The sequence below is a fragment of the Micromonospora sp. NPDC006431 genome, from assembly GCF_042870725.1.
Taxonomy (GTDB): Bacteria; Actinomycetota; Actinomycetes; order Mycobacteriales; family Micromonosporaceae; genus Micromonospora.
Genome location: NZ_JBIAHQ010000026.1, coordinates 1 through 56,033, shown reverse-complemented (window position 1 = coordinate 56,033; position 56,033 = coordinate 1). Strand labels below are relative to the sequence as shown.

Annotated in this window: 54 protein-coding genes (1 of these 54 running past the window's edge); 35 read left to right on the top strand and 19 right to left on the bottom strand. The window is 71.5% G+C overall.

Going from position 1 to position 56,033, the window contains the following annotated elements; translation table 11 throughout:
• A protein-coding gene (locus ACFYM6_RS30830; RefSeq protein ID WP_387280984.1) for a winged helix-turn-helix domain-containing protein crosses the window boundary here: on the top strand, window positions 1-350 show its 3' portion. 166 nt of this gene lie to the left of the window's left edge; only the last 350 of its 516 coding nucleotides appear in the window; its start codon lies beyond the left edge, outside the window; the stop codon is at window positions 348-350.
• Between the two features lie 102 nt (window positions 351-452).
• Here the strand turns inward: ACFYM6_RS30830 and ACFYM6_RS30825 are convergent, their stop codons facing one another.
• Window positions 453-4,811, bottom strand: a complete 4,359-nt coding sequence (locus ACFYM6_RS30825; protein WP_387280983.1) for a S8 family serine peptidase — start codon at window positions 4,809-4,811, stop codon at window positions 453-455.
• 339 nt (window positions 4,812-5,150) lie between these two features.
• On the opposite strand from ACFYM6_RS30825, the gene ACFYM6_RS30820 reads away from it, so the two are divergent.
• Entirely contained in the window at window positions 5,151-5,705 is a 555-nt protein-coding gene (locus ACFYM6_RS30820; protein WP_387280982.1) for a winged helix-turn-helix domain-containing protein, read from the top strand.
• Window positions 5,706-5,722: 17 nt separating this feature from the next.
• Here ACFYM6_RS30820 and ACFYM6_RS30815 read toward each other — a convergent pair whose 3' ends face one another.
• Window positions 5,723-6,469 (bottom strand): hypothetical protein, encoded by a 747-nt coding sequence (locus ACFYM6_RS30815; RefSeq protein ID WP_387280981.1) that lies wholly within the window; start codon window positions 6,467-6,469, stop codon window positions 5,723-5,725.
• 130 nt (window positions 6,470-6,599) lie between these two features.
• Between ACFYM6_RS30815 and ACFYM6_RS30810 the strand changes: the two genes are divergently transcribed.
• From ACFYM6_RS30810 to ACFYM6_RS30800, 3 genes are all read left to right on the top strand, one after another.
• Window positions 6,600-6,860, top strand: a complete 261-nt coding sequence (locus ACFYM6_RS30810; RefSeq protein ID WP_073835825.1) for a hypothetical protein — start codon at window positions 6,600-6,602, stop codon at window positions 6,858-6,860.
• Window positions 6,861-6,987: 127 nt separating this feature from the next.
• Window positions 6,988-7,239 (top strand): hypothetical protein, encoded by a 252-nt coding sequence (locus ACFYM6_RS30805; RefSeq protein WP_387280980.1) that lies wholly within the window; start codon window positions 6,988-6,990, stop codon window positions 7,237-7,239.
• Window positions 7,205-8,617, top strand: coding sequence for an acyl-CoA synthetase (locus ACFYM6_RS30800; protein WP_387280979.1), 1,413 nt, complete (start codon window positions 7,205-7,207; stop codon window positions 8,615-8,617). Before ACFYM6_RS30805 ends, ACFYM6_RS30800 begins: the two co-directional genes overlap by 35 nt.
• Before the next feature lie 8 nt (window positions 8,618-8,625).
• Here the strand turns inward: ACFYM6_RS30800 and fmdA are convergent, their stop codons facing one another.
• From fmdA to ACFYM6_RS30775, 5 genes are all read right to left on the bottom strand, one after another.
• On the bottom strand, window positions 8,626-9,879 hold the full coding sequence (gene fmdA, locus ACFYM6_RS30795) for a formamidase (RefSeq protein WP_387280978.1): 1,254 nt from the start codon (window positions 9,877-9,879) through the stop codon (window positions 8,626-8,628).
• Window positions 9,880-9,949: 70 nt separating this feature from the next.
• Entirely contained in the window at window positions 9,950-10,231 is a 282-nt protein-coding gene (locus tag ACFYM6_RS30790) for a zinc ribbon domain-containing protein (protein WP_387280977.1), read from the bottom strand.
• Between the two features lie 247 nt (window positions 10,232-10,478).
• Entirely contained in the window at window positions 10,479-10,991 is a 513-nt protein-coding gene (locus ACFYM6_RS30785) for a hypothetical protein (protein WP_387280976.1), read from the bottom strand.
• Window positions 10,981-12,789, bottom strand: coding sequence for a RyR domain-containing protein (locus tag ACFYM6_RS30780; protein ID WP_387280975.1), 1,809 nt, complete (start codon window positions 12,787-12,789; stop codon window positions 10,981-10,983). The genes ACFYM6_RS30785 and ACFYM6_RS30780 overlap by 11 nt, the downstream gene beginning before the upstream one ends.
• 167 nt (window positions 12,790-12,956) lie before the next feature.
• Entirely contained in the window at window positions 12,957-14,105 is a 1,149-nt protein-coding gene (locus tag ACFYM6_RS30775; protein ID WP_387280974.1) for an RNA-guided endonuclease InsQ/TnpB family protein, read from the bottom strand.
• Between the two features lie 23 nt (window positions 14,106-14,128).
• On the opposite strand from ACFYM6_RS30775, the gene tnpA reads away from it, so the two are divergent.
• From tnpA to ACFYM6_RS30755, 4 genes are all read left to right on the top strand, one after another.
• Window positions 14,129-14,560, top strand: a complete 432-nt coding sequence (gene tnpA, locus ACFYM6_RS30770) for an IS200/IS605 family transposase (protein WP_387280972.1) — start codon at window positions 14,129-14,131, stop codon at window positions 14,558-14,560.
• A 162-nt stretch (window positions 14,561-14,722) separates the two neighbouring features.
• A complete protein-coding gene (locus tag ACFYM6_RS30765; RefSeq protein ID WP_387280971.1) occupies window positions 14,723-17,881 on the top strand; it encodes a BTAD domain-containing putative transcriptional regulator in 3,159 nt (1,052 codons plus the stop codon).
• Between the two features lie 66 nt (window positions 17,882-17,947).
• Window positions 17,948-18,922: an ATP-binding cassette domain-containing protein gene (locus tag ACFYM6_RS30760; protein ID WP_387280970.1), complete on the top strand. Its 975-nt coding sequence runs from the start codon at window positions 17,948-17,950 to the stop codon at window positions 18,920-18,922.
• Window positions 18,923-19,026: 104 nt separating this feature from the next.
• Window positions 19,027-19,782 carry an ABC transporter permease gene (locus ACFYM6_RS30755; protein ID WP_387281015.1) on the top strand — a complete coding sequence of 252 codons (756 nt, stop codon included), beginning with the start codon at window positions 19,027-19,029 and terminating at the stop codon, window positions 19,780-19,782.
• A 116-nt stretch (window positions 19,783-19,898) separates the two neighbouring features.
• On the opposite strand, the gene ACFYM6_RS30750 is transcribed toward ACFYM6_RS30755, so the two are convergent.
• The gene (locus tag ACFYM6_RS30750) at window positions 19,899-20,861 is read right to left on the bottom strand and encodes a helix-turn-helix transcriptional regulator (RefSeq protein ID WP_387280969.1); all 963 of its coding nucleotides are present in this window, start codon (window positions 20,859-20,861) and stop codon (window positions 19,899-19,901) included.
• Between the two features lie 61 nt (window positions 20,862-20,922).
• Between ACFYM6_RS30750 and ACFYM6_RS30745 the strand changes: the two genes are divergently transcribed.
• From ACFYM6_RS30745 to ACFYM6_RS30735, 3 genes are all read left to right on the top strand, one after another.
• Window positions 20,923-21,507 carry a DinB family protein gene (locus ACFYM6_RS30745; RefSeq protein WP_387280968.1) on the top strand — a complete coding sequence of 195 codons (585 nt, stop codon included), beginning with the start codon at window positions 20,923-20,925 and terminating at the stop codon, window positions 21,505-21,507.
• Between the two features lies 1 nt (window position 21,508).
• Window positions 21,509-21,946 (top strand): VOC family protein, encoded by a 438-nt coding sequence (locus ACFYM6_RS30740; protein ID WP_387280967.1) that lies wholly within the window; start codon window positions 21,509-21,511, stop codon window positions 21,944-21,946.
• Window positions 21,947-22,105: 159 nt separating this feature from the next.
• Window positions 22,106-23,119 carry a LysR family transcriptional regulator gene (locus ACFYM6_RS30735; RefSeq protein ID WP_387280966.1) on the top strand — a complete coding sequence of 338 codons (1,014 nt, stop codon included), beginning with the start codon at window positions 22,106-22,108 and terminating at the stop codon, window positions 23,117-23,119.
• Here the strand turns inward: ACFYM6_RS30735 and ACFYM6_RS30730 are convergent.
• Genes ACFYM6_RS30730 through ACFYM6_RS30710 form a run of 5 tightly spaced genes read right to left on the bottom strand, consistent with a single transcriptional unit; the run spans window position 23,002 to window position 28,016 of the window.
• On the bottom strand, window positions 23,002-23,799 hold the full coding sequence (locus ACFYM6_RS30730; protein WP_387280964.1) for a serine hydrolase: 798 nt from the start codon (window positions 23,797-23,799) through the stop codon (window positions 23,002-23,004). The genes ACFYM6_RS30735 and ACFYM6_RS30730 overlap by 118 nt on opposite strands.
• Window positions 23,796-25,412 carry an amidohydrolase family protein gene (locus tag ACFYM6_RS30725; RefSeq protein ID WP_387280963.1) on the bottom strand — a complete coding sequence of 539 codons (1,617 nt, stop codon included), beginning with the start codon at window positions 25,410-25,412 and terminating at the stop codon, window positions 23,796-23,798. The genes ACFYM6_RS30730 and ACFYM6_RS30725 overlap by 4 nt, the downstream gene beginning before the upstream one ends.
• Window positions 25,412-26,176 carry an amino acid ABC transporter ATP-binding protein gene (locus ACFYM6_RS30720; protein ID WP_387280962.1) on the bottom strand — a complete coding sequence of 255 codons (765 nt, stop codon included), beginning with the start codon at window positions 26,174-26,176 and terminating at the stop codon, window positions 25,412-25,414. The genes ACFYM6_RS30725 and ACFYM6_RS30720 overlap by 1 nt, the downstream gene beginning before the upstream one ends.
• Window positions 26,173-27,132: an amino acid ABC transporter permease gene (locus tag ACFYM6_RS30715; RefSeq protein WP_387280961.1), complete on the bottom strand. Its 960-nt coding sequence runs from the start codon at window positions 27,130-27,132 to the stop codon at window positions 26,173-26,175. Before ACFYM6_RS30715 ends, ACFYM6_RS30720 begins: the two co-directional genes overlap by 4 nt.
• Window positions 27,129-28,016 (bottom strand): ABC transporter substrate-binding protein, encoded by an 888-nt coding sequence (locus ACFYM6_RS30710; RefSeq protein ID WP_387280960.1) that lies wholly within the window; start codon window positions 28,014-28,016, stop codon window positions 27,129-27,131. Before ACFYM6_RS30710 ends, ACFYM6_RS30715 begins: the two co-directional genes overlap by 4 nt.
• Before the next feature lie 268 nt (window positions 28,017-28,284).
• Between ACFYM6_RS30710 and ACFYM6_RS30705 the strand changes: the two genes are divergently transcribed.
• Window positions 28,285-29,916, top strand: a complete 1,632-nt coding sequence (locus ACFYM6_RS30705) for an amidohydrolase (RefSeq protein ID WP_387280958.1) — start codon at window positions 28,285-28,287, stop codon at window positions 29,914-29,916.
• Here the strand turns inward: ACFYM6_RS30705 and ACFYM6_RS30700 are convergent.
• Complete coding sequence (locus ACFYM6_RS30700; RefSeq protein ID WP_387280957.1) at window positions 29,870-30,145, bottom strand: hypothetical protein; 276 nt, start codon at window positions 30,143-30,145, stop codon at window positions 29,870-29,872. The genes ACFYM6_RS30705 and ACFYM6_RS30700 overlap by 47 nt on opposite strands.
• A 528-nt stretch (window positions 30,146-30,673) precedes the next feature.
• Between ACFYM6_RS30700 and ACFYM6_RS30695 the strand changes: the two genes are divergently transcribed.
• Entirely contained in the window at window positions 30,674-31,921 is a 1,248-nt protein-coding gene (locus ACFYM6_RS30695) for a M14 family zinc carboxypeptidase (RefSeq protein WP_387280956.1), read from the top strand.
• A 91-nt stretch (window positions 31,922-32,012) separates the two neighbouring features.
• Here ACFYM6_RS30695 and ACFYM6_RS30690 read toward each other — a convergent pair whose 3' ends face one another.
• The gene (locus tag ACFYM6_RS30690; protein WP_387280955.1) at window positions 32,013-33,374 is read right to left on the bottom strand and encodes a hypothetical protein; all 1,362 of its coding nucleotides are present in this window, start codon (window positions 33,372-33,374) and stop codon (window positions 32,013-32,015) included.
• A gap of 476 nt (window positions 33,375-33,850) precedes the next feature.
• On the opposite strand from ACFYM6_RS30690, the gene ACFYM6_RS30685 reads away from it, so the two are divergent.
• From ACFYM6_RS30685 to ACFYM6_RS30615, 15 genes are all read left to right on the top strand, one after another.
• Complete coding sequence (locus ACFYM6_RS30685) at window positions 33,851-34,897, top strand: LacI family DNA-binding transcriptional regulator (RefSeq protein ID WP_387280954.1); 1,047 nt, start codon at window positions 33,851-33,853, stop codon at window positions 34,895-34,897.
• 39 nt (window positions 34,898-34,936) lie between these two features.
• Complete coding sequence (locus ACFYM6_RS30680) at window positions 34,937-36,532, top strand: FAD-dependent oxidoreductase (RefSeq protein WP_387280953.1); 1,596 nt, start codon at window positions 34,937-34,939, stop codon at window positions 36,530-36,532.
• 22 nt (window positions 36,533-36,554) lie between these two features.
• Window positions 36,555-37,835, top strand: a complete 1,281-nt coding sequence (locus ACFYM6_RS30675) for a sugar ABC transporter substrate-binding protein (protein ID WP_357440622.1) — start codon at window positions 36,555-36,557, stop codon at window positions 37,833-37,835.
• Between the two features lie 11 nt (window positions 37,836-37,846).
• Entirely contained in the window at window positions 37,847-38,794 is a 948-nt protein-coding gene (locus tag ACFYM6_RS30670) for a carbohydrate ABC transporter permease (RefSeq protein ID WP_387280952.1), read from the top strand.
• A complete protein-coding gene (locus ACFYM6_RS30665; RefSeq protein WP_387280951.1) occupies window positions 38,784-39,626 on the top strand; it encodes a carbohydrate ABC transporter permease in 843 nt (280 codons plus the stop codon). The genes ACFYM6_RS30670 and ACFYM6_RS30665 overlap by 11 nt, the downstream gene beginning before the upstream one ends.
• Window positions 39,623-40,516, top strand: coding sequence for an ROK family protein (locus ACFYM6_RS30660; protein WP_387280950.1), 894 nt, complete (start codon window positions 39,623-39,625; stop codon window positions 40,514-40,516). The genes ACFYM6_RS30665 and ACFYM6_RS30660 overlap by 4 nt, the downstream gene beginning before the upstream one ends.
• Window positions 40,517-40,569: 53 nt before the next feature.
• Window positions 40,570-41,271: an N-acetylmannosamine-6-phosphate 2-epimerase gene (locus tag ACFYM6_RS30655; RefSeq protein WP_387280949.1), complete on the top strand. Its 702-nt coding sequence runs from the start codon at window positions 40,570-40,572 to the stop codon at window positions 41,269-41,271.
• Between the two features lie 9 nt (window positions 41,272-41,280).
• Window positions 41,281-42,921: a DUF4127 family protein gene (locus tag ACFYM6_RS30650; protein ID WP_387280948.1), complete on the top strand. Its 1,641-nt coding sequence runs from the start codon at window positions 41,281-41,283 to the stop codon at window positions 42,919-42,921.
• A 213-nt stretch (window positions 42,922-43,134) separates the two neighbouring features.
• Window positions 43,135-44,061, top strand: coding sequence for a hypothetical protein (locus tag ACFYM6_RS30645; RefSeq protein ID WP_387280947.1), 927 nt, complete (start codon window positions 43,135-43,137; stop codon window positions 44,059-44,061).
• Window positions 44,058-44,513, top strand: a complete 456-nt coding sequence (locus ACFYM6_RS30640) for an ABA4-like family protein (protein ID WP_387280946.1) — start codon at window positions 44,058-44,060, stop codon at window positions 44,511-44,513. The genes ACFYM6_RS30645 and ACFYM6_RS30640 overlap by 4 nt, the downstream gene beginning before the upstream one ends.
• 5 nt (window positions 44,514-44,518) lie before the next feature.
• Entirely contained in the window at window positions 44,519-45,790 is a 1,272-nt protein-coding gene (locus tag ACFYM6_RS30635) for a sensor histidine kinase (RefSeq protein ID WP_387280945.1), read from the top strand.
• Window positions 45,787-46,413, top strand: coding sequence for a response regulator (locus ACFYM6_RS30630; protein WP_387280944.1), 627 nt, complete (start codon window positions 45,787-45,789; stop codon window positions 46,411-46,413). The genes ACFYM6_RS30635 and ACFYM6_RS30630 overlap by 4 nt, the downstream gene beginning before the upstream one ends.
• Window positions 46,414-46,552: 139 nt before the next feature.
• Entirely contained in the window at window positions 46,553-47,749 is a 1,197-nt protein-coding gene (locus ACFYM6_RS30625) for an NAD(P)/FAD-dependent oxidoreductase (protein WP_387280943.1), read from the top strand.
• Window positions 47,746-48,666, top strand: coding sequence for an RNA polymerase sigma-70 factor (locus ACFYM6_RS30620; RefSeq protein ID WP_387280942.1), 921 nt, complete (start codon window positions 47,746-47,748; stop codon window positions 48,664-48,666). The genes ACFYM6_RS30625 and ACFYM6_RS30620 overlap by 4 nt, the downstream gene beginning before the upstream one ends.
• A 78-nt stretch (window positions 48,667-48,744) precedes the next feature.
• Complete coding sequence (locus ACFYM6_RS30615; RefSeq protein WP_387280940.1) at window positions 48,745-49,176, top strand: ankyrin repeat domain-containing protein; 432 nt, start codon at window positions 48,745-48,747, stop codon at window positions 49,174-49,176.
• 46 nt (window positions 49,177-49,222) lie between these two features.
• Here the strand turns inward: ACFYM6_RS30615 and ACFYM6_RS30610 are convergent, their stop codons facing one another.
• A complete protein-coding gene (locus ACFYM6_RS30610; RefSeq protein ID WP_387280939.1) occupies window positions 49,223-50,026 on the bottom strand; it encodes a DUF998 domain-containing protein in 804 nt (267 codons plus the stop codon).
• A gap of 498 nt (window positions 50,027-50,524) precedes the next feature.
• Window positions 50,525-51,256, bottom strand: a complete 732-nt coding sequence (locus ACFYM6_RS30605) for a hypothetical protein (protein ID WP_387280938.1) — start codon at window positions 51,254-51,256, stop codon at window positions 50,525-50,527.
• A gap of 294 nt (window positions 51,257-51,550) precedes the next feature.
• Here ACFYM6_RS30605 and ACFYM6_RS30600 point away from each other — a divergent pair, with 294 nt between their 5' ends.
• The 5 genes from ACFYM6_RS30600 (at window position 51,551) to ACFYM6_RS30580 (ending at window position 53,469) form a co-directional block, all read left to right on the top strand.
• Window positions 51,551-51,688 carry a hypothetical protein gene (locus ACFYM6_RS30600; RefSeq protein WP_387280937.1) on the top strand — a complete coding sequence of 46 codons (138 nt, stop codon included), beginning with the start codon at window positions 51,551-51,553 and terminating at the stop codon, window positions 51,686-51,688.
• A gap of 88 nt (window positions 51,689-51,776) precedes the next feature.
• Complete coding sequence (locus ACFYM6_RS30595) at window positions 51,777-52,193, top strand: ASCH domain-containing protein (RefSeq protein WP_387280936.1); 417 nt, start codon at window positions 51,777-51,779, stop codon at window positions 52,191-52,193.
• Window positions 52,194-52,307: 114 nt separating this feature from the next.
• Window positions 52,308-52,655: a metalloregulator ArsR/SmtB family transcription factor gene (locus ACFYM6_RS30590; RefSeq protein WP_357440678.1), complete on the top strand. Its 348-nt coding sequence runs from the start codon at window positions 52,308-52,310 to the stop codon at window positions 52,653-52,655.
• Window positions 52,652-53,116: an SRPBCC domain-containing protein gene (locus ACFYM6_RS30585; RefSeq protein ID WP_387280935.1), complete on the top strand. Its 465-nt coding sequence runs from the start codon at window positions 52,652-52,654 to the stop codon at window positions 53,114-53,116. Before ACFYM6_RS30590 ends, ACFYM6_RS30585 begins: the two co-directional genes overlap by 4 nt.
• A complete protein-coding gene (locus tag ACFYM6_RS30580) occupies window positions 53,113-53,469 on the top strand; it encodes a nuclear transport factor 2 family protein (RefSeq protein ID WP_387280934.1) in 357 nt (118 codons plus the stop codon). Before ACFYM6_RS30585 ends, ACFYM6_RS30580 begins: the two co-directional genes overlap by 4 nt.
• Before the next feature lie 70 nt (window positions 53,470-53,539).
• Here the strand turns inward: ACFYM6_RS30580 and ACFYM6_RS30575 are convergent, their stop codons facing one another.
• A complete protein-coding gene (locus tag ACFYM6_RS30575; RefSeq protein WP_387280933.1) occupies window positions 53,540-53,986 on the bottom strand; it encodes a hypothetical protein in 447 nt (148 codons plus the stop codon).
• On the bottom strand, window positions 53,986-54,387 hold the full coding sequence (locus ACFYM6_RS30570; protein WP_387280932.1) for a hypothetical protein: 402 nt from the start codon (window positions 54,385-54,387) through the stop codon (window positions 53,986-53,988). Before ACFYM6_RS30570 ends, ACFYM6_RS30575 begins: the two co-directional genes overlap by 1 nt.
• Before the next feature lie 243 nt (window positions 54,388-54,630).
• Between ACFYM6_RS30570 and ACFYM6_RS30565 the strand changes: the two genes are divergently transcribed.
• Window positions 54,631-55,920 carry an IS701 family transposase gene (locus ACFYM6_RS30565; RefSeq protein WP_387281014.1) on the top strand — a complete coding sequence of 430 codons (1,290 nt, stop codon included), beginning with the start codon at window positions 54,631-54,633 and terminating at the stop codon, window positions 55,918-55,920.
• Window positions 55,921-56,033: the final 113 nt, after the last annotated feature.

The window sequence follows — 56,033 nt, the reverse complement described above, 5'->3', positions numbered from 1 at the left end:
GGACCGCACCGGCTGGCCAGATCGAGATCGCCGACGCCGTGGCGGACGCCGGTCCGCCGCCACCGCCCGAGCTGATCGTCGACTCCGACCGACGGGTGCTGCGCTGGCTGGACCGCGAGATCGATCTCACGCCGTTGGAGCACGATTTCCTGGTGTGCCTGGTCGGTACGCCCGGACAGGTGTGGACCTACGAGCAGCTGCACCTGAAGGTCTGGGGCAACGAGCACCTCGGCCGCGGCTCCGACATGCACTCGGTGGTGCGCCGCGTACGGCGCAAGCTCGCCTGGCTGGACGCCCGGGCGGCGATCCACGCGGTCCGTGGGGTCGGCTTCCGCCTCGCCCTGGCCTGACCGCGACGCTCCACCGGCGCCGAAGCTGGCCGACAACCTGCACACACTGATCCGGCCCGCCTGGTCGCAACCAGGCGGGCCGGGTCAGTCACTGTTCAGTTGTCAGCACCTGGTCGGGGACAATGCGAAGTCCTCCACCCTTGGGGTGCTGCTGATCGTCGTCTGACGGTTCTGGGGCTTCCAGCCGTCCTTGGCGACGATCATCTTCAACGGGTTGTGCTTGCGGTCCAGCCAGTAGGCGTACTTGCCCTGGGCGTCGGTGCTGAAGGTCCAGGAGGTCGACTTCGAGTCGACCTGGACGGTCGCACCCTGGAGCGGTGCGCTGACGCCCTGACAGTTCGTCCCGGTGACCGTACCGAGCAGCTTGCCCCAGGTGCCCGGAGGCTGCGCGTTCATCGTCACCGGCACGGGCTGCACCGTGTACGGCGTGTTCTCCTTGATCGCGATCGAACCGGAGTAGGTGCCCGGCTGGTCGACGTTTGCCGTCATCCCGACGGTGACCGTGATCTTCTCGCCCGGCGCCAGCGTGGCCGACGTCTTGTCGATCGTCATCCAGCTGACATCGGCCGGGCGCTCGGCACACTCCTCGAAGCCAGGCAGGGCCTCGCTGTCCGGTGTGGCGTTGAAGCTGCCCGAGGAGCCGCCGATCTTGTAGAAGCCGCACGCCGCGCCACCGCGGTAACGGGCCGTGTTGGCGTTCGGCAGGTTGGACCAGGAGTTGGCACCCGGGTCGTAGGCGAAGCCGGCGTTGCTGACGGCTCCGCCCTGCACGCCACCGACGACCATGAGCTTGCCGCTGGCGACGGCGAAGGAGCTGGCCCAGGTGTCGGTCGGCGCGTCGGCGATGGCGGTCCAGGCGTTGGCGCCCGGGTCGAAGGCATAGCCGGCCTTCTGCGCGGCGGACCCGTCGTTACCACCGGTGCAGTAGACGACGCCGTCGATCCCGCCGCAGGAGGCGAAGGCCACCGACTTCGGGTAGTTGGCCAGCGTCTCCCAGGTGTCGCTGCCCGGGTCGTACCGGACGACCGTGTTGGACATCGGGGTGCAGGAGGCGGTGGTGCAACCGCCGATGGCGTACAGCTTGCCGTCGACGACCGCCTGCCCGGCCGCGGCGCGCGGCGCGGGGTTGCTGGCCTTGCTCGTCCAGGTGTTCGCCGCCGGGTCGTACGACCAGGTGGCGCCGTCGGGCCCGGAAGCCCCCCAGCCGCCGGTCGCGATGATCTTCCCGTCCACGACGCCCACGGTCAGGGCGTTGCGGGCACCGGGAAGATCGGCGATCGCCGCCCAGGTCTGCGCGATCGGGTCGTAGACGTAGTTCTTCGCCGACGAAGCCGATCCGTTGCCGCCGGCGATCGAGTACACCTTGCCATCGAGGTTGACCACCCGGTTGTCCATGACGTTAGCCGGGTAGCCCGCGATGTCCGTCCACGGCGCGGCCTGCGGGCCGTCCGCGGTGGTCACCTTGGCGTCCTTGCTGGACGCCTGCGCGGCGAACGACGTCGGCACCTCGAGCCGCTGCTCCGGCGCGCCGCTGGAGGCGAGGAGCTGCTGCTTGCTCATCGTGGATCCGTCGGCCCGAAGCAGCGAGAAGCCACCGTCCCGCTCACTGAACTGGACGTCGACCGGCGCGGCACCGGTGTTGGTCACGGTGAAGGACTTGTTGACCTTACCGGCGGGCATCTGGACCGTCCCGCTCACGTCGGACGGCTGGATGGACAGCCGGCCGGCGCCGAGTTGGAAGGTCGCAGCCGTCGCCCCGTTCTTCCGGACGTCGACGTCCTTGCTCTGGCTGACGTAGCTGCCGGCCTTCGCGGTGAACTTGTGCGACCCGGTCAACGACGAGAACATCCAGAAGAAGCCGTCCGGCAGGTCGGTGTCGTCCGGAGTCGCGGCGGTGGTGGCCTTCTCGGCCGTCCGGTCGTCGCTGGTGACGGTGGCGCCGTTGAGGTAGCTGTCGTCGTTCTTGTCCTGCACGTGGCCGAGCACCAGGCCACCGTCGATCGGCTGGCAGCTGACCTGGCTGCCGATCAGCACGTTGTCGACCTGCCACCACCAGGCCCACGAGGCGTCGTAGTAGCGGAATCGGACCCTGGCCTGCGCGTTGCCGGCCGCCTGCGGGATCTTGACCTCGGTGACCAGCGGTCCCCGGGCGCTGGCCGACTGCCGGAGCACGTTGGCCCAGGTGGTGCCGCCGTCGAGGCTGAGGTCGACATCCGCCTTGTTGGTGCCCAGCTGCCGGAAGTCCTGGTTGAACCGGATCACCGGCGCCGTGACGTTGGTCAGGTCGACGACCGGGCTGACGAGCGAGCTGTCCTGCCGGTTGCCGCTGCCGTACTTGTCGCTGTCGAGCACCGCCGAGTTGCCGGCGCCGCCGGTCAGGTTGCCGCGGTTGCCGGGGTCGTTGAACTGCCAGACCTGGCCGTTACCGAGACCGTCCACCACGGACCAGCCGGCCGGCGCGGTGGTGCCGTCGAAGGTCTCGTAGACACCGTCGGAGCCGTTGCGGTAGCCGGGCGCCGTGGTGCACGAGTTGGCGTTCACCGGCACGGCAACGTTGTGGGTGACGTTGCTCGAGCCGACGACGACATCCTTGGTCACCGTCTGGTAGCCCGGGTACTGCGGCTCGACCTTGATGCTGTACGTCGCCCCGCTCGGGAGCTTGAAACTGTAGTGACCGTCGGCGGGGGTGGTGTAGTCGGACACGCCCGACGGGCCCTCGACGCTGACCTTGGCGTAGAGCGGCCAGCCCTGCCCGGAACCGTCGGCGACCGTTCCGCTGACGGTGACACTCGGCACCGCCGCCAGCGCGACGCTGGTCGTCGTGGTGGTGTCCTTGGTGACCGTCGCCGGCACCGTCTTGCTCTCGTAGCCGAACGCCGACACGGCGACCTGGTAGTCGCCGGCCGGCAGCAGCGACGAGTACTTGCCGTCGCTCCCGGTGGTCAGCTGGCGGCTGGCCGCGCCGGTCAGGGCCACGGCGGCACCCGCGATCGGGGCACCGCTGCCCGCGTCCGTGATCGTGCCGGCCAGGGTGCCGGTGTCGCCGATCGGGGCGGCGTTGAGCAGCGCGAAGGCGTCCAGCCGGCCCTCGCCGTACACGTTGTTGTTCGCCGCGGTGCCGCCGCACTGGGCGTCGGCCTTGTCGACCGCCGTGGTGTTCAGCAGCGCGCGGGTGGCGTTGATGTCACCGACCAACGCCGGTGCCGCCGACCACAGCAGCGCGACCGCGCCCGCGAGGTGCGGGGAGGCCATGGAGGTGCCGTTGAAGCTGGCGTAGCTGCTGCCCGGAACGCTCGACCGGACGTTCACGCCGGGGGCCGAGATGTTCGGCTTGATCGCGCCGTCCTGCCCGGCGCCGCGGGAGGAGAAGCTGGCGATGTTGTTGTTGATGTCGTAGGCGCCGGCGGAGTAGTTGTTGATCCGGCTGCCCGGCGAGCCGCTGGTCTGGCAGGACGGACCGTTGTTGCCGTTGGACCAGGCGCCGAAGATGCCCGACGCGGCCCAGGCGTTGGTCACGTCCTCCATGAACGGTTCGTTGGAGGGCGCCGTGGTACCCCACGAGTTGTTGATGATGTTCGGCCGCTTGCTGGCGTCCGGGTTCTGACCGTTGAGGTCCCGGGGCTGGAGCATCCACTGGCCGGAGGAGATCAGCGCGGCGTCGCTGGGGCAGCAGCCGTTCGCGGCGATCCACTTGACCTCAGGGGCGACGCCGATCTGGTTCGCGCCGTCGGTGCCGGCCATGGTGCCCATGGTGTGCGTGCCGTGGCCGTTGCTGTCGCAGGGCGCGGCGGCGCAGGTCCCGGCGGCGTTGAACCAGTTGTAGTTGTGGTCGAACGTGCCGTCGCCGTTGTTGCCGCGGTAGGAGTTCACCAGGGCGGGGTGGTCGAACTGGACGCCGGTGTCGATGTTCGCCACCGTGATGCCCGCGCCCTTGACGCCGTACTGGGACCAGACGTCGTCGGCGTTGATGTTGGCGATGCCCCACTCGAGGGCGTTGACGGTCTTCTCGTTGGTGCCCTTGGTGACCTCGGGAACCTTGTACTCCATCGGGGCGTACAGGCCGTCGACCTCGGCGTGGGCGGCGAAGTTCTGGGCCATCGTGGACGACCCGCCGGTGACCTTGATGGCGTTGGTCGCCCAGAAGGTCTGGTACTTCACACCCGAGCTCTCGAGCTCAGCCTTGATCTTGGCCTGGCTCTCGGCGGCGGTCTTCTGCAACGCCTCCGCGACCGCGGTGCCCCGCTTGGCCCAGTCCGTGATTCCGGTGGCCTTGCTCAGGTCTGCCTTGGCCTTGAAGTGGATCCAGAAGTCGCCCTCGGTCTTGCCCTGCAGCTGCTTGGCCAGGTCCGGGCGGATCTTGTCAGAGGCGGAGGCTGCTCCCGTCCCGGTCTGTGCCGCCTGTGCACCTGAACCGGTGGCCAATCCTGTTGCGACGAGGGCGATCGCAGCGCCGGCGCTCACCAGACATCTGGCGATGCGCTTCCTGTGTGGACGTCTTAGCATTGGTGCTGCCTCCTCCAGAGACGACCCGCAGTTGATCGAGTCATGGCGAAGGGTGTGGGAGACCCTCCCGTTTGGATCACGCCCGGAATGGACGAACTCCCCATGCCCCCTCAGGGCGCCGCGCGGGTCACGTCGGCTGCCCAGGGTGGACACTATGATCTAGAGGAAAGCGCGATCAAGAACGCTACGTAAGCAACTTCTCACTAACCGTTGCCTGGTTGTCGGCAAGATTGACAATTACTGTCAGGGCCATAGCGAAGTTGGGCAGATTTTGCCCACCGTTCGGGGTGGGGTGCAGTGGCCGAGGACGAGGAAAGCAGGGTACCGGACCGGTCCGAGCCGACCGAGGAACTGTTCCCGCTGTTGATCGCGGTGACGCCGTCGCCGGCCGAGCGACTCCGGCTCGCCGAACGCCTCGACGGCGTCGCACCGCTGCTGCTGGTCGCCGACCTCGACGAGCTGCGCAGGCTGATCGCGACGCCACAGCGGCTCGCCCGGGCAGCGGCGTCGCCACCACCCGCCGCCCCGTCCACCGGAGCCGGCGACATCCTGCAGATCGACTCGGCCCGGTCCACCGCCCGCTGGCGGGACCGCGAGATCAGCCTCACCCGCCTCGAGCACGACCTGCTGGCCTGCCTGACCACCGAGCCGATCCGGGCCTGGAGCTACCCCGAGCTGCACCGATCGGTCTGGCGTGACGAAGGGCGGGAACGCAAGGCCGACGTGCAGTCGCTGGTGAAGCGGCTACGGCGCAAGCTCACCGAACTCGGCACCGGCGTCACCATCGTCGCGGTACGCGGGGTCGGGTTCCGGCTGGCCGGCCACCAGCAACCGGGGACTCCCGACGTGTGACGCCCGTTCTGGCGCGGTCAGGCCCACCTGCCCTCGAAGAGCGGGGTCACCGGGCGGTCCCGGCGGCTGATCCGCAGGTCTCCGAAGACCGTGCTCCGCTCCGCCCGGTCGACCTCCGCGTCCAGGTCGACCCGCAACTCCTGCGAGGCGTCGTGGGCGGCGCCGATGAGCACGAGCTCGGTCCCGGGGTGGTCGAGGAAGCCGGGCGGGTCGAGCGGGGCGAAGCGGCGACCGTGGAACTTCTGCTGCAGCGCGGCGGGCAGCTTGACCTTGCGCGACCGGCCGAGGCCGACCCCGGGCGGGGACGGCGCCTGCGGGTTCTTGACCGTGACGATGTAGCTCGCCTCCGGCTCGATGCTCAGCTCGTGCTGCGCCTCGCCGGGCCGAACCGGCAGTTCCAGCTCGTACGCCAGGTGCGTGTGGTCGTCGTGCCGGGCGATCACGTACGCGCCCTCCGCCACGGGCCGCGCCGGCGGCTGCCGGCGCCGGTCGCGGGTCCTCGTCCGGTACGCCCGCGCCTGCACCGCCTCGTGCAGCTGCTCGGGCCGATCCACGACCTCGTCGACGAACGCCCAGAAGCGGTCGTGCTCGTCGATGTCGGGCAGGCGTTTGCGGCCGACGATCAGCAGCCGCAGGTGCCTCCCGTGCCACGGGTGCAGCACCACCAGCAGCCGCTGCACCTCTTCCAGGGAGTCGACGTGCTCCTCCTCCACGCGGGGGCGGTAGAGGAAGTAGATGTCGCCGTCCTCCAGCAGCTCCGCCATCCGCCCCGCGTACCCGCAACGGCCGGTCCCGAACGCCGCCCGCGGCCCGGAGTGCTCCCCGGCCCGCCCGTTTGCTCGCCTGCACCACGGGCAATCGGGCGAGGAACGCCGTCACGGGGAGGAGCAGTCGATGAAGATCCACGATCCGTCCAGCCAGGCGATGCAGAAGGACTACGACGTCACCGACATCGAGCGCCTGATGGGCAAGAAGGACTGGAAGAACTACGACGACGTGATCAACTGGCTGAAGAAGGAAGGTGACGAGGACCGACGGTTCACCCCGGGCGAGGTGCAGCACATGATCGACGACTTCGCCCGGGCGCGGGACAAGAAGATGGACTTCGTCCGCGATCCCGAGCAGCTCTACCAGAACCTCAAGAGCAGCCGGTAGCGACACCGGTCGGGCCTCGGCCCACGTCGACGGCACCCGGGCCGCTGGGGAGCAGCCCGGGTACGTCGCGCATGCGTGCCCGGGTACGGGACACACGGGGAGGGCGGCTGGGCGGTACCGTCAGGCGATGACGGACGTGGCGAGTGGTGCCCGGCAGTCGATCCACGCGGAACGGCCCGCCGGCACGCGTGCCATCCTGGCGCTCCACGGTCTACTCGCGGCCGACTACCTGCTCGGCGCCGGCGTCACCGCGCTCGTCGCGGCTGTCCGAAGCGGGCACTACGAGGGGCTGCTCAATGCAGACCTGGCTGCTGGACTGAGAGCACGCGAGAGGAAGCCACGAGGTGCTGCTGCCGGCCTTGTCCGGGGCGTTCGGTGACGACGCCGACGCGATCCGGGTCGGGGACCGGCGGGCGTCGCGGGAGGAGTTGCTGTCCGCCGCTACCGCCCTCGCCGACCGCATCGCCGGCAGCGACGCGGTGGCGATCTGGGCGACGGCCAGCATGGAGACCGTGGTGGCCGTGGTCGCCGGCCTGCTCGCCGGCGTCCCCGTCGTACCGGTGCCGCCGGATTCCGGCCCGGCCGAGCGGGACCACGTGCTGCGCGACTCCGCCGCCTCGCTGCTGCTCGTCCCCCCGGCCGTCGAGGGCGGCGCGGCGCTGGCGGACGTTCGGGTTCCCGTCGTCGCCGTCGACCTGGGCGCCCGCTCAAGCAGCGGCTATCCCGAGCCGGCGCCGGAGAGCCACGCGCTGATCCTCTACACCTCCGGCACCACGGGAGCGCCGAAGGGAGCGGTGATCCCCCGGCAGGCGATCGCCGCCGACCTGGACGCCCTGGCCGACGCCTGGTCGTGGACACCCGAGGATCTGCTGGTGCACGGTCTGCCCCTGTTCCACGTACACGGCCTCGTGCTCGGGGTGCTGGGTGCGCTGCGGGTCGGTTCCCGGCTGGCCCACACCGGCCGTCCCACGCCGGACGCGTACGCCGCCGCCGGCGGCACCCTGTACTTCGGCGTGCCGACCGTGTGGTCGCGGGTCTGCGGCGATCCGTCCTCCGCCCGGGCTCTGTCGTCGGCTCGGCTGCTGGTCTCCGGCAGCGCACCGCTGCCGCTGCCCGTCTTCGCGCGGCTCGCCGAGCTCACCGGTCAACCACCGGTCGAGCGGTATGGGATGACCGAGACGCTGATCACGGTCAGCGGACGCGCGGACGGTGCGCGCCGGCCCGGCTTCGTCGGCACGCCTCTGGCCGGAGTCGAGACCCGGTTGGTCGGCGAGGACGGCGGCCCGGTGGCGCCCGACGGGGAGTCCCCCGGCGAGCTCCAGGTGCGTGGGCCGATGATGTTCCGCGGGTACCTCAACCGGCCGGAGGCCGACCGGGAGTCGTTCACCTCGGACGGCTGGTTCCGCACCGGCGACATCGCCACCGTCGACGCCGACGGGTGGCACCGGATCATGGGCCGGGCGTCCATCGACATGATCAAGAGTGGTGGGTACCGGATCGGCGCGGGCGAGGTGGAGGACGCGCTGCTCGCCCACCCCGCGGTCCGGGAGGCGGCCGTGGTCGGCGCGCCCCATCCCGACCTCGGGCAGCAGGTGGTCGCCTACGTGGTCGCCGACGCGGCGAGCGAGGCGCAGCTCATCGAGTTCGTGGCCGGCCGGATCGCCGCGCACAAACGCCCGCGGCAGATCCATCTGGTGGAGCAGCTGCCGCGCAACGCGATGGGCAAGGTGCAGAAGAAGCTGCTCGCCGCAGGATGACACGTCCCTCAGAAGCTCGCCTTCGGCGCACCCTGGCCTGGATCGATCCTGGTCGGTCCGCCGGCCGACGGCCGCACGTCGAAGTCGAAGATCTCGGTCGGGATGTAGACGGTGGCACAGGAGTTCGGGATGTCCACCACCCCGGAGAACCGTCCCTCGATCGGCGCGGCGCCCAGGAGGAGGTAGGCCTGTTCCGGGGTGTAGCCGAATTTGGTCAGGTAGTCGATGGCATGCAGGCAGGCTCGCTGGAACGCCAGCTGGGAGTCCAGGTAGCGCTGTTCGCCGTCCAGCGTCACGGAGATGCCGGAGAAGGCCAGCCACTGGCAGTACTGCGGGTTCGTGTTTCCCGGCAGGAAGATGACGTTCTCGGAGACGCCGTAGGTGCTCATGCCGCCTTTGATGAGGTCGACGTGCAGGTCGATGAAGCCGCCCATTTCGATGGCGCCGCAGAACGTGATCTCCCCGTCACCCTGGGAGAAATGGAGGTCGCCGACGGACAGGTTCGCGCCCGGGACGTAGACCGGATAGAAGACCCGTGATCCCTTGGTGAGGTTCTTGATGTCCTGGTTCCCACCGTTTTCCCGGGGAGGCGCCGTGCGTGCCGCTTCCGCCGCCACCCGGTCGAAGTCGGCGCCGCTCAGCGTCCCGAGGATCGCGTCACGCGGCTCGGGTGGCAGTGACAGTGGCGGCACCCGGTCGGGATCCGTGGCCCGCAGCGCCGTTTCCCGTTGGTTCCAGGTCGCCAGCAGCTGGGCCGACGGGGCGGTCCCCATCAGCCCGGGATGGATCATCCCGGTGAACGTGACCCCCGGGATGTGCCGAGACGTGGCCTTCTGCCCGGCGAAGTCCCAGACCGCCTTGTAGGCGTCCGGGAAGTAGTCGGTGAGGAAACCCCCGCCGTTGCGTTTGGGAAAGATCCCGGTGTATCCCCAGCCCTGGCCGGCGAGGGGGCCCGAGTCCTCCTGTGGAATGGGGCCGACGTCGAGGATGTCGACCACGAGCAGGTCGCCGGGCTCGGCACCCTGCACCGCGAACGGTCCGCTGAGGGCGTGGACCTTCGACAGGGGCGCGTCCCGCACGTCCACCGCCGAGTCGTCGTTGTGGATGGCGCCGTCGAACCACTCCCGGCAGTGCACGCGGAACGACTGGCCGGGCCGGACGGTGACCGCGGGCGGGATGTCCGGGTGCCATCTGTTGTGACCGACCTTCTCCTGGTCGGTGAAACTCCTGGCCGAGTCCAGTGGGAACAACACTTCGGGCATGAGCCGCTTCCCTTCGCCGAGTGCCGTGCCGGGCCCTCTGGGACATCCGACGCCGGGTCCTACCCCACGTTCATGGCCGTGGCAGGCGAGCCTGGAGGGGGTTCGCCGGGCGGCGTCCCGCCTGCTGCCTGCCGGGAATCGACGACACCACGTCGGGCCTTTCCGCGCTCTGCGCCGCGCGGTCGATCGCCGCGGCCAACGGACGTGGCGTGCGGATGAGCAGCGGCGCGGAGATCACCCTGGCCCCGTCGCTGCCGCACAGCGAACACGGGACACGTGCGGTCGCCTCGCCGATCGGAAATGACACGGCGAAATCGCCGTGCTGGGAACATCGGTACGTATAGGTCGCCACCCCAGCCTCCCTCGCCGAGGCACGTTCCCGGCCCGTGCGCGTGCGTGACGGAACGGTCCAGGAGTCGCGTGCCCGTGGTGCCAGCATCGGATGCGGACGGCCTGCCTCGCAGGCCAATGCCGCAAATCGTTAATGCTGGTGCAACAATCCTCCTCCGTGGCCGGGCGCCGGCCCTTGAGCGGCGTCCCGGCCCGGTCCAGCAGCCCGCCAACGGTTTCGAGGGGAGCCGTCCGCGGTTGCCGACCCATCAACCCTCAGGGAGCACTCGACGGGCGCCGTCGGGCCAGAGGATCGTGGTGGGGATGTCGTGCTCCCGCGCCCACTCGATCGTCCGGTCCGTCGACGCCGCGTGGCAGCCGGGTTCGCCGTCCCACACCGCCACGAGTCGCTGCACCCGTCGCACCAGTTCCCGGTTGGCCGCCACGTAGGCGGCGGTGCCCGAGCGGTCGTACCCGGTGTCGATGACCTCGACCGCCCGGGCCAGCAGCTCGTCGAAGGCGGCCAGGTTCCCGGGGTCGATCACGGCGGTCCGGTAGTCCCGAGCCGGCAGAATCACCTCGTACGTGCCGCCGGTGGCCAGAATCGTGCGCGCGAAGACCTGATCGGCGCCGGCCGCCAGGCAGGTGACGCCGTGCACCGGCCGGTCACTGATCCGGCGCAGCTCGACGCGGAGCGCGTCGGCGACGAGCCCCTCGGTGGCGCGGGTCAGGTTGATGTGCCCGGTGATGCCGACGCGCACCGGTACGGAATCAGCGGACATTCCCCGGTCCCCTCCGCTGCGCGGGCACCGCGGGCGCCAGCCGGATCAGCTCGAACCCGTTGTCGGACAGCACGTCGGGCAGCGCCCGGATCTCCTCGCGGTTCTGCTCCTGGACCTCGGGAGTCAGCTCGTCCCACGGCCGCAGCGCCGGGTGCCGCCGCCGGGCGTCGTCGCGGGGTTCGCCGTACGTCCAGCCTTCTCCTCGTCGTTCCCGGCACCACCGTTCGTGCTCGAGGCGGGCGAGTTCCTCGATCCGGTCGTCGATGGCCAGCCCGGCGGCGGAGGCGTCGCCGGTGCTGCCGTGCCGGGGTGCCACGACGCAGCCGAGGTTCAACAGCTTGGCGGCGATGTCCTGGACGTGGGCCCGGTTGGCTCGCCGCAGTGACTCGGACAGTCGTGACCAGTCCACCATCGCCGGCGCGTCGCCGGGGCGTACTCCGGCGCGCTGCTGGGCTTGCAGGTAGCGGTCGTGGATCAGCCGGGCCAGCCGTTCGGTGAGGTCCTCGGCGATCAGCCGGGCGTCGCAGGCGCGGGTCAGCACCGGGTAGAGGCGGAGCTTGCCGTGCACCTCGTCGAGGAGGTCGTGGCGGGAGTCGCCGTGGAAGGCGGCGGCGAGCGCGGCCTGCCGATAGACCGGTACGAACACGGAACTCTCCGCGCCCTGCCAGAGGGCGGGCGTGTCCAGCACGAACTGCAGGCCGCTGGTCTCCTCCGGGGCGCAGATGTAGATGCGGTCGTAGTGGTCGCGTTCGAGCGGGGCGAGCTCGACGAGGCGGTCGAGGTCCAGGTTGTACGCGGCGAGCTCGCAGACGGTGGTCAGGAACGGGTAGCGGGACGCCGCGAGGGCCAGTTCGGTGCTGGCGTCCGGGGCGACGAGGTCCACCCGCAGGGGTGTGACGAGGTGACCGGGAGGGGTGTCGGCGCGGCGGGCTCGCCAGTGCCGGGCGGTTTCCACCAGGAGGGCTCGGCGGAAGGCGCCGGTGCCGGCGATGAGAACCCTGGCCGGTCGGCCGGTCGCGGGTGGCAGTGGGTGGTGGCGGTGCAGCGCGCGGGCGGCGACGTCGTCGACGTGGAAGTAGTCCAGCCGTAGTCGGCTGGATCCGGCGGCGCCGAGTCGTCGGGCCTGCAGGGACAGGCACATCTCGGGGTCGTGGACCTGCACGTAGACCCGAGGTGGTTGCCGCCGGTCCTGGACGAGTCGGCTGGCGGTGTTGGCGATCGCGTGGTTGCGGTCGGCGTCGTCGGTGCAGGCGTAGATGGTGTGGGCCAGGGGCAGCCCCGCGCCGCGCAGCACTTCCGGGCTGGTCGGGTCGCCGACGACGCCCAGATAGCGGCGCCGGCGGTATTCCAGCGGTCCGAACGGTTCGGAGCGCACCACGACCACGCGTTCGCCGTCGGCGAAGAGCCGGTCGGCGAGCATGTGGGCGAACTGGGAGTCGCCGCAGACCAGGACGTGATCGCGGGCTCGTCGGGCGCGCAGGCGGCGGATCTCGGCGGCCAGCAGCAGCCGGCCCGTCTCGGCCACGGCGAGGAGGGTGAACAGCGGGGCGGTGAACCGGGCGACCTGCAGCTGCCACGGGTAGGGGCCGGCGTTCTGGAAGGGCTCGGCGCTGAGGACGAAGAGTTGCAGGTCGTAGTAGAGCACGTCGTACGGGTCGTGGGCGGTCTCGGGCCGTACCGCGAGCAGGCGCTCGAAGCCGATGTAGCCGAGGACGAGGGAGGCCAGCCCGATGACTCCGAACACGATGCGCAGCCACCATCCGGCTGGGCGGGAAAAGCCGGCGACGGGGTCCGTCATCGAGCGGCGCTCGGGTCGGTGGGACGGTGGTGGCAGGGGCTGGCGAGGCGGGGACGCCGGTAGGGGCGGCGCGGCCACCAGGTTGCGACCATGAGCGCCATGCTATGTCAGCTTCTCGGCCCTGAAGGGCTGAGGTTGCAGATCGTGTTCGATGCTGGCTGCATCGGTCACGCCGCGTTTGGCAGGCTGACGGCTGCCCAGTCCGTAGCACCGCGTGTGGCGATGTTGCGGGCTGCGTTCACGTCGGCGTGCTCAGCGAAGCCGCACGACGTGCATCGGAAGGTGGTCTGGTTGGGGCGGTTGGCTTTGGCGATGTGCCCGCAGGCGGAGCAGCCCTGCGAGGTGTACGCCGGATCGACGTAGACGGTCGCCACTCCGGCTCGTGTCGCTTTGTAGGCGATGTACTGGCCGAGTTGGTGGAATGCCCACGTGTGCAGGGTGACCCGCTGGGGCCGTCGGAGCCGTACCCGGTCGCGGATGCCCGTGAGGTTCTCCAGGGCGATGCCGCGGCCGGTGCGTTCGGCCTCGGTCACGATCTGCTTGGCGATGCGATGGTTGGTGTCGGCCGCGAACCGGGCTTCCTTACGTCGGCGGGCCTTCAACAGCCGCTTGGCCGATTTGGTGCCGATACGCTGGAGCTTGGCCCGCAGCCGCTGGTGGCGATGCCTGACCCGGTTCAAACCCTTGCCGCTGTGTCGGATGCCGTCGTTGGTGGTGGCGATGTTCGCGATGCCCAGGTCAACGCCGAGGAACCCGTCAGGCTCTTTCACCTCCATATCGGGAATGTCGCAGGTGGCGTACAGGAACCACTTTCCGTCACGGCACACCAGGTCAGATTCACCCCGCCGGTGCGCCACCAGGGTGGCGTACTGCTGCTCAGAGCAGGCGAAGCGGATGCCGGCCTGCCGCCCCGCGGTGGTCCAGATGGAAACCGTGCCCGAGCGCATCTGCCAGGACAGGCAGCGGTCGTCGAACGGCTGCGCGGCGTCCCGACGGAATCCGACCGGCTTCGCCTCAGCCTTGCGGCGACGCTTCGACCCGGGCTCGCCGAGGTTGCCGGCGCGGATGTTGGCGTTCAGGGTGGCGTACGCGCCGGCGACCTTGCGGGCGACGTGGATCGCAGGCTGAGCCGACAACCCCATCGCCTTCAACCGGCCGTAGGTGAGCCGCTGCAACGCCTGCTTGCCGAACACCCGAGACCGATACGCCTCACCGGAAACCAGGTTCGCGGCCTCGTTGCACAGGCTCAGCGTGTCCCGCAATGCCGCCTCCTGGCCGGCGTCGGGGAACAGCCGCACCCGCACGACCAGTTTCACGTCCACAGTATACCGTCTGGCCTATGTCACCCCGATGGACCCCAGACCCGAATGTTCGCCGTGGCCGCAGCGTTGTCTACAACCTGCACGTACATCTTGTCTTCGTCACCAAGTCCCGGCGGGACGTGCTCAACGACGCCATGCTCACCCGGTGCGGGCAGATCATGGCTGACATGTGCGCCAAGCTCGGTGCGCAACTGCGGGAGTTCAACGGCGAAGACGACCACGTCCACCTCCTCGTCCACTATCCACCGAAACTACCGATCTCAACCCTGGTCAACCGACTCAAAGGCGTCTCCACGCACTACCTGCGGCAGGAATTCACCGACCAGATCAACCGGCACATCATGCACGGCCACCTGTGGTCACCGTCGTACTTCGCCGGATCCTGCGGTGGAGCACCCCTCGCCGTCATCCGTGAGTACATCGAAAACCAGAAACGTCCAGGCTCGTGACGCGATTCCTCCCGGCCCTGAAGGGACCGGGATTCCTCGCTAGGCCAGGTTGACGGAGTCGATCGGGGCCGCGCTCGACGCACCTGCGCATTTCGCAGGTGAACCCGAACCGGTGGGCGGTGGCCGTCGTCGACCAGGAACGCCTGAGCGACAATCGACGCCGTGCGGTTCGGCATCCTGGGCGCGACCGAGGTGTATACCGCCGACGGTCGCCGGCTGACCGTCGGCGGGCCGCGGCTGCGCGCGCTGCTGGTGCTGTTGCTGCTCGACGGCGGGCGGGTGGTGCCGCGGGATCGGCTGATCGACGGCCTCTACGGCGCCGACCCGCCGGCCGGCGTGGCGAACGCGCTGCAGTCGCAGGTGTCCCGGCTGCGCCAGGTGCTGTCGACCGGGCCGGTCGATCCGGTCGAGTTCCACCCGGCGGGCTACCGGCTGGCGGTCGACCCGGAGGACGTCGACGTGCACCGGTTCGTCCGCCTGGCCGACGCGGGGCGGGCCGCGCTCGACGGCGGCGATCCGCGCCGAGCCGCCGACCTGCTGCGCGAGGCGCTCGCGCTGTGGCGCGGGGAACCGCTGGCGGATGTGCCGGAGGCGCCGTTCGCCGCGGCGCAGGCGGCGCGGCTGTGGGATCGCCGGCTTGCCGCGACGGAGGAGCGGATCGAGGCGGAGCTGCGGCTGGCGGCGCCCGGATCGTCTGCCGTCGGGACACTGGTGGCCGAGCTGCGGGAGCTGGTGGCCGCGCACCCGTTGCGGGAGCGGCTGCACGGCCAGCTGATGCGCGTGCTGCGCGCCGACGGTCGCCGGGCCGAGGCGCTCACCGCCTTCGCGGACCTTCGTCGGGTGCTCGCCGACGAACTGGGCACCGACCCGTCCGCCGAGTTGGTCGCGTTGCACGCGGCCCTGCTGCGCGACGAGGTCGAACCCCGCGCCGAGGTGGCCCCGCCCCGGCTGCCCGCGCTGCCCGGTCAGTTGAGCAGCTTCGTGGGCCGGGAGGCGGAACTGCGCCGGCTCGGCAAGCTGCTCGGCGAGGCTCGGCTGGTCACGCTGCACGGCCCGGGCGGCGTGGGGAAGACCCGGTTGGGTCTTGAGGCCGCCGCACGGCACGGCGGCGAGGTGTGCCTGGTCGAGCTTGCCGCGGTGCCGGCCGGTGCGGAGGTCGCCCCGGCGGTGCTGGCCGCGCTCGATCTGCGCGACGCCACGCTGCGCGTGCCGGGCGGGCCCCGTGACGTCACCGACCGGCTGGTCGCGGCGCTCGCCGACCGCCGGCTGCTGCTCCTGCTCGACAACTGCGAGCATGTGGTGGCCGACGCGGCCCGGCTCACCGCCCGGCTGCTGCGGGCCGCCCCGATGGTCCGCGTCCTGGCCACCAGCCGGGAACCGCTCGGTGTGACCGGTGAGGCGCTCTGCCCGGTGGTCGGGCTGCCGGTGCCGTCCGGCAGCGTCCCGGCCGAGTTGGCCCGGGAGTACGCCGCGGTGCGGCTGTTCGCGGACCGCGCCGCCGATGTGGCGCCGGGGTTCGCGGTGGACGCGAGCACGGTGGCCGCGGTGTTGCGGATCTGCCGTACCCTCGACGGTTTGCCGCTGGCGATCGAGCTGGCCGCGGCGCGGTTGCGGGCGCTGCCGGCGGCGGAGGTGGCGGCCCGGCTGGACGACCGGTTCCGGCTGCTGAACCGGGGCTGCCGGGTGGCCGAGCCGCGGCACCAGACGTTGCGGGCGGTGGTGCGGTGGAGCTGGGATCTGCTGGACGAGCCGGAGCGGCGGCTGGCGCGCCGGCTGAGCGTGTTCGCCGGCAGCGCCGACCTGGCGGCCATCGAGCGGGTCTGCGCGCCGGTGGGCGCGGACGTGCTCGACGTGCTGACGAGCCTGGTGGAGAAGTCGCTGGTGGACGCGACCGACGGGCGTTTCCGCATGTTGGAGACGGTGCGCGCGTTCGCGGCCGAGCGGCTCGCCGAGGCGGGCGAGGTCGACCGGCTGCGCCACGCGCACGCGGCGTACTTTCTCGACCTCGCTCGGGCGGGCGACGTCGGGTTGCGGGGTGCGGCGCAGCTGGAGTGGCTGCGGCGGCTGGACGCCGACCGCGATGACCTGCTCGCCGCGCTGCGCCGGGCGGTGGCGGGCGATGACACCGGCGTCGCGTTGCGGCTGGTCGCCGCCCTGTCTTTCTACTGGTGGCTGCGGGGCCTGCGGGCCGAGGGCGCCGCGCTGGCCGGCCGGCTCGTCGACCGGCTCGGCGCTCCGCCGCCGGGGCTCGCCGAGGAGTACGCGCTCTGCCTGCTGGTCGCCGCGGTGAGCGGCTGCGGCAGCGCGAACCCGTTGGCGGCCAGCGACATCCTCTGGGGTCTGGGCCGGCCGCCCGCGTACCCGTTCCTGCTCTACCTGTCCGGGATGACCGCCGGTCCCCCGTCACAGGAGCGGATATCGCTGCTCACGCAGCGGCGGGACGCGTTGCTCGGTGGTGACCCGTGGAGCCAGGCCCTGGGGTCGCTCGGGCTGGCCATGTTGTGGCTGCTCAACGGCCGGTACGACGAGGCCCGCGCGGAGCTGGCGGTCGCCCTCGACGGTTTCCGCGCGATCGGCGAACGGTGGGGCATGATCCTGGTCCTGAGCACGCTCGCCGAGGGTGCCTACCGGGTCGGGGATTCCGCGGCGGCCGCCGAACCGATGGCGGAGGCGCTGCGGTTGGCGCGCGAGCTCGGCTCGGCGCTCGACATGGCCGAGTTGCTGCGTACCCGGGCGGACGGGCGGCTCGGGGTCGGTGACCTGGACGGGGCGGGCACCGACTACCACCGGGTGGTGGAGGTCGCGCAACCGGCCGGGGCGCCGGAGCTGGTCGCCGCGGCCCACTACGGGCTCGGCGAGATCGCCCGGCGGAGCGGTGACCTGGACCGGGCCCGGCAGCTGTGCGAGCAGGCGGTGGCGGAGTGCCCGGCCGGCTGGTTCGGCGCCGAGGTGGTGCGGCTGGCGGCGTTGGTCGCGCTCGGACAGATTGCCGACGCGATCGGGGACGCGCCGACGGCCCGCGCCCGCTACCGGGAGGTGCTGGGCGCGACCCTCGGGGTGTGGGACGTGCCGACCGTCGGCGCCGCGGTGGCGGGCCTGGTCGGGCCGGTGCTGCGGCGCGGTGAGGCCGAGCGGGCGGCGCTGTTGCTCGGGTCGGTGTCGGCGCTGCTGCGCGGTACCGGCGCTGGCGAGGCGGCGCAGGCCGCGCCGGTGGCGGCGGAAGCCCGGGCGCAGCTCGGGGACGGGGCGTTCGAGCGGGCCTTCGCCCGGGGCGCCGGGCTGGGCCGGGAGCGGGCGCTCGCGCTGCTGGACGGGCGCTGACGGCGGGCACAGCCGCCGTCAGCGGACGGTGCGCGGCCGGTCAGCGCGGCCGGCCAGGCTGCTGGCATGACCTACGAAACATCAGCCGTCGTCGCCGAGGGGCTGCGCAAGTCGTACGGCGGCACGCCGGCCCTCGACGGGTTCGACCTGGCTGTGCCGACCGGCACGGTCTGCGGACTGCTCGGCCCGAACGGCGCGGGCAAGACCACTGCGGTGCGGATCCTGGCCACCCTGCTGCGCTTCGACGCCGGGCACGCGCGGGTGGCCGGGTACGACGTGGCCCGGCACCCCGATCGGGTCCGCGCGCTGATCGGGTTGACCGGGCAGTACGCCGCGGTCGACGAGATCCTCAGCGGGCGGCAGAACCTGATCCTGTTCGGCCGGCTGCGGCACCTGCCGGCGCGGGTGGCCCGGCGTCGGGCCGACGAGCTGCTCGACCAGTTCGGGCTCGCCGACGCGGCGGACCGCTCGGCCGGGGCGTATTCCGGTGGGATGCGCCGGCGCCTCGATCTCGCCGCCAGCCTGATCACTACGCCGCGGGTGCTGTTCCTGGACGAGCCCACCACCGGGCTGGACCCGCGCAGCCGAAACGGCCTGTGGGAGGCGGTCCGGTCGCTCGTCGCGGACGGCACCACGGTGCTGCTCACCACGCAGTACCTGGAGGAGGCGGACCAGCTGGCCGACCGGATCTCGGTGGTGGACGCCGGCCGGGTGGTGGCCGAGGGCACCTCGGCCGAGCTGAAGGCCCGGATCGGCGAGGACCGGATCGAGCTGGTGGTCCGGCACGCCGCGCAGTTGCCGGCCGCCGCCGGCGTCGTCGAACGGATCACCGGCGGGCCGGTGTCCGTGGACGTGGAGATCCGGCAGCTCAGCGCGCCCGTCGTGGACCGGATCGGCGCGCTCGCCGAGGTCATGCGGGCGCTGCAGGAGCACGGTGTGGCGGTCGAGGACGTCGTCCTGCGCCGGCCCACCCTGGACGAGGCGTTCCTACGGCTCACCGGGCACCGGTCGGCCGGTACCCGCGAGGAGGTGGCGGCGTGAGCACGGCAGTCGACTCCCGGCGCGGCGCAGCCGCAACCACGGCAGAGGTCCGGACCGCCGGTGCGCTGGTCCGGCTCGGCTGGGCGGTGGCCGACGGTTGGGTGATGGCCGGACGGAACATGCGGCACGTGGTCCGGTCGCCCGAGGAGATCATCCTCTACTTCAGCCTGCCGATCATGTTCGTGCTCGTCTTCGGTTACGTGTTCGGCAGCGGCATGGCGGTGCCCGGCAACGGCAACTACCGGGAGTTCCTGCTGCCCGGCGTGTTCGTGATGACGATGCTCTACGGCCTCGGCGCCACCGCGTCGGCGGTCGCCTTCGACGCCAGCCGTGGCGTGGTCGACCGGTTCCGGTCCATGCCGATGGCCCGGTCCGCGCTGCTCACCGGGCGGGCCTGCGCCGATCTCGCCCGGGCCGTGCTGGAACTGGCCACGCTGGTGGTCTGCGGCCTGCTCGTAGGTTGGCGGTGGCGCAACGGGGTGGGCGACGCGCTGGCGGCGGCGGGCCTGATCCTGCTGCTGCGGCTCGCGCTCACCTGGGTGGGCATCCTGTTCGGCCTGCTCGTGCCGAACCCGGACACGGTCGCGGTGATCGTGTTCCCGCTGGCCTTCCCGCTCACTGCCCTGTCCAACGTCTTCGTCGCCCCGGACCTGCTGCCGCAGTGGCTGGGTGCGGTGGCCGCGTGGAATCCGCTGTCCGCCACCGTGGCGGCCGCGCGGGAGTTGTTCGGCAACCCGGGCATCGGCGGCGAGTCGTGGGCGGCGCAGCATCCGCTGCCGTTGGCGCTCGGCTGGCCGCTGCTGCTCATCGTGCTGGTCGCGCCGCTGGCGGTCCGCCGCTATCAGCGGCTCAGCCGCTGACCCACCGGCCGGGCGCGTCGCTCGTACGCCGGAGGAGGTGGGTGCGCAGCCATCCGCCTCCTCCGCTGCCGGCTTGGGCTACCGGTACCGTCTGCGATCCGGCAGCGGACAGCAGCTCATCCACTGATCCCGGCCATCGCCGCGAGGCGCCGGGCGAGCCGGGCGGTCGCTTCCCGCAGCTCCGGAGGCTCCAGCATCTCCGCCTCGAAGCCCAGCCCGGCCACCCGCGCGGCGAGCCAGTCCAGGTTGTCGCCGCCGACGACGAGCACGCACCACCCGTCGCGGTCGTCCTCGACGCGCCCCACCTGGGGTGGCACCAGCTCCCGCACCTGGTCGGGCCGGGCGTGCAGCCGCACCCGGGCGAGATACCGGTACGGCGCCTCGGTCACGGACCGCTGCACGTGGGCGACCGGGTCGGGGTGCTCCCTCGCCCGGAAGCGCCAGGTCGTCGCCACCACCTCGCGCATCCGGTCCAGCCGGAAGGTGCGCCAGTCCTCTCGGTCGACGTCCCAGGCCATCAGGTACCAGCGGCGGCCGGTGGTGACCATCCGCACCGGTTCGGCCGTGCGCTCGCGGTCCCCGCCGTCGCGGCCGGCATATCGGAACCGCACCCGCACGGCGTCGCGACAGGCCCGGGCGAGCGTCACCAGCAGCTCCCCGTCGATCTCGACCCCGGGGTCGACCAGGGTCTCGGTGGCGCCGTGCACCGCCCGCACCTCGGCGCGCAGCCGGGGCGGCATCACCTGGTCGAGCTTCGCGAGCGCCCGCAGCGCCGCCTCGCCCGCGCCGGCGACCGTGCCCCCGGCCGCCAGCCGCAGGGACACCGCCGTCGCGGTCGCCTCCTCGTCGTCGAGGAGCAGCGGCGGCAGCCGGGTGCCCGCGCCGAGCTGGTAGCCGCCGCCGACGCCCGCCGTCGCGTGCACGGGGTAGCCGAGCGCGCGCAGCCGCTCCACGTCGCGGCGCACCGAGCGGTCGGTGACCCCCAGCTCGGCGGCGAGCTCGGCGGCGGTCCAGGACGGCCGCCGCTGCAGCAGCGCCAGCAGCCGCAGCACCCGCTGGGTCGTCGCTTCTACGGTCACCCGCTCATCGTCCCACGGATCACGGAACGATCCTGTCCGCTATCTGCGTGAGGCTGGCACCATGACAAACCAGACCTGGAACGCCCTGCTCCGGGACCAGCTCGCCTGGCACTGGACCAACCAACTGCGTGAGCGCCTCGACGGACTCACCGACGACGAGTACTTCTGGGAGCCGGCGCCCGGCTGTTGGAGCGTGCGCCCGCACGGCAGCGGCGCCGCACCGGTGCAGGCCGGGTCCGGCGCGATGACCATCGACTTCGCGATGCCGCAGCCCGACCCGCCACCGTTCACGACGATCGCCTGGCGGCTCGGGCATGTGATCGTCGGCGTGCTCGCGGTACGCAACGCCGCGCACTTCGGTCGCGCGCCCACCGACTACCAGTCGTTCGAGTACGCCACGACCGCGGCCGCGGCGCTGGCCCAGCTCGACGCGGAGTACGCCACGTGGCTGGCCGGGGTCGAGTCCCTCGGCGAAGCCGGCCTCGCTCGCCCGTGCGGGGAGGCGGAGGGCCCGTACGCCGAGCGCCCCCTGGCAGCGCTGGTGCTGCACATCAACCGCGAGCTGATCCACCATCTGGCCGAGGTGTGTCTGCTTCGCGACCTCTACCAGCACACTCACGAAGAGACCCGACGAAAGGCGAACTGAGATGGCCCGCGACGTACAGATCACTTTTGACTGCGCCGACCCGGCCGGGTTGGCGGCGTTCTGGGCCGACGCCCTCGGCTACCGGGTGCAGGACCCGCCCAAGGGCTTCGAGTCGTGGGAGCAGGCCCTGGAGGCGATGGGCGTGCCGCCCGAGCGCCGCAACGACGCCTCGGCGGTGGTCGACCCCGAGGGCGCCGGACCGCGGCTGTTCTTCCAGCGGGTGCCGGAGCGCAAGCAGGTCAAGAACCGGGTGCACCTCGATGTGCGAGCCGCGCCCGGGCTCGAAGGCGAGGCGCGGATGGCGGCCCTGGAGGCGGAGGCCGAGCGGCTGGTCTCGCACGGCGCCACCCGGCTCGGGCGCCACGAGCCCGCTCCCCCACTCGGCGCCGGTCACATCGTGATGGCCGACCCGGAGGGCAACGAGTTCTGCCTCGACTGATCGGCCGCGCGACGGGGCCGGCGACATCAGCGCGATCCGGCCCGGGATGCCCAGGCCAGGGCAGGCAGCGCGGAGCCGACGCGGGCGGGCGTGCGAGAGTGTGGGCCGGGCGGAGGTCCAGCCGATCCCACCGCCTTTGACCAGGGAAGGCAGCCGCCGATGTTCAACACCGCACGCCTGCAGGTCGTCCTCGAGATCGCGCGGCACGGCACGATCGTCGCCGCGGCCGAGCAGCTGGGGCTGAGCCCGTCCGCGGTCTCCCACCAGCTCGCCACCCTGGAGCAGGAGGCCGGGGTGGCGCTGGTGGACCGGGGGCCGCGGAGCCTGCGGCTCACCGTCGCGGGCCAGCGCCTGGCGGACTACGCGCAGCAGATCGCCGATCTGATGTCGGCGGCCCGCGACGAGTTGTCCGCGCACGGGGAGGGCCGCCGGGGCCTGCTGCGGATCGGGTTCTTCGCCACCGCCGGCACGGAGCTGCTGCCGCGCGCGCTGTCGAGTTACACCCGGGACCATCCGCAGGTGGAGCTGGCGCTGATCCTGGGTCAGCCGCACGAGCTGCTGCCCCGCCTGCAGCAGGGTGAGCTGGACCTGGTGGTGGTCTTCGACCATCCGCTGAGTCCGGCGCAGGAGTTGCCGTACGCGAGGGTCGAGCCGCTGATGGTGGACCCGCAGCTGGTGGTGCTCCCGGCCGAGCATCCGCTCGCTGGCCGGCGGCGGCTGCAGCTGGGCGACCTTGCGGCCGAGCCGTGGATCACCACACTGGGCGTGCAGGGTGAGGTGTCGGTGCTGGAGCTGGCGGCGCGGGCCGAGGGGTTCGCGCCGCGGATCCGGTGCCGCAGCGATCACTACGAGGTGGTGCTGGGCCTGGTGCGGGCCGGGGTCGGGGTGGCGCTGGTGCCGTCGCTGGGTCTGCGTAACCCGGGTGGGGTGGCGGTGCGGCAGCTCGCCCACGCCAGCCTGCATCGGGAGATCGGGGTGGCGTTGCGCCCCGGCAATCCCAATCCGGTGGTCGGCAGGTTCGTCGAGCGGTTGACCGACGCGGCGGTGGAGCTGAGTCAGGAGCTGTCGGGGCGGTGGGGTCCGGCGAGCCGGTCGACGGCCGTGCCCCAGCGCCGTAGTTCGGCCAGGGCGGCCCGTTCGGCCCCGGGCTCGAACGCGGCGATCACGGCGTAGACGACGATGTGCCGGCCGGTCACGATGCCGGTGTCGGCGCGTACGCCGGTGTCGGTGCCGGTCTTGTTCTCCACCCGGACCCGGTCGCTCGACCACGGGTCGTGGCCGATCGAGTCGGCGACCATCGTGCGGTCGGTGTTCCCGGCGAGCCAGCCGCGCAGCAGCCGGCACGCCTGCGGGCCCTGCCAGGTCCCCGTCGCCACGTCGGTGAGGAAGGCGCAGAGCTCGCGGGCGGTGCCGCTGGCGAAGGTCTCCGGTACGCCCGGGCCGCGCTCGGCGCGGATCCGGTCGTGCACGGTGGTGTGCCGTAGCCCGGCGCGGTGGGCCAGCTGCCGCACGGCGTCCAGCGTCACCAGCCGCAGCAGGGCGTTGGTGGCGGCGTTGTCGCTGACGGCGGCGACTGCCGTGGCCAGGTCGGTGACCGTCCAGTGTTGGGGTGACAGCTGGCCGATCAGGCCGGTGCCGCCGACTTCCCGGTCGTCGTCGCGCAGCTCGACGGGCTGGGTCGGGCTGAGCGTGCCGGCGGCGAGCCGCCGGGCCACCTCGCCGAGGAGCAGCACCTTGCCGACGCTGGCCAGCGGCAGGACCAGGTCGGGGTCGGCCGAGAGGGGGTGGCCGTCGTCCAGCCGCCGCACCATCGCCCCGACCCGCACCGCCGGGCCGCCGCCGGCCGCGCTCACGGCTGCCCCTGCACAGCTCGATCCGGTACGGCCAGCACCCGGCCCGGTCGGGCGTCGGTGACCGTATCGCCGTCCACGACGACCTGGCCGCCGACCACCACGCACCGCACCCCGTGCGGCGGCGCCAGCGGGTCGTCGTAGGTGGCGCCGTCGGCGATCCGCTGCGGGTCGAGGACCACCAGGTCCGCGGTGTACCCGTCGGCGAGCAGCCCGCGGTCCGGTAGGCCGAAGCGGCGGGCGGGCATGGCCGTCATCTTGTGCACCGCCTCGGTCAGGTCCAGCAGTCCCACGTCGCGCACGTAGTGGCCGAGCACGCGGGCGAAGCTGCCCGCCCAGCGTGGGTGGGGGCGGCCCCCCTTCGGTACGCCGTCGGAGCACAGCATGGTCAGCGGGCTGGCCAGCACCCGGCGTACGTCGTCCTCGTGCATGGAGTGGCTGAGGATGGTGACGTCGCCGCGTTCGGCGGCGAGCAGGTCGCAGGCGTAGTCGACCGGGTCGACGCCGTGCGCGGCGGCCAGTTCGGCGATGGTCTGGCCCTGGGTGGCGGGGTTGTTCGGGGCGGACGCGACGCGGATCAGGTCCCAGCCGCCGTTGCCGACGGTGTTCTCCCAGCCGGGCACCCCGGCGACCAGGTCGTGGCGGATCCGGTCGCGGACCGCCGGTTCGGCTGCGGCGGCGAGCATCGCCGGTACCCCGTCGGCGATCAGCCACGGCGGCAGCATCGCGTGCAGGGCGGTGCTGCCGGCGGTGTAGGGGTAGACGTCGCAGGTGACGTCCAGCCCGTCGGTGCGGGCCCGCTCCAGTCGGGCGAGGGTGCGGACGGTGGCGCCCCAGGCCCGCCGCCCTGCCGTCTTGTGGTGCGAGACCTGCAGCGCCGACCCGGCGGCGGTGGCGATCTCGATCGCTTCCTCGAGGGCGGACTCGACCTGGGACATCTCGTCACGCAGGTGTGTCACGTACGGCTTGCCGTGCGCGGCCGCCACCCGGGCCAGGGCGATGACTTCGTCGGTGCGGGCGTTGACGCCCGGGGAGTAGATCAGCCCGGTGGACAGGCCGGCTGCGCCCGCGGCGAGCGCCTCGTCGAGCAGCTCGCACATCCGCCGGGTTTCCTCGGGCGTGGCGTGCCGCTGGGCGAAGCCGACCACCGCGGCGCGCAGCGTGCCGTGCCCGACGAGGGCGGCGAGATGGTTGCGCCGGGCCACGCCCTGCGCGCGGGTGAACTCGGCGAACGACGCGTACGCCGACGCGGGCGGGCCGAAGGTCGCGGCGATCAGCTCCCGCACGGGCCCGTCGCGGTCGGGCGGGATCGGGAAGGGGCTGATCCCGCAGTTGCCGCAGATCTCGGTGGTGACGCCTTGGCGCAGCGGCGCCTGCCGCAGCACCTCGCGCTGCTGGTCGTCGCCGGCGAGCAGGTCGGAGTGGGTGTGCACGTCGATGAAGCCCGGCGTGACGACCAGCCCGGTCGCGTCGACCACCTCGGCGGCGGTGGCGCGGCTGCCCGGTGGCAGCAGCACGATCCGCCCGTCCCGCGCGCCGACGTCGGCGGGTCGGCCCGGCGAGCCGGTGCCGTCGATCACGGTGCCGCCGGTGATCAGCAGGTCGAGCCGCGCCATCAGAGCACCTTCGACAGGAAGGCGCGGGTACGGTCGTGGCGCGGCGCGGCGAGCACCTCGCGGGGTGCCCCCTGTTCGACGATCAGACCCTCGTCCATGAAGATGAGGTGATCGCCGACCTCGCGGGCGAAGCCCATCTCGTGGGTCACCACGATCATGGTCATGCCGCTGGCCGCGAGGTCTTTCATCACCTCCAGCACCTCGCCGACCAGTTCCGGGTCGAGCGCCGAGGTCGGCTCGTCGAAGAGCATCAGCTTCGGCGACATGGCCAGCGAGCGGGCGATGGCCACCCGCTGCTGCTGCCCGCCGGAGAGCTGGGCCGGGTAGTGGTGGGCGCGGTCGGCCAACCCGACCCGGTCGAGCAGGTCGGCGGCGCGCCGTCGGGCGTCGGCCGACGGAACGCCCTTGACCGCGACCAGGCCCTCCATCACGTTCTCCAGGGCGGTGCGGTGCGGGAACAGGTGGAAGCGCTGGAAGACCATGCCGATCGACTCGCGCTGCCGGCGCAGTCGCGCGTCCGGCAGCGGCCGCAGCCGGACGCCGCGCTCCTCGTACCCGATCAGCTCGCCGTCGACGTAGACCCGGCCCGCCTGCGGTTCCTCGAGGTGGTTGAGGCAGCGCAGCAGGGTGGACTTGCCGGAGCCGGACGGGCCGACCACGCAGACCACCCGGCCGCGTTCGATGGTCAGGTCGATGCCGCGCAGCACCTCCAGGCGGCCGAAGCTCTTGCGCAGGGACCGGCACTGCACCATCGGCGGGGTCATCGCGTGCTCCCCGTGGGGCGCAGGTTGCGGGCGATCCGTCCCCGCAGGGTGCCCGGGGTGGTGGCGCCGAAGCCGCGGCTGAACCGGCGTTCCAGGAAGTACTGGCCGATGCTGGCGACGGTGGTCAGGACCAGGTACCAGATGGACGCGACGATCAGCAGGGCGATCACCTCGAAGTTGGTCAGGTAGAGCCGCTGGGCGACGGTGAGCAGGTCGGCGCCGGCGATGACCGAGACCAGCGAGGTGGTCTTCAGCATGGAGATGAACTGGTTGCCGGTCGGCGGGACGATGATCCGCATCGCCTGGGGCAGCACGACCCGCTTCATGATCTTCATGCGGGACATGCCCAACGCCGCGGCGGCCTCCTGCTGGCCGGGATCGACCGCGCGCAGACCGGCTCGAACGATCTCGCTCATGTAGGCGCCCTCGTTGATGCTGAGCCCGAGCAGCGCCGCCACGAAGCCGGTGACCAGGGTGTTGGTCTCCCAGGTCACCAGCTTCGGGCCGCCGAACGGCACGCCCAGCCCGATCTCGGGGAAGATCAGCGCGATGTTGAACCAGAAGATCAGCTGCACCAGCAGGGGCGTGCCGCGGAAGAACCAGACGTAGGCAATCGCGCCGCTGCGCAGGATGCGGCTGTCGGAGACCTGCATCAGCGCGACGGTGACGCCGAGCGCCACGCCGATCGCCATGGCGGCGACGGTGAGCTGGATGGTGACCCAGAGCCCGTCCAGGATGACCCGGTCGAGCTGGTACTTGACGACGATGTCCCAGTGCAGGTTCGGGTTGACCGCGATGGTCCAGGCCAGCCAGGCCAGGATCAGGGCGGTCGCCCCGGCGGCCAGCCAGCGCCCGGGCCGCAGCGGGTGACTGATCCGGTTCGCCTCCGGTGTCTCCGGGCCGGCGGGCGTGGCCTGGCCCGGGCCTGCGGCGGTCGCGTCCACCGGTGTGCTCACTTCTGGTCGTTGACCGTCGCGGCCTTGACGGCGCTGCCCTGCACGCCCCACTTCTCGAGCAGCGTGGTGTAGTCGCCCGAGTCGATCAGCTCCTGGAGCGCCTTGTGCACGGCGTCGCGCAGCTGGCTGTCCCTCTTGTCGATCGCGATGCCCCACGGGCCGGCCTCGTACTGGGCCTCCAGGACGTCGTACTTGCCGCTCTGCTGGGCCAGCATCTTGGCCACCGGGTAGTCGACGATGGTGGCCACGGCGCGTCCGGCGTCGATCTGCAGCAGGCCGGTCGGGGCGTCCTCGCTCTGCGAGATGGTCATCTTCTTGGCGCACGAGGTGTTCTGCTTCTCGCCGATGGCGAGGTTGGAGCTGCCCTTGGCGAGCACGACGGCCCGGCCGCACAGGTCCGCCAGGTCCTTCACCCCGGCCGGGTTGCCCTTGGCCACCATGATCGAGCCGCCGGCCTGGAAGTAGTCGACGAAGTCGACAGCCTTGCGGCGCTCCTCAGTGTCGCTCATCGAGGACATCGCCAGGTCCCAGCGGTCGGCCTGCAGGCCGGGGATCAGGCCGGGGAAGCTGGCGTTGGTCATCTCCAGTTTGAGGCCGAGCCGCCCGGCGATCGCCGTGGCCAGGTCCGGGTCGACGCCGGTGAGTTCCTGGGTCCCGTCCTTGTACATCTCCATCGGCGGGTAGCCCTCGGCGGTGGCGACCCGGAGGACGCCCTTCTCCTTGACGGCTGCGGGGACCAGGTCGGCGGCCTTGGCGTCGGCGGCGACCGAGGCGCCGCCAGCGCCCTGCGGGGTCTGACCGCTGGTCGAGCGTCCGCAGCCGGTGACGGCGAGCGAGAGTGTGGCGAGACCGACGACGATGCGCAGCGCACGCTTGCTGACCATCGGAAACCTCCTGGCTGAGACGACTGGCGGGACCCTATCCGGGATCAGCCAGCATGAACAGCCCGAATGCTTTGCAGGGTGAGCATCGTCATCTTCGATGCTCGGCGTTCGTAGCCCCCAGGGCGCCAAGCCGGCACCGATCATTGCCGAAGCGTTTCGGTATGTGCTTCGATCCTGGGCCAACAGCCGTCGGCCCGGATCAGCTCCCGGCAGACGCGCCAGAGGGCGGGCGAAGGCCGCCGTGCGGTTGGGCCGGAAGGGAGGCACCGTGACCGAGTACGCCGACCTGGTCATCACCGGCGCCGACGTCTACACCGTCGACGCCGCCCGCAGCTGGTCCGGCGCCGTCGCCGTACGCGGTGACCGGATCGTCGCGGTCGGCTCCGAGCCCGTGTCCGAGCTCGTCGGCCCGCGGACCAGGGTGATCGAGGCCGCGGGCGGCATGGTGCTGCCGGGCTTCCAGGACGCCCACATCCACGCGCCCTTCGCCGGGCGCAACCGGCTCCGGGTCTGGCTCAACGACCTCGCCGGCCGGCACGCGTACCTGGACCGGATCGCGCGCTACGCGGCCGACAACCCCGACCAGCCCTGGATCATCGGGGGCGGCTGGGCGATGGAGCACTTCCCCGGCGGCACCCCGCGCAAGGAAGACCTGGACGCGATCGTGCCGGACCGTCCGGTCTTCCTGTTCAACCGGGACGTGCACGGCGCCTGGGTCAACTCCACAGCCCTCGAGATCGCCGGCATCACCAGGGACACCCCGGATCCCGCCGACGGGCGGATCGAACGCGACCCGGCCACCGGTGAGCCGACCGGCACGCTGCACGAGGGCGCGGCGTACAGCTGCAACGACCGGCACGTGCCGCTGCCGGGGCGCGCGGAGTGGGAGGAGGCCATCCTCAACGCTCAGGAGCACCTGCACTCGTTGGGCATCACCGGATGGCAGGACGCCTGGGTGACGCCGGGCACCCTGGCGGCGTACCGGTCGCTCGCCGCGTCCGGCCGGCTCGCGGCCCGGGTCGTCGGCGCCCTGTGGTGGGACCGGCACCGCGGCCTCGACCAGATCCCCGAGTTCCTCACCCAACGGGAGTCCGCCACGGGTGGCAGCTTCCACCCGACCACGGTCAAGATCATGACCGACGGGGTGCTGGAGAACTACACCGGCGCGCTGCTCGAGCCGTACTGCGACGGCTGCGGCGGCCACACCGACAACCACGGCCTGGCGTACGTCGAGGCCGAACTGCTCGCCGCCGCGGTGACCGAACTGGACCGGCTCGACTTCCAGGTGCACCTGCACGCGATCGGCGACCGCGCCGTACGCAACGCCCTCGACGCCGTCGCGGCCGCCCGCACGGCCAACGGGCGCCGCGACAACCGGCACCACATCGCCCATCTGCAACTCGTCCACCCGCAGGACGTGCCGCGCTTCCGGCAGTTGGGGGTCACCGCGAACTGCCAGGCCTACTGGGCGCAGACAGAACCGCAGATGGAGGAGCTCACGGTGCCGTTCCTCGGCCGGGAGCGGGCGAACCTGCAGTACCCCTTCGGTGATCTGCTGCGCTCCGGCGCCACCCTGGCCATGGGCAGCGACTGGTCGGTGACGACGGCGAACCCGCTCGAGGAGATCGAGGTCGCCGTCACCCGGACCGACCCGCAGCACCGCGACAAAGCGCCGTTCCTCCCGGAGCAGGCGCTGCCGCTGTCCGTCGCCCTCGCGGCGTTCACCGCCGGCTCGGCGTACGTCAACCACGACGCCGACGGCGGCACGATCGAGGTCGGCAAGCGCGCGGACCTGGCCGTGCTCGACCGCAACCTGTTCGCCGCCGGCGCAGGGCTACCGGCCGACGCGCGCGTCACCCACACGATCGCCAACGGCGCCGTCGTCTACGAATCCGCATGAGGGCCGCGTTGAGGTCGGCCAGCAGCTCGTCGAAGACCAGGTCGTATTCGGTGACCCAGGCGTACGGGAAGGAATCCGGGTCATCCCGTTCGAGCAGGTACGTCTGCACCTCGGCCGGCGCCGTGCCGCCGAACTCGAAGTTCGGCGGCATGGTCGGAGCACCCGGCACGAAGACGCTGACGACCGGCTGCGCGGCGAACCGCAGCCCGGATGCCAGGTCAGCAGCCACTGATTTCCCAGAGCTTCAGATCTGTGGCGGTTACGACGAAAGGACGGGCCACGTGGTGGACCCTACCCGCGCCATACCTCGGGTGCCTCGGCCGCAGAGTGCGCCGGCTCGGCGTACGCGCGGACGGCGGCACGATCGCGGTCGGCAAGCACGCGGATCTGGCCCTGCTCGATCGCATCCTGTTCGCCGCCGGCGCGGGACTACCGGCCGACGCGCGTCACCCACACCTTCGCCGACGGCACCGTCGTCCACGAAGGCGGTTGTTGATCTCCACACTGGAGGCAAAAGTCCCATTTGAGCACGGCAGCGGGTTCGTGGGCTTCTGCCATCTGTCGGAAAAAGATGGATGGAGCTCCACCGCCTGTAGGAAACCTTCATTTTCGTTGGCAAAGTTGCATCTTTTCATTGCATCGTCGAGGGCGCGCACGCCAAGATCGCCGAAAGGCAGAGGTGGTCCGCTCCCCCGAGCCTCCCCGGTGCTCAGCTGCGCCTCGCTCGGTGGACAGTGGATCCACGAGAGGAGTACGCGTGCAGGTACACAAGGTCTCGACGATCCTCCGATCCCGAAGCGCGCTGGCCGCCGCCGTGACGGCCGCGCTGGCCGGTTCGATCCTCACCGCCCCACCCGTCTCCGCCGCCGCTCCAGAGGGACCCGGGCAGGGCAGCTGCAAGATCGCCGACAGCCCCTCCTGGTCGGGCTGGAGCAACCACCAGCAGGTGGGCGAGCAGCTCGCGCAGATCGAGCGCACCAGCGGCGGCCGGGTGGACGTCGACGTGGTCGGGCGCACCCAGCAGGGCCGGGAGCTGTATGCGGCCCGGGTGGGCACCGGCGACAAGGTGCTGCTGGTCACCAGCGCGATCCACGGCAACGAGCGGACCGGCACGGAGGCGCTGCTCGCGATCCTCAAGCGCCTGGGCAGCAGCGGTGACGCACAGACCCGGAAGATCCTCAGCGAGATCACGTTCGTCGCGATGCCCATGGTCAACCCCGACGGTGGCGAGCTCAACCGCCGGATGAACGTGCGGTCCTGGGACGAGACGCTGGCGGAGTTCCCGCAGCTGGCCGGGGCGCCGCGCGCCTGGTACCACCGGCTCAGTGGAGACGGCGTCGACCTGCCCGGCTACGACCTCAACCGCGACTTCAACCCCGACCTCAACTACGTGCCGCGCCCCGCCGACCTGCCGGGCCGCGACACCGACGCCGGATTCTTCCTCTCCCCCGAGTCGCGCGCCATCCGCGACGTCTACGTCGGACTGCGGGCGGAGAAGGGCGCGGTCGACGCGTACGTCGACCTGCACCACATGGGACCGTGCGACCGGCTCACCGGCGGTACGCAGGACGGCAACCTCATCTCCGTCTCGCTCGACTACCCGCCGCTCGGGGTGCAGGACGGCGCCAAGTACAAGGCGGCGTGGCCGGCGCTCGACCAGGACAAGTCCCGCCGCTACGCCCTCACCGTCGCCAACGGCATGCTGGCGCAGTACGGCGACCAGTCCAAGCTCGCGGCCGTGGGCCGGTACTTCCACCCGGACGCGCGGGAGTACGCGGGTCAGGGCCGGTCGGCGTTCGCCCTCAACGGCACCGGCACGGTGCTGTTCGAGGTCCGCGGCCAGCAGGACGACCTGGGCCAGAAGCAGCACGGCATGCTCGTGAAGAGCGTGCAGACCGGCGTGGAGTCGCTGCTCGGTGGCCTGGCTGACGGCACCGTCGACCGGGTCGACGGCGACGACTTCTTCGACCTGCCCGACTATGGCTGGGACACCACGAACGACTGACGATCGACGAGGCAGCCGCGGGGACATCCTGTTCCCGCGGCTGCTCCGTCTCCTCGCCCCTACCCGCCGTTAGGGAGCCGTAGGTTGAAGATCAAGCGGGTGGCTGCCCCTCGTCGTGCGGGACGGTGACGGTGACGGTGCAGCCGACCGGTCGTCCGATCTCGTCGTGGCCGGCGTAGGTCAGGTGGTAGACGCGGTCCCCGCCGTTGCCGGCCCGTTCGGCCCGCAGCTTGCCGCTCGTGGCGGGCGTGCCGGTGGTGAAGCCGCTGACGTCCGTGGCGTCGCCGCCGGTCACGCCGGTCAGGGCGAACGCGTTCGGTCCGAGCACCCCGTCGCGCAGGTCGACGGTCACGGTGACGTCGATCAGCTCGTGGTTCGGCGGCCACAGGACCGGCCGGTCCACCGTGCAGTCCAGCTGCCGTTCGGGCAGTGGGCTGGCCAGGGTGGCGGTGGCGTGCCCGATGGTCGCGGTGAGCCGGCCGCCGGCCTCGTAGTACATGTGCGCGGTACGCCCGTCGAAGTAGAACGTCGGCGCGGCCGATCGGCCGAGGTCGGGCGCCGCGGACATCGAGTCGTGCACGATGCCGAGGTGGATCTCCTGGTCGAAGTCCTCCCCGACGTCCACCGCGTGCATGTTGCCGTCGGCGGCGTGGTAGATCACCAGATTGCGGTCGTTCCAGCGGAGGAAGAACGGCCCTGAGGCGTTCGGGCCTTCGACGCCCTGCGGGGTCACGATCGGTTCGGGTTGCATGGTCCAGGTCCGTGCGTCGTTGGAGACCGCCCAGCGGATCCGGCGGGACACCGGCCCGGTCGGTCCGGGCGGCGCCGCGGTCGGATTGTCCATGAACAGCATCAGGTAGCGCGTCCCCAGGCGGGGTACGGACTGCTCGAACACCCGGGCGTAGGAGGTCTCTCCGCCGGTGGTCTCGTTGCGGCTGACCGCGGTGCCGCCGTAGGTGAAGTGGATGCCGTCGTCGGAGGTCGCGTACCGGGTGATGGAGTTCTCGCCGTGGAAGTAGAGGAACAGCTTGCGCTCGCCCTCGACCCACACCGCGTGCGGTGAGGAGATGTGGCTGACCGTGGCGTAGTGCGGCAGCCAGGTGTTGCTGATCAGCGGGTTGGCGTCGTACTCGGTCCACGGTCCGTCGATCGAGTCGGCGTACGCGAGGGAGATCCCGCCGGGTCGCTCGTGCGGGGCGTAGTACAGGTAGTAGGTGCCGAGCGGGTGGGGGAAGTAGTCGGCGGCCCGGATGACGCTCGGGAAGATGAACTCGTTCGTCGGGTTGTAGGCGAGCTTGCTCTTGTCGAACGCGGTGCCCACGTAGGTGAACTGGGGGAAGTCGAGGCCAGGGTCGGCGGCGGCCGGCGCGGCGCCGGCCATGGCGGCGACGAGCAGGCCGGCACCGGTGGCTGCCAGGACGGCGCGTCGGGACGAGGCAAGTGGTGGCGTCATGCGTCTTCCTGTTCTGTCGGATCGATCGCTTGGCGGTTCTCGACGGACGGCGGCGGGCGTGCGGGAGCGTCCGGCGGCAGCACGGGAGGCGCCGTCCCGTGCGTGGTGCTCCATGCCGGCGGGCCGGCGGCACCCGGCGGCAGGTGGTGACTCTCGGTAAGAAGGCAGGGGTCGTCGACCGTCGGGGTCCTCTCGGACCACCGGGGGCTAATACGTATTAGCGTCTATGTTTCTCGAATGTTGCTCGCCGGGGAGGGCTCCTGTCAAGAGGCCGGCCCGCCTCCTCCGGTTTCGCGCAGATCTTCGGCCACCCATGGGTCGCCCGGCTGCGGACTGCTCCCGCTAATGCGCATTACTCCAGGGAGTTCATCGGGCGGAAATCTCGACTCCACCTCTTGACACGGACCGACCCACCCACCAAGCTCCTTCCCAACGCCGAGCGCTAATACGCATTAGCCGCACCGGAAGGACTCGTCGTGACCGCTCCCCCCAGACGCGTCACCCAACGTGACATCGCGCGGTTGGCTGGTGTCAGTCAGGCGACGGTGTCGTTGGTGCTCAACAACCGCACCGACGCCGAGGTCCGCATCGCCCCGGAGACCCGGGACCGCGTGCTGCGGGTCATCGCCGAGACCGGGTATGCCGCCGATCCGGTGGCCCGCCGCCTCGCCGCACGGTTCAACCGGATCATCGGCGTCTTCACGTACGAGCCCGCCTTCCCCAGCGGCAGTCGGGACTTCTTCCACCCGTTCCTGCTCGGCATCGAGGAGTACGCCGAGCGGGTCGGCTGCGACCTGCTGCTGTTCACCAGCGCACCCGTGGTGGACGGCCGGCGACGCATCTTCCACCAGGACAACCGGCTGCGCCTGGCCGACGGGTGCATCCTGCTCGGGCGCGAGATCGACGGCGCGGAACTGCACCGGCTCAACCGCGACGGATTTCCGTACGTCGCCGTGGGGCGCCGCGACGACGCCGGCGGACCGGTGCCCTACGTCGGCGCCGACTACGCGACGGCGGTGGCCCGGCTCGTCGAGCTGGCGTTGCAGCGCGGTCATCGGCGGCTGACGTACGTGAGCATGGGCATGAACGCGGAGTCCTCGGAGGACCGGCGCCGTGGGTTCGTCGCCGCCGCGACGACCGCGGAGAGCGCCCGCCAGGTGTCCGCGGTGGCCGAGGAGGCCGACGCGTGCCTGGACGACCTGCTGGCCGACGGGACGACTGCGGCGTTCGTGGAGGACTTCGCCACGGCGGTGGCGCTGGAGTCGGCCGCCCGGCGGCGTGGGCTGACCGTGCCGGGTGACCTGTCGATCGTCACCCTCGGCGATCCGACCGTCCCGGTCCCCACCGACATCGCGTTCACCGGGTTCCTCATTCCGCGGGAGGAGATGGGCCGGCAGTCGGTCGAGGTGTTGACCGGCGTCATCGACGGCAGCGCCGCCGGTCTGCAGCAGCGGCTTCTCCCCTGCGAGCTCGTCGAGGGCAACACCCTCGGCGCCCCTGATCCGGCGGTCCACCGCCGCTGAGCGGTGGACCGCGCAACTGGAAGGAAGCAAGTGGTACAGATGCGTGCGGACGTCCTCGTCGTCGGGGGCGGACTGGGCGGGGTCGCCGCGGCGCTCGCCGCGGCGAGGGCCGGCCGGTCCGTCATCCTGACCGAGGAGTTCGACTGGCTCGGCGGGCAGCTCACCAGCCAGGCCGTCCCGCCGGACGAGCACTCCTGGATCGAGCAGCTCGGCGCCACCGCCAGCTACCGGGCCCTGCGCAACGGTATCCGCGACTACTACCGTCGCCACTACCCGCTGACGGAGCGGTCCCGGGCCTGGACCGACCTCAACCCGGGCGCCGGCTGGGTGAGCCGGCTCTGCCACGAGCCGCGGGTGGCCGTCGCCGTGCTCGAGGAAATGCTCGCGCCCTACCGGGGATCGGGGCGGCTGCGGGTGCTGCAGCCGTACCGGCCGGTCGCCGCGGAGACCGACGGGGACCGGGTCACCGGCGTCACCCTGGCGCACCGGGACCGGGACGACCGGATCGACGTGGTCGCACCGTACGTGCTGGACGCCACGGAGACCGGTGAGCTGCTGCCGTTGACCGGCACGGAGTACGTCACCGGGTTCGAGTCGCAGGCCGAGACCGGTGAGCCGAGCGCCCCGGCGCAGGCGCAGCCGATGAACATGCAGGCCGTGTCGGTGTGCTTCGCGATCGACCACGTCGACGGTGATCAGACCATCGACCGGCCCGCGGGGTACGACTTCTGGCGCGACTACAAGCCCGACTTCTGGGGTGACCGGCTGCTGTCCTGGCGGTCGCCGCACCCGCGCACACTGGAGATCGTCGAGCGCAGCTTCACCCCCAACCCCGACGACGACCCGCTGAGCGTCAACGCCGATCAGCGCGTCAACCCGGGTGACGGCAACCTGTGGACGTTCCGGCGGATCGCTGCCCGGCGCAACTTCACCGACGGGACGTACGGCAGCGACATCACGCTGGTCAACTGGCCGATGATCGACTATTTCGAGGGTCCGGTCATTGACGTGCCGAACGCGTCGTGGCACCTGGCCAAGGCCCGCGAGCTGTCGTACTCGGTGCTGTACTGGCTGCAGACGGAGGCGCCCCGGCCCGACGGCGGCACCGGCTTCCCCGGGCTGCGGCTGCGCGGCGACGTGACCGGCAGCCCGGACGGGTTGGCGCAGGCGCCCTACATCCGGGAGTCGCGCCGTATCCGGGCCGAGTACACGGTGGTGGAGCAGGACCTCTCCCTCGCGGTGCGGGGTGAGCACGGCGCGGTGCGCTACCCCGACTCGATCGGCGTGGGGATGTACCGCATCGACCTGCACCCGTCCACCGGCGGCGACAACTACATCGACGTCGGCTCCTGCCCGTTCGAGATCCCGCTCGGTGCGCTGATCCCGCAGCGGATGGAGAACCTGCTACCGGCGGGCAAGAACATCGGCACCACGCACATCACCAACGGCAGCTACCGGCTGCACCCGGTCGAGTGGAACGTCGGCGAGGTCGCCGGCCTGCTCGCCGACTTCTGTCTGACGCGGGGCGAGTCCCCGCGTGCGGTCCGCGGCACCCCCCGCCTGCTGGCCGAATTCACCGACCGCGTCTCGGCCGCCGGCGTGGAACGCCGCTGGCCGCAGATCGCAGGCTACTGAACCCCCCGGTGAGGAGAAGATAGTGAAACGAGGAAAGGGTCTGGCTGTTGTCGCCGCCGCACTGGCCGGCGTCCTCGCCCTGTCCGCCTGTGGTGGCGGCGAGGCGAAGGACAAGGGCCCGGCCAGTCTGCGGATGACCATCTGGTCGGCCAACGAGGCGCACCTGAAGCTGTTCAACGAGATCGCCGACGAGTACCGCAAGAGCCACCCGAACGTCGCCGAGATCAAGTTCGATCCGCTGCCGTTCGACAACTACACCACCACGCTGACCACCCAGATCGCCGGCGGGAACGCACCCGACCTGGCCTGGGTGTTCGAGAACTCCGCCCCCGACTTCGTGGCCTCCGGCGCGCTGCTGCCGCTGGACGACACGCTCAAGAAGGCCGAGGGCTACCAGTACGACGACCTCTCCCCCGCCACGCTGAAGCTCTGGCAGAACGGCGGCAAGCTGTACGCGTACCCGTTCTCCACCTCGCCGTTCGGCGTGTTCGTCAACACGGACCTGCTGAAGAAGGCTGGGCAGAAGACCCCGGCCGAGCTGATCGCGGCCGGGCAGTGGAATTGGGACAACGCCCTCGCGGCGGCTGGGGCGGTCAACGGCAAGACCGGCAAGGCCGGGCTGGTGATCCGCGACTTCGACTACAAGGGCTGGGACAACCTGTCCACCTTCTGGACCGGGTGGGGCGCCCAGGCGTGGAGCGAGGACGGCAAGAGCTGCGGTTTCGCCAGCCCGGAGATGGTCGAGGCGATGACCACCCTGCACAAGGCCATCTTCACCACGAAGGCGCTGCCTGGTCCGGGCACCACCGCTGACTTCTTCGCCGGTGACGCCGCCATGACGATCACCCAGATCTCCCGCGCCTCGCTGCTGAAGGACGACGGCTTCGCCTGGGACCTGGTCCCCCTGCCCGCGGGCCCGAAGGGGCCGTACTCGGTGGTCGGTCAGGCCGGCATCGGGGTGATGAAGAAGAGCCCGCACGCCGACGTGGCCGCCGACTTCGTCGCCTTCCTGACCAACCCCACCAACTCGGCGAAGCTCGCCCAGTTCTTCCCGCCGCCGCGCCAGTCGCAGCTGACCGCGGAGACCCTCGCGAAGACGAACCCGAAGCTCAAGCCGGAGCAGTTGCAGAAGGTCGTCATCGACGGCATCACCAACGGTGTGGTCAAGCCCAACCACGCCGGGCAGGCCGAGCTGAGCCAGCAGGTACGCGCCGGACTCGACCCGCTGTGGAAGCCCGACGCGGACGTCAAGGCCGTCCTCGATGGGGTCTGCACCAAGATCCAACCGCTGCTGGCGAAGTAGGGCAACCGATCATGACCCAGACGGACACCAGGGTGGGCCCGGCCGCTGCCGGGCCCACCCCGGGCCCGGCCCGGCCGTTCTGGACCAGCCGCCGCCGGGACCAGCTCACCGGTTACCTCTTCATCACCCCGCAACTGCTCGGCAGCGCCGTCTTCGTGATCCTGCCGCTGATCCTCGTGGTCTGGTACAGCCTGCACGAGTGGAACGTGCTCGCCGGCACGTTCGACTTCGTCGGCACGGACAACTACCAGGCTCTCGCCGACGATCCCAACCTCGGCGCGGTGCTGCGGTCCACCGGGCTGTTCTCCGTCGGGCTGGTGGTGCTCAACCTCGGCCTGGCGTTGCTGCTGGCCGTCCTGCTCAACCAGAAGCTGCGCGGCACCATCCTGTTCCGCACCCTGTTCTTCTCCCCCGTGGTGGTTTCGCTGGTGGCCTGGACCATCGTGTGGGGCTTCCTGCTGCAGGACAACGGCGGGATCAACGGCCTGCTCGACACCATCGGGGTGGACGGGCCGAACTGGCTGCGCGGCGAGGGCACGGCGATGCTGTCGGTGATCGTCGTGCAGGTGTTCAAGAACGTCGGCTTGAACATGGTGCTGTTCCTGGCCGCCCTGCAAGGGGTGCCGGCGGAGCTGTACGAGGCCGCGGAGGTGGACGGGGCGAGCCGGATGCGCCAGTTCTGGCGGATCACCGTGCCGCTGATCAGCCCGACGATCCTGCTCACGTCGATCATCACGGTGGTCGGGTCGCTGCAGGTCTTCGCGCAGATCGCGGTGCTCACCCAGGGCGGACCCGGCACCTCAACCACGGTGCTCGTCTACTACCTCTACCAGCAGGCGTTCCAGTTCCACCACTTCGGCTACGGCGCGACGCTGTCGATCCTCTTGTTCGTCATCGTGCTCGCGCTGACCGTGCTGCAGTGGCAGATGCGCAAGAGGTGGGTCTTCCATGAGTCGTGACCTGTCGCGGCGGACCAAGCTGGTGCTCTACGGGGTGCTGCTGGTCCTGGCGATCCCGTTCGTCTTCCCGACCTGGTGGATGGTCACCTCGTCGCTGAAGCCGGTGGCGGACATCTTCGCCTTCCCGCCGCAACTGCTGCCCGTCAACCCGCGGCTGGACGCCTACCGGCGGGTGTTCGAGCTGCAGCCGTTCGGGCAGCAGTACCTCAACAGCCTCTACATTGCGCTACTGGTCACCGTCGGCACCCTCGCGGTGTCGGCCCTGGCCGGATACGCCTTCGCGCGGATCCGGTTCCGCGGTCAGAACGTGCTGTTCCTGGTCGTCCTCGCGGGCCTGCTCATCCCCAGCGAGGTGACGATCGTGCCGCTGTTCCAGATGTTCTTCAAGCTGGGGCTGATCAACACGCACTGGCCGCTGATCCTGGTGCCGATCTTCGGCGCGCCGAGCGTCCTCGCCACGTTCATCATGCGGCAGTTCTTCATCAGCCTCCCCGGTGAGCTGGAGGAGGCAGCCCGGGTCGACGGGCTGGGCCGCTTCGCCACGTTCTGGCGGATCGCCCTACCACTGTCCCGGCCCGCACTCGGCGCGGTGGCGATCTTCACCTTCCTGCACAGCTGGAACCTGTACCTGGAGCCGATCGTGTTCCTCTCCTCGCCGGAGAAGTTCACCCTGCCCCAGGCGCTCACCCAGTTCGTCGACGCCTACGGCGGCCCGATGTGGGACGTCCAGCTCGCCGCCGCGTCGATGACCGCACTGCCGGTGCTGGTGGTGTTCGTCATCGCGCAGAAGCAGTTCGTCGAGGGCCTCGCCCACACCGGTCTGAAGGGATGACGGCCCCGGTGGTCGGGGTCGACATCGGCGGCACCAAGACCGCAGCTGCGCTGGTCGGCCCCGACGGGAAGCTGCTGGAACGCCGGGAGGCGCCCACTCCGGCCCGGTCCGGACCCGAAGCGGTGCTGGACGCGGCCGCGGGGCTGACCGCCGGGCTGCTCGGCGCGGCCGGGCCCGGGCCGGTGGGGGTGGGCACCGCCGGCACGGTCGACCCGGCGACCGGCCGCATCCGGTACGCCACCGACAGCCTGCCCGGCTGGACCGGCACCCCCGTCGCCGACGCGCTGGCCGCCCGGCTCGGTCGAGAGGTGCGGGTCACCAACGACGTGAACGCCGCGGCGCTGGGCGAATGCTGGGCCGGCGCCGGACGGGACCGGGCTCATGTGCTGCTGGTGGCCGCCGGCACCGGACTCGGCGGGGCGATCGTCCGCAACGGCCGCGTCGAGGCCGGTGCCCGCGGCGCCGCCGGCGAGGTGGCCCATCTGCCGGCCCCGGGTGCCGAACGACTGCGGTGCGGGTGCGGCCGGTACGGGCACCTGGAGGCGATCGCCTCGGGCACCGGGCTGGCCGCCGCGTACGCCATCGAGACCGGCGACCGGATCAGCGGGCGGGCGGTGGCGGACCGCGCGGCGGCCGGGGACGCGGCCGCCCGGCAGGTCGTGGACCGGGCCGGTGCCGTGCTCGGCGCGGTGCTGGCGGGGTTGGTGGCCCTGCTCGACCCGGATGCCGTCCTGGTGGCCGGTGGGGCGGCCGCCGCGCTGCTGCCGGCCGCGTCGGCCGCCTACGCGGCGGAGCTGCCGGCGGGCTGGGCCGGCGTGCCGCTGCTGCCGGCCGCGCTGGGCGCCGACGCCGTCGTGGTCGGCGCGGCCCGGCTGGCCACGAACGCGTAGGAGTGACCGGTGACGGCATCAGCCGTACCCACATCAACGGAAGGACCAGAGGGGTGAGTGTGCTCGACGACCTGGCCGGCGGGCTGGTGGTGTCCTGCCAGCCGCTGCCCGACGAGCCGGAGGACCCGATGCGGGACCCGTACGTCCAGGCCCGGGTGGCGGCCGCGGTGGTACGCGGCGGCGCGGTGGCGGTGCGGGTCAATGGGCCGGATGACGTCAAGGCGGTGCGCGCCGCCGTCGACGTGCCGGTGATCGGGTTGTACAAGCACGGCACGGCGGACGTGTTCATCACCCCGACGGCGGCGCACGCGCTCGAGGTGGCGCTGGCCGGGGCGGACATCGTCGCGGTCGACGCCACCGACCGTCCCCGACCGGACGGGCGCGCCTTCGCCGACACCGTGCGGGCGGTCCGCGAACGGACCGACGCGCTCGTGCTGGCCGACGTGTCCACCACGGCCGAGGGCGTCGCCGCCGTCGCGGCGGGCGCGGACGCCGTCGCCACCACGCTGTCCGGCTACACCCCGGCCAGCCCGCAGACTGACGGGCCCGACCTCGGGCTCGTGGCGCGACTCGTCGCACTGCTGCCGGTTCCGGTGATCGCCGAAGGGCGGTACCGGAGCACGGAGCAGATCGGCGCGGCTTTCGAGGCCGGTGCGCACGCGGTGGTGATGGGCAACGCCGTCACCTCACCGCTGTGGATCACCCGCCGGCTCGTTCCGGCCACCCCCCGCGTGGCGAGCGCCCCAGAGAAGTAGGGAGAGCAAGTGAAGAGACGTACCCTCCTGGCCACCGGCATGGTCGGGCTGGCCACCGCGGCCATCGGGCGGCCGGCGTTCGCCGGGTCCGCGGACCGGCAGCTGACCGTGGCGCTGGTGCCGTTGGACGACCGGCCGGTCAACACCTACTGCCCGCAGATGACGGCGGCGAGCGCGGGCGCGCGGGTGCTACTGCCGCCTCGGGAACTGCTGGGCCGCTTCTTCACGCCCGGCGACGGGGCCGGCATCGCCCGTTGGCTCGGCGCCGCCGACGGCGTCGACGGGTACGTGATCTCGGTCAGCATGCTCGCCTACGGCGGTCTGATCGCGTCCCGTACGGCCGCCCCGACGCTGGCCGCCGCGCTGGAGAACCTGGCAGCGATCCGGAACCTGCGCGCGACGCGGCCGGGGGCGGTGATCGAGGTGCACGACACCATCCAGCGGCTCGCCATCACCAGCACCGGCACCGACCTGGACAAGTACCGCGACCGGCTGGTCGAGTGGGCGAAGCTCTACGACCAGGTGGTCAACCTCGGGCAGGAGGAGCTGCGGTCCCGGCTCGACGCCGTCCGGGCGCAGATCCCGGACCAGGTCGTCGAGGACTACCTTGCCGCGCGGGCCCGCAACCACCAGGTCAACCGGTTGATGGTGGAGTGGGTCGCCGACGGCACGATCAGCCATCTCGTGCTGTCGGAGGACGACACCGCGCCGGTCGGCCTGGCCCGGGCGGAGCGGGTGGAGCTGGAGGCGTTGGTGGCCCGGCTCGGCGTCGGCGACCGGGTGGAGATCTTCCCCGGCGCGGACGAGGTCGATGCGCTGCTGGTCGCGCGGGTGGTCGCCGCGGGCACGGCACCCACCTACCGGGTGGAGTACGCCGGTGTGTCGGGTGAGGACTGGACCGCGCAGTTGGAGGGCATCCCCTTCGCGGAGAACATCCGCCGGCACGTGGCCACTGTGGGTGGCCGGGTGGTCAGCGGCGACGCGGACATCGTGCTCGCCGTGAACACCCCGTCCGCGGCATCCGGGCAGCGGGCCGCCGACCTGGACGCCTTCGTCGGGCGGATCGGCGCCCTGCTGGCCGCCGGCACCCCGGTGATCGTGGTGGACCCGCTGATCGTGAACAAGGCCGACCACGAACTGGTCGCGCGGATGGAGAACGGTCTGGACCTCGCGGCGCTGCTGTCGTACTCGGGGTGGAACACCGGCGGCAACGCGCTCGGGCTGGCGCTCGGCCACGGCACCGCCCGCTGGGCGTACCTGCGCTCCTCGGACAGCGGGTACGGCGTACCCGAGCTGCGCGGGCCTGGCCTGGCGCACGCCGAGTATCTGCTCTACCGGTTCGTCAAGGACGACCCGTGGAAGAACGTGGTGCAGGTCGAGGCGTACGCGCACGCGCGGGCGCAGGGCTGGGACCCGCTCGCGCTCACGCCTCAGCAGAAAAGCTACTTCGACGGCTGGGTACGGGAGCGGCTGGTGCCGCTGACCGAGCGGTACTTCGCCGACCACTTCGCCGGGCACCGCGTCGTGCTGGGCCGGCGGGGCGCGAGGACGTTCACGGCGACCCTGGCGCGGTTCGAGTCGGCCCGGGTCGAGCTGCCGTGGGACCGGCTGTTCGAGGTGACCCTGGAGCCCCGGCTGCAGCTGTCCTGACCAGCACATCCGGTCGCGCCGGCAGGGGAACTGCCGGCGCGACCGCGTGCCGGCCACCGGGACGGTCCCGGCGTCGAACGCCAGGCACGGCACGGACCAGGGCTCACGGTTCCGTCTCCTACCCAGGTAGGAGGAAGCGGCTCCGACCGCCGGCCGCGACCGGGGCTTCAGGTCGGGCGAAGTACGCAGGCCGGCGCAGCAGCATCTGCAGGTATGACAACCACGATGCGCCGGGCGGCACACTGGCACCGCCCACTGATGCTCTTCGTCGCGGCGATGGCGGTGCTCGCCCTCGTCTCCGCGGTCGGCATCGTCGCCGACTCGCGGGTCCTCACCGGCGTGCCGATCTGGCTCAAGCCGTTCAAGTTCTCCGTGTCGTTCGTGCTGTACGGCACCACCCTGGCCTGGATGCTCTCCCTGCTGCCGCGGCGGAGCCGGGTCGCGGAGTGGGCCGGCACCGTCATCGTCGCCACGGGGGTGGTGGAGATGGCGATCATCGTCGGGCAGGTGCTGCGCGGCACCACCAGCCACTTCAACGGGACCACCCCGCTCAACGGCATCCTGTTCTCGCTGATGGGTGCCGCGATCATGGTGCTGTTCGTGGCGCACCTGGTCATCGGGATCGTGGTGCTGCGGCAGCCGATCGCGGACCGGGTCGGCAAGTACGCGGTCGGGCTGGGCCTCGGCCTGACCCTGCTCGGCATGCTGGTGGCGATCCCGATGGTGCTGCCCAGCCAGGACTCGGGCATCGAGGGGATCTCCGGGGCGCACAGCGTCGGCGTGCCGGACGGCGGGCCCGGGCTGCCCCTGGTCGGCTGGAGCACCACCGGCGGGGACCTGCGGATCGGACACTTCGTGGGGATGCACGCGTTGCAGGCGCTGCCGCTGCTGGCGATCCTGCTGCGCCGGTTCCTCGGGCGACTGGACGAGCGCACCCAGGCGCGGCTGCTGATGGTTGCGGGCGGCGCGTACGGTGCACTCACCATGCTGTTCACCTGGCAGGCCCTGCGCGGGCAGCCGCTGCTGCGGCCGGACGCGCTCACCCTGGCCGCCGTGGCGGCGCTGCTGGTCGCGACCGCAGCCGCCGCCGGCGCAGTCCTGGCCCGTCGGCACCGCGCGGAACTGGTGCTGGCGGCATGACCGGCACCCTGTTCGAGCTGACGTTCGCGGTGGCCGCGCCGTTCTGGGCGCTGATGATCCTGCTGCCGCACTGGTCGTGGACCGCCCGGATCATCAGGTCACCGCTGATCGTGGCACCGGCCCTGCTGATCTACGCGATCCTGGTGATCCCGGCGCTCGGGGACGTGCTACCGGCGGTGGCGTCCCCGACCCTGGACGGCGTACGCGACCTGCTCGGCACCGCCACCGGCGCGGCGGCGGCCTGGGCACACATGATCGCGTTCGACCTGTTCGTCGGCCGGTGGGCGTGGCTCGACAGCCGGGAACGGGGGGTGCCGGCGCTGGTCATGGCTCCGGTGCTGGTGCTGACGATCCTGCTCGGGCCGCTCGGCCTGGCCGCCTACCTCGCCGCCCGGGTCAGGTGGCCGCAGCCCGCGGCGATTCCGGCCGCCGAGCCGCAGCGCATAGGCTGAACGCCGTGGGGTGGGTGGGACGACTGTTCGACGTGCGCGACGGCTTCGTGCGGATCGTGCTGCTCGACCTGAGCGGCGTCGGCTACCTGGTCTTCGGCGCCCCGATGCAAGGCCACGGGCCGACGGCCACGCAGTTGATCCTCGCGGGGATCGCGTTCGGCGTCGCGCTGGTGTTGCACCGTCGACCACTGGTCAACCTGCTGGCGCAGACCGCGCTGCTGGCCGTCGCGATCTGTCTGCTCGACGACATCACCATCAACCAGGTAGGCGCCAGTTGGGCGTTGCTCGAACTGGCCATGCGGGCACGGCAGCCGCGGACCATCTGGCTGGCCGCCGGGCTGCTGGCCGCGGTCGACCTGACCGATTCGATCGGCGACCCGTTCCCACGGTTCCTCTCCGGCATCGTCGGGCTGCTCGTGGAGGTCGGCGTCCCGCTGCTGCTCGGCCTGGTCATCCGGGCCCAACGGGAACTCACCCGGCAGGCGCAGGAGCGGGCGGCGGAGGAGCAGCGCCGGCTCGAGTCGGAGAGCCGTGCCGCCCGCGCCGACGAACGCAGCGCCATCGCCCGGGAACTGCACGACGTGGTCGCGCACCACGTCGCGTCGATGGTGCTTCGGGTCGGCGTGGCCCGGCACGTACTGACGGATCTGGACCCGCGGGTCGGTGAGGTGTTCGACGACGTGCACGGCACGGGGAGCGCCGCCCTGGCCGACCTGCGCCGGCTCGTCGCGGTCCTGCGCAACCCCGACGGCGTACGCGGCGACGCGGCGCTGACCGCCATCGAGCCGTCGGCGCTGCCGGCGGCCCTCGGCGCGGCGGTCGACCGGGCCCGCCAGGCCGGCGTCACCGTCGAGGCCGACATCGACCCCGCGGTCGGGTCGCTGGATGCGGTACGAGGAATGGCGGTGTTGCGACTCACCCAGGAGGCGCTGACCAACGTGGCAAAGCACGCCGGCACGTCCGCCCTCGCCCACCTGTCGGTCAGCGTGGTCGACGAGGCCGTGCACTGGGAGGTGTCCGACGACGGGGGCGGGTGGGTGCCGGCGGCGATGCCGTCCGGCGGCGGCCACGGCATCACCGGCATGCGCGAACGCGTCGAGGTCCTCGGCGGTCAACTGGAGGCCGGGCCGGCGGGTGCGGGTTGGCGGGTGCGTACCGTCCTCCCGGGCCCGGCCATCGCGCTGGCGCCTGCTTCCCCCTCCCCTGCCGTCCCGCCGGCCCAGTCGGACCAGGACCGCGAGGCTCCGGCGGGGCCACGCACGACGGAGCCGGCATGATCCGCGTCCTGCTGGTCGACGACCAGCACCTCATCCGCGCCGGCCTGCGCATGCTCTGCGACGCCCAACCCGACATCGAGGTCGTCGGCGAGGCCGACAACGGCCGCGACGCGGTGTCCCTCGCCGCGCGGCTCATCCCCGACGTCGTCGTCATGGACCTGCGCATGCCCGGCGTCGACGGGATCACCGCGACCAGCCGCATCCTCGCCGACCGGCCCGCCACCCGGATCCTGGTGCTGACCACGTTCGGCGACGACGACCACCTCTATCCGGCGCTGACCGCCGGCGCCTGCGGATTCCTGCTCAAGGACGCACCCCCCGCCGACCTGGTGGACGGCGTCCGCAAGGCCGCCGCCGGCGACAGCCCGTTCAGCCAGGAGGTGCTGCGCCGCCTGGTCCGGCGCGCGGTCGACGCCCGCTCCGACACACCGCGGCCGGTCGAGGGACTGACCGCCCGCGAGCAGGACGTGCTGAACCTGGTCGCCGAGGGCCTGTCGAACACGGAGATCGCCGAGCGGCTGCACATCGGCATCACCACGGTCAAGACCCACATCACCAGCCTCATGACCAAGACCGGCAGCGACAACCGGGTACGCCTGGCCCTGTTCGCCCGCGGCGCGTGACCGGGTCGGGCGGCCAGAGCACGACGTTGCGGTCACGCGTGCGGACCGCTGTGCCGCGCATCACAGGGACCTCATGTCACGGACGGGCGGGCAGCTTCCATCTGCTGGTCGTCAGCAACACGTGGAGGAAGGCGCAACGATGAGCACACAGCGCGAAGCCGGCAGGACCACCCACCGCGTCCTGATCCTGGGCGCGGGCTACGCGGGCATGGCCGCGGCTGTCCAACTCGCGGCCCGGGTCAGGCGGCGTGAGGACGTGCAGGTGACCCTGGTGAATGCGCAGGAGCGGTTCACCGAACGGCTGCGGCTGCACATGACGGCGACCGGCCAGCAGGTCGCCGAGCTGAGCATCCCGGAGCTGCTGGACGGTACGGGTGCGCAGTTCGTGCGTGGCTGGGTGACGGCGGTGGACGCGGACGCGAAGGTCGTGCGGATCGACGACGACCGGGTCCTGCACTACGACACGCTGGTGTACGGGTTGGGCAGCGTGGCCGACACGGCGGCGGTTCCGGGTGTCGAGGACCACGCGTACACCTTGAACAGCGCCCAGGACGCGGAGTTGCTGGCCGCCCGGCTGGCGCAGCTGAGCAGCGGCACGGTGGTGGTCGGTGGCAGCGGGCTGACCGGTGTCGAGTCGGCCGCGGAGATCGCCGAGCGGCACCCGGAACTGAATGTCGTGCTGCTGGGCCGGGGCGAGCCCGGTGCGGCGATGAACCCGAAGGCGAAGGCGTATCTGCAGGCCGCGCTCGAGCGGCTGGGCGTCCAGGCGCGCAGCGGGGTCGAGGTGGTGAAGGTGCTGCCCGATTCGGTCGAGCTGGCCGGCGGGGAGAGCATCGCCGCCGAGGTGGTCCTGTGGACCAGCGGCACGCGGGTGTCACCGCTGGCGGCCGCCGCCGGGCTGACCGTCGACGAGCGCGGCCGCGTCGTCACCGACGCCGCGCTGCGGTCGGTGTCACACCCGGATGTGTACGCCGTGGGCGACGCGGCCGCGATCCGTCAGGGCTACGGCGTCATGCACGGCACCTGCCAGGGTGGTATGCCGACCGGGGTGCACGCGGCGGTGTCGATCGTCCGTACCCTGGCGGGCAAGCAGCCCAAGCCGTTCCGGTTCGGCTTCTACCACACCCCGGTGAGCCTCGGCCGGCACGATGCAGTCGTGCAGTTCACCCGCCCCGACGACAGCCCCCGGCGGGTGTGTCTGACCGGCCGCCTGGCGGCACGGTACAAGGAGACGGTGACCGCTTCGCCTTGGCCGACCTACGGCCGCATGAAGAAGATGCCCGCCTCGGGCGCGTTCTGGCCCCATGGCGGCCGCTTCACCCGGGAGGCACGGTGACCCACTCGCCGTCGGACCTCGACCAGCAGGTCTTCCACCAGCATCGCAACCTGCTCTTCTCGGTGGCGTACCGCATCCTCGGCACCGCGGCCGACGCCGAGGACGCCGTCCAGGACGCCTGGATCAAATGGTCGGCCGCCGACCGCGCGCAGGTGGCCGACCCCAAGGCGTACCTGGCGCGGATCGTGTCGAACCTGGCGCTGGAACGGCTGCGCTCCACCCGGCACCAGCGCGAGACGTATGTCGGGCCGTGGCTGCCCGAACCGATCCTCACCACCGGCGACACCGCCGAGGTGGTCACGGACGCCGAGTCGGTGTCGACGGCGATGCTGGTGGTGCTGGAAACACTGAGCCCGCTCGAGCGCGCGGTGTTCGTGCTGAAGGAGGTCTTCGACTTCAGCCATGCCGAGATCGCGGAGGCCCTGGAGCGCTCCGAGACCGCGGTGCGGCAGGCCGCGCACCGTGCCCGTAACCATGTGCGTGCGCGGCGGCCGCGCTTCACGGCGGACCGGTCACGGCAGCGCGAGGTCACCGAGCGGTTCTTCGCCGCCGCGACCGGTGGCGACATCAACGCCCTGATGGAGTTGCTGTCTCCGGATGTCACCCTGTGGACCGACGGCGGCGGCAAGGTCCGCCAGGCCCTCCGCCCGGTCGTCGGCGCGGCCACGGTGGCCGCCTGGTTCGCCGCCATCGGCACCGTCACCTATCAGGGCGTCGAGCCGGCCGACATGAACGTCGAAATCGTCGAGCTCAACGGCGGTCCGGGCATCGTGTTCAGCGGACCGGGTCGGGTGATCGCCACCGTCACCTTCGATTTCGACGCCGACGGCCGCATCACCGCCCTCCACAACGTGGCCAACCCGGACAAGCTCCGGGCAGTCGCCGACGGCACCGCGCACGACATCGGGACGCAGTGAGCCGGCGCGGGCCCTGCCCCTTCGACCCGGTCGACCGGGCAGGGCCCGGGTGGTCTGGAGCCGCCTACGCTGATGCTGGTGAACGTCCGAGAGCGCAAGAAACTCACCACCCGCCTGATGGCGGCGCTGGGCGACGACCCCCGCGCTGTGCTCACGCTGCTGCGTGCGGGGGCGGACCCGAACGCGGCGGACCGCGACGGTACGACGCCCCTGTACCGGGCATCCGTGCACAACGAGCCCGCGGTGGTACGGGTCCTCCTGGAAGCCGGCGCGGACCCGAACGTGGAGAGCGGGCGCGGTGAGGAGGGCACGCCACTGACCGGTGCCGCGGCGTGGGGGCACACCGAGGTGGTACGCGTACTCCTCGCGCGGGGCGCGGACCCGAACCTCCGTGAAGACCACGGCAGCGGCCTGTCGCCGCTCGACTGGGCCGTCCGAGGCGGCCACACCGAGACGGCCGCTCTGCTGGTGGCCGCAGGCGCGTCACCCCATCGGACATCACGCGCGTAGCGAGCAGCCCGAGCGCCACTGGCAGTATCTGCCCCACCGCAGCGGCCTACCGGGGGCGCCCCCCGCCGCCGAACTGCCCAGCCACACCTCGCTTGCCGACGCTGTCGACGGCGCCGCCGAGCTGGACATCCCCCGCCCGATACGCCCCGCCGCGCCACCCATCCAGGGAGCGCCTCGGTGATCGACTGCCGGATTGAACCAGGCCGGGAGCCGACCCCGCCGCCAGGTGCGCGGTTGCCTGCAGGCCCAGGCGAATCGTGCCGAGCAACAGCAGCAGGATGACCTCGCCCAGCGCGACGGCCCGTTCGATCAGCCCGAGGTACGGCTTCAGCGGCGAACTCGCCAGGTAGGCGGAGACGAACGGAACGAGGGCGACCAGGCAGACCGCCGCGGCCACCGCCACCACCCGGGCACCCGGTCCGCGCCGCCGCCGGGCCGTCAGCAGCGCGCCGAGCGGCAGGCTGAGCAGGGCGGTCACGGATGCCCATTTGTGGATCTCGCCGATCACGGTGGTCGGTGCCCCCACCGGGTCGCGTGGAAAGACCGTCAGCACCACCAGTCCGAGGCACCAGCAGGCGTAGCAGGCGGTGGCCACCGGCACGGCGGCCTGCCGCCGCAGCAACGGACCGAGCAGGCACACCGAGCCGCCGGCCAGCACCAGAACCGCTGTGTCGAAGATCCAGCCGTCCGGGGAGAGGGCGTAGTCGCTGATCGTGTCCGTAACCGGGCTGAGCCGGGTCACCAGCACGTGCAACAGGGCGAACAGCACCAGCGCCGCCGTGGCGGCGGCCAGGCCGAGGAGCCGCCCGAGCCGGTTGGCGACACGAAGCAAGAGACGGGCGTCGGTCATCCGGCCCTCCCCTGCCCGGGCCGCTTCCGCCACTGGCGTCCCCGCCGCCCGTCGGCGCACCTCGGCGAACCTGCCGGCGGCATCGCCACCAAAGACGTCGACAAGGGTTCCCTCCCTATCCCGAAGGCGATGACAGGGCCCCTTCCTGCCGGATCAACCGACAAGGGCGCCCCCGGAGCGCGCCTCGTGCAGTGTCGGGGATCGAGGCACACCTGGCCATCGTCTTCGCCGTCAACCAACCGATCGAGGACGGCACAGGGTGATCGCTCAGCACGCCCGTCCGCACCGCTCGCCGCCACGGCACGATCCGTGCCGGCGGCCAGAGGCGCTCCGCCGGATACCCGCTGCCCGACGAACTACGCCGCCAGCCTGACCGGATTCACGGCCACCGCAAAGCCGACCGCGATGAGGTAGCCGATCGGGCCCATCCGATCGCCCAGCCCGAATTCGTCCAGGCCGAACAGGATCCGCTGGCAGCCGCGCGGCCTCCGGGCGTGCTCAGTCGGCGCGGCGCAACCGGCCCGTCTCCTTGGACCGGGCGTCGAGGAGCACCAGGGTCTCGCCGGCCAGTCCGGCCCGCCAGGACGAAGTAAGCCACGCCCCGACGGGTACCCCGTCGCAGCCGATCAGGGTGCTGGGCCCGGTGGTGGCCAGGAATGCTCCTCCGGAGCCGACCACCCAGCGCCCGGCTTGGCCGTTGCAGCCGTCGGAGCCGCGCCACTCACCGTCGGCCTTGAACTCGACGTACGCCGTCCTGGGTCCGGACACGGGCCGCCACTTTCCGACAAGCCGGTCCCGGGCGGCGGGAGCCAGGGATGCCGGCAACGGGGAGGCGGGCGCGAACTGCCGTCGGACCTCGTCGGTGATCTCCGGTGGCGCCACCTCGGACGCCGCCAGGTACGGTCCCGGCGTCGGTGTCGCCCCCGGTAGCAGCCGGGCCACGAACGCGCCGTCGGCGTCGAGGAGCATCGGTCGGTCACCCTCCAGCCGGTAGGAGGCGACCCGCTGCAGCCACTGCGGGTTCGGCTCGGCGTTGGTGCAGCCAGGGCCGCCCTCCGCTCCGGATGAGCCGAACATTCCGGCGACGAAGAGACCACCGGCATCGGCCCGCCAGGAACCGACCAGGATCCCGCAGCGGCCGAAGAGCTGGATCCGATCGGGTGCGAGGCGCAGGATGCCGTGCGGCTCCTCGGCGACCCCGGCCAGCGTCCAGTTGCCGAGCAACGCCACTGGATCCGCTGGTCCCGGGCTTCCGGTGCCCGGCGGCGGGGCGGGCGGCGGAGACTTTTCCGCCCCTCCCCCGCCAGCGCAGCCCGCCAGCAGGGCCCCGGCCGCGACCATCGTCAGGAGGAACCTTCGCCGGCCCATCTCGTTTCGCCGTCCTTCCGCTGTGCCGGCCATCCGCCGGTCCCAGTGCTTGGACGGGGCACGGTCACCCGTGGTTGCCGCACTCGGCACGGAATCCCGGCGTCGTCGACGACGCTGACCCGGTCCTCCCACGCCGGCCGTCGGCCACGGGAGCCCATGGGCGGCGCCGAGTTCCCCAAGGTGCGGGAGTCCGGCGAATACGACCTGGGCCTCGCCGGTCACGGCTTCTTCTGGCTCTCCCTGTCCACGGCGGAGACCCCAACGCTTTCCGAGCAGCCGCCGCACGTCGGGTAGCGGGCGCTTCGCGGCACATGCGGCTCAGTGGAGCGGGTTCGTGCACTTCGGCTCGCTGGCGACAAGGATCGCTCGTTAGTCTCGCCCGATGACGGCAGATCTACCCACGTTCGAGTTCGCCTTCCCTGGTCCACTGCGCGACAAGCTGGTCGCTGCAGTGCTCGATGGGACCAAGACCACCACGACCGGCCTGCTCCAGGACTACGAAATCGAAGGCGAGCCACTACCGGTCGTCGGTGCCCGGGCGGCGGTGATCGATTCTGCCGGTCGCCGGGTGGCCGTGATCGAACTGACCGAGGTGAGAGTCAGCCGGCTCGGCGACGTCGACCTTGACCACGCCCGAAACGAGGGCGAGGGGCACGACTCGGTCGCCGCCTGGCGGGCTGGCCACGAGGACTACTGGCACGGAACGGACTACCGAGGGTGGCTGGGCGATCCAGAATTCACCGTGGACGACGACACGCCAGCCGTGCTGGAGCGGTTCCGGCTCGTCGCGACGCTCTGACCGCGCCACGACCGCACGGCGACATCGCTGCTGGGAGCCCGCACACGGCACCCGCAGGCGCGACATCCGCAAACAGTTGCTTGCGCAAATGATGGTTTGCACTAGGGTGGGGCCATGGCTCCTGCACTCGTGGCCCCTGGTCCGGACCTGGATTTGGCCTTCGCCGCTCTCGGCGACCCCGTCCGTCGCGCCCTGGTGACTCGTCTCGCCGGAGGCGATGCCACGGTGGGAGAGCTTGCTGCACCGTTCGACCTGACCCCACAGGCGATCTCCCACCACGTCGGCGTCCTGCGGCGGTGCGGCCTGGTCGAGCAGCGACGCGAGGGCACCAGGCGCCCCTGCCGGCTCAGGGTCGATCAGCTTTCGCTGCTCGGCACGTGGATCGACGACCAGCGCCGCGCGTGGAACGATCGGCTCGACGCCCTCGAGCGGCATCTCACCGACGAGGGAGCGGCTCGTTGACCAGCGCCGAGCTCCACGGCGACGAACTGATCGCCCAGCGCCACCTCCAGGCGGAACCCGAACGTGTCTGGGCCGCCTTCACCTCGCCGGCAAGCATCGCGGCGTTCTGGGGAGGTTCGCACGCCACCGTGCCGCCTGAGTCGGTAAGCGTCGATCTGCGTCCCGGCGGAGAGTTCGCGCTTGACACCCGCGCGCCGGACGGCCGGACCTGCCGGCTGCGGTTCGTCTACGTGAGCGTCACCGCACCGCGCGAACTGGTGTTCGACGAATCCGTCACCGGCCTCCGTACGACCGTCACCGTCCAATCCGCCGGCGATGGCACGGACCTCACGGTCCGTCAGCGGCGACTTCCCCCTGAGCTCCGGACAGCGCAAGCAGTCGACGGGCTCGCCTCGATCCTCGACGCCCTCGCCGCACACCTGCAGCACCACGAGCCCACACAAGGACGGAGAACGTCGTGACGCAAACGACCCAGCGCGACCTCGTCGCAGAGTACTTCGACGGATTCCGGGCGAGCGACCACCCACGCATCCTCGCGACCCTTGCCGACGACATCGAGTGGGTCATCCACGGCCACCGGACCACCCGCGGCAAGGCAGAGTTCGACGGCGAGATCGAGAATCCGGCGTTCACCGGAAGCCCCGAGCTCGACGTTCAGCGTGTCTACGAGGACGGTCGAGTCGTCGTCGCCATAGGCGAGGGCCGCGGCGTCAGCGTCGACCATGGGCCGTTCCGCTTCGCCTTCAACGATCTTTTCACCTTCCGCGGCGGGCTCATCGCCCGCGTCGACTCCTACGTCGTCCCGCTGCCTTAACTGATCGTTCAGAATGGGTTGAGCTGCGGGTCTTGCGCTCGGCAATCTTCGTCGGCGAGGTGCCGCCCGCTCAAGACCCCAGTCGCGCCGCGTCCGGTCCCTCGCCCCAGATGTTCATGATCGTCCAGCGAGTCAGCCCGTAGACCAGCGTCCAGCCGATCGGCGTCAGGTAGGACACCACGATGACGAAGGCAGCGACGGTGCCAGCCTGTATCCGGTCCCGCAGACCCTGCTCTCCGTCGCCCTTCAGCGCACGCCGGCCCTGCCAGAAAAGAAACGCCGCGATGAGCGGGGCCAGCCAGGCCACCGCCATGGCAAGCAAGGTGAACCAGGCGGGCGGAAAGGCCAGCGAGCCACGCACCGACACCCCCTCAGGGAGCGGTCCGTACACCATGTCGTACACGCCGTTGCTGTTTCCGCCGTGCGGCCCGCCCAGCAGCGCGAAGAGGAAGAAGAAGACCGCGAGCCCGAAAGCCCACACCAGAGCCAGCTGCGCCCGCCACAGTCCCTTCGTCATCAGTCCAGCACCCAGCCCAGCAGCAGTCGGCCCGGCGGCAGCAGCGTGAAGACCAAGAAGGCCAACGTGAGCCCGGCCGCCCCGAACAGCGACCGCCGCAGCACGGCGGACATCTCCCGACGCCGCCTGGCCAACGAGGTGAACGACATCAGCAGCAAGAGGACCGCAGCCATCGGCCCCAGAATTGTGATGATCATGGCGGGAACCAGCAGCGCCAACATCGGCCCGCTGAACACGTCGCCGGGCGCCTGGCATCCGGTCGTCGAGCAGTGACCGATCCCCTCGAGGGTGAACGTCAGCAGGTACGGGACGACCACGCCCGCCAGATAGAGCGCCACCATCGACAGCTGCCCGACCACGAGCAACCGCGCCGCGACGAGACGGGACCCTGGCTGTGACACGCACGGAGCATACGGCCAGTGGATCTCCAGCACCAGCACGAGCGCCCGGGATCAGGCAGGAACTAGATTAGTACGGCACCCCGGGTTCGTTATGTAGATGACCGGCGATGAGTTCAGCCTGGCCTGGGCTGGTCGGCGTGTCTGCGGGCATGCAGACGGCCGCCGGTTGATCATGCACTGTTTGTGAGGACAAGTGAAGATCGTGCGGCGGCCGCTGGGCACAGCGTAGACGCCGAGGGATGGCTGGCGGAGTTCGACACCGGGTTCGCGTGGATCGCGGGCCGGTTCTCGCGGGTGGAGCCGCGGCGGCAGGCCAGGTTGTTCCTGCTCGGCCTGCTGTCGGATGTGGACACGCGGTCGTGTTGGCAGGTGGCTGAGCAGGCTGGGGACGCATCGCCGCATGCGATGCAGCGGCTGTTGGGCGAGGCGGTCTGGGACGCCGACACGGTGCGTGACGACGTGCGGGGCTACGTGATCGACGCGTTCGGCGACCCGGCCGGGGTGTTGATCCTTGATGACACCGGTGACCTGAAGAAGGGCGTGCACACCGTCGGGGTGCAGCGGCAGTACACCGGCACCGCGGGGAGAGTGGAGAACGCGCAGGTCGCGGTCTACCTCGCCTATGCCGCACCAGGCGGCTACACGCTGATCGACCGGGCGGTCTACCTGCCCAAGGCGTGGACCGACGACCCCGATCGGTGCGCCGCCGCCGGCATCCCGGCTGATATCGAGTTCGCCACCAAGCTCGTCCTGGCCCGGCGGATGCTCACCCGCGCCCTCGACGCGAACGTGCCTGCGGCATGGGCCACCGCGGATGAGGCCTACGGCGGTGATCGGCAGCTCCGCCGCGACCTGCAAGCCCGCGGGATCGGCTACGTCCTGGCCGTGGCGAAGAGCCACCGGGTCACCGCCCGCCCGGTCGACGGCCCGGTCCGCGCCGACCGGCTCGCCGCCGACCTGCCGAGCCGGGCGTGGAACCGGCTGTCCGCCGGAGCCGGGTCGAAAGGCGCCCGCGACTACGACTGGGCCTGGATCAGCATCACCCCGCCCGCCGACGAGACCCCGGGGCAGCACGCCCTGCTGATCCGCCGCCGGATCAGCGACGGCGAGCTGGCGTTCTACCGCTGCTGGTCACCCCAGCCAGTTCCGCTGCGCGTGCTGGTCAGGGTGGCCGGAACCCAATGGTCCATCGAGACCTGCTTCCAGACCGGCAAGACCATCGGCCTGGACGAACCCCAGGTACGCCGCTGGCACGCCTGGCACCGACACGTCACCCTCGTCATGCTCGCCCAGGCCATCCTGACCGTGATCGCCGCCCGCGAACACGACGACCGTCCCGCAGCCGACCAGACAGTGATCCCGTTGACCCTGCCCGAAATCCGCCACCTCTTCGCGAAGCTGATCACCAACACCGTCCACCCGATCAGCCACTGGCTGACCTGGTCACACTGGCGGCGCCAACACCAAGCACGCGCCCGGACCAGCCACTACCGCCGCCGCACCCAACCGATCCATCAACCAGCATCTACATAACGAACCCGGGCTGCCGTACTAGTACGGCAGCCGCCATTGGTTAGTTGACCAGGGCGTATTCGCGGCTGAGTCGGGTGCGTTGGTGGAACCAGCGTGAGCGGGCTTGGTGACGG

What these genes read in the sequence shown, in the direction of transcription:
- ACFYM6_RS30815 (WP_387280981.1), bottom strand. Translation starts at nt 6,469, where the DNA reads ATGGCGGAGCTGCTGGAGGACGGCGACATCTACTTCCTCTACCGCCCC.
- ACFYM6_RS30810 (WP_073835825.1), top strand. Translation starts at nt 6,600, where the DNA reads ATGAAGATCCACGATCCGTCCAGCCAGGCGATGCAGAAGGACTACGAC.
- ACFYM6_RS30805 (WP_387280980.1), top strand. Translation starts at nt 6,988, where the DNA reads ATGACGGACGTGGCGAGTGGTGCCCGGCAGTCGATCCACGCGGAACGG.
- fmdA (WP_387280978.1), bottom strand. Translation starts at nt 9,879, where the DNA reads ATGCCCGAAGTGTTGTTCCCACTGGACTCGGCCAGGAGTTTCACCGAC.
- ACFYM6_RS30785 (WP_387280976.1), bottom strand. Translation starts at nt 10,991, where the DNA reads ATGTCCGCTGATTCCGTACCGGTGCGCGTCGGCATCACCGGGCACATC.
- ACFYM6_RS30780 (WP_387280975.1), bottom strand. Translation starts at nt 12,789, where the DNA reads ATGACGGACCCCGTCGCCGGCTTTTCCCGCCCAGCCGGATGGTGGCTG.
- tnpA (WP_387280972.1), top strand. Translation starts at nt 14,129, where the DNA reads ATGTCACCCCGATGGACCCCAGACCCGAATGTTCGCCGTGGCCGCAGC.
- ACFYM6_RS30760 (WP_387280970.1), top strand. Translation starts at nt 17,948, where the DNA reads ATGACCTACGAAACATCAGCCGTCGTCGCCGAGGGGCTGCGCAAGTCG.
- ACFYM6_RS30755 (WP_387281015.1), top strand. Translation starts at nt 19,027, where the DNA reads ATGGCCGGACGGAACATGCGGCACGTGGTCCGGTCGCCCGAGGAGATC.
- ACFYM6_RS30745 (WP_387280968.1), top strand. Translation starts at nt 20,923, where the DNA reads ATGACAAACCAGACCTGGAACGCCCTGCTCCGGGACCAGCTCGCCTGG.
- ACFYM6_RS30740 (WP_387280967.1), top strand. Translation starts at nt 21,509, where the DNA reads ATGGCCCGCGACGTACAGATCACTTTTGACTGCGCCGACCCGGCCGGG.
- ACFYM6_RS30735 (WP_387280966.1), top strand. Translation starts at nt 22,106, where the DNA reads ATGTTCAACACCGCACGCCTGCAGGTCGTCCTCGAGATCGCGCGGCAC.
- ACFYM6_RS30725 (WP_387280963.1), bottom strand. Translation starts at nt 25,412, where the DNA reads ATGGCGCGGCTCGACCTGCTGATCACCGGCGGCACCGTGATCGACGGC.
- ACFYM6_RS30720 (WP_387280962.1), bottom strand. Translation starts at nt 26,176, where the DNA reads ATGACCCCGCCGATGGTGCAGTGCCGGTCCCTGCGCAAGAGCTTCGGC.
- ACFYM6_RS30710 (WP_387280960.1), bottom strand. Translation starts at nt 28,016, where the DNA reads ATGGTCAGCAAGCGTGCGCTGCGCATCGTCGTCGGTCTCGCCACACTC.
- ACFYM6_RS30690 (WP_387280955.1), bottom strand. Translation starts at nt 33,374, where the DNA reads ATGACGCCACCACTTGCCTCGTCCCGACGCGCCGTCCTGGCAGCCACC.
- ACFYM6_RS30680 (WP_387280953.1), top strand. Translation starts at nt 34,937, where the DNA reads ATGCGTGCGGACGTCCTCGTCGTCGGGGGCGGACTGGGCGGGGTCGCC.
- ACFYM6_RS30670 (WP_387280952.1), top strand. Translation starts at nt 37,847, where the DNA reads ATGACCCAGACGGACACCAGGGTGGGCCCGGCCGCTGCCGGGCCCACC.
- ACFYM6_RS30665 (WP_387280951.1), top strand. Translation starts at nt 38,784, where the DNA reads ATGAGTCGTGACCTGTCGCGGCGGACCAAGCTGGTGCTCTACGGGGTG.
- ACFYM6_RS30660 (WP_387280950.1), top strand. Translation starts at nt 39,623, where the DNA reads ATGACGGCCCCGGTGGTCGGGGTCGACATCGGCGGCACCAAGACCGCA.
- ACFYM6_RS30645 (WP_387280947.1), top strand. Translation starts at nt 43,135, where the DNA reads ATGACAACCACGATGCGCCGGGCGGCACACTGGCACCGCCCACTGATG.
- ACFYM6_RS30640 (WP_387280946.1), top strand. Translation starts at nt 44,058, where the DNA reads ATGACCGGCACCCTGTTCGAGCTGACGTTCGCGGTGGCCGCGCCGTTC.
- ACFYM6_RS30630 (WP_387280944.1), top strand. Translation starts at nt 45,787, where the DNA reads ATGATCCGCGTCCTGCTGGTCGACGACCAGCACCTCATCCGCGCCGGC.
- ACFYM6_RS30625 (WP_387280943.1), top strand. Translation starts at nt 46,553, where the DNA reads ATGAGCACACAGCGCGAAGCCGGCAGGACCACCCACCGCGTCCTGATC.
- ACFYM6_RS30610 (WP_387280939.1), bottom strand. Translation starts at nt 50,026, where the DNA reads ATGACCGACGCCCGTCTCTTGCTTCGTGTCGCCAACCGGCTCGGGCGG.
- ACFYM6_RS30600 (WP_387280937.1), top strand. Translation starts at nt 51,551, where the DNA reads ATGGGCGGCGCCGAGTTCCCCAAGGTGCGGGAGTCCGGCGAATACGAC.
- ACFYM6_RS30595 (WP_387280936.1), top strand. Translation starts at nt 51,777, where the DNA reads ATGACGGCAGATCTACCCACGTTCGAGTTCGCCTTCCCTGGTCCACTG.
- ACFYM6_RS30590 (WP_357440678.1), top strand. Translation starts at nt 52,308, where the DNA reads ATGGCTCCTGCACTCGTGGCCCCTGGTCCGGACCTGGATTTGGCCTTC.
- ACFYM6_RS30575 (WP_387280933.1), bottom strand. Translation starts at nt 53,986, where the DNA reads ATGACGAAGGGACTGTGGCGGGCGCAGCTGGCTCTGGTGTGGGCTTTC.